The 57,671-nt window shown below is 59.8% G+C and carries 47 protein-coding genes, 1 tRNA gene and 1 pseudogene (2 of these 49 cut by a window edge); 28 read left to right on the forward strand and 21 right to left on the reverse strand.

The window, feature by feature from the left end; all coding sequences use genetic code 11:
- Together BMX27_RS02015 and BMX27_RS02020 are read right to left on the reverse strand one after the other, a co-directional pair.
- Positions 1-590 carry the 5' portion of an alpha/beta hydrolase gene (locus tag BMX27_RS02015; RefSeq protein WP_090158232.1) on the reverse strand. 352 nt of this gene lie to the left of the window's left edge, so only the first 590 of its 942 coding nucleotides appear in the window; the start codon lies at positions 588-590; the stop codon falls past the left edge of the window.
- Positions 587-1,264 (reverse strand): TetR/AcrR family transcriptional regulator, encoded by a 678-nt coding sequence (locus BMX27_RS02020; protein WP_090158233.1) that lies wholly within the window; start codon positions 1,262-1,264, stop codon positions 587-589. Before BMX27_RS02020 ends, BMX27_RS02015 begins: the two co-directional genes overlap by 4 nt.
- A gap of 133 nt (positions 1,265-1,397) precedes the next feature.
- Between BMX27_RS02020 and BMX27_RS02025 the strand changes: the two genes are divergently transcribed.
- From BMX27_RS02025 to BMX27_RS02050, 6 genes are all read left to right on the forward strand, one after another.
- Positions 1,398-2,288: a shikimate dehydrogenase gene (locus BMX27_RS02025; protein WP_090158234.1), complete on the forward strand. Its 891-nt coding sequence runs from the start codon at positions 1,398-1,400 to the stop codon at positions 2,286-2,288.
- Positions 2,289-2,337: 49 nt separating this feature from the next.
- Complete coding sequence (gene dctP / locus BMX27_RS02030) at positions 2,338-3,321, forward strand: TRAP transporter substrate-binding protein DctP (RefSeq protein WP_090158235.1); 984 nt, start codon at positions 2,338-2,340, stop codon at positions 3,319-3,321.
- A gap of 79 nt (positions 3,322-3,400) precedes the next feature.
- Complete coding sequence (locus tag BMX27_RS02035) at positions 3,401-3,922, forward strand: TRAP transporter small permease (RefSeq protein WP_090158236.1); 522 nt, start codon at positions 3,401-3,403, stop codon at positions 3,920-3,922.
- Positions 3,915-5,210 (forward strand): TRAP transporter large permease, encoded by a 1,296-nt coding sequence (locus tag BMX27_RS02040; protein WP_090158237.1) that lies wholly within the window; start codon positions 3,915-3,917, stop codon positions 5,208-5,210. Before BMX27_RS02035 ends, BMX27_RS02040 begins: the two co-directional genes overlap by 8 nt.
- A 6-nt stretch (positions 5,211-5,216) precedes the next feature.
- The gene (locus BMX27_RS02045; protein WP_090158238.1) at positions 5,217-7,103 is read left to right on the forward strand and encodes a bifunctional sugar phosphate isomerase/epimerase/4-hydroxyphenylpyruvate dioxygenase family protein; all 1,887 of its coding nucleotides are present in this window, start codon (positions 5,217-5,219) and stop codon (positions 7,101-7,103) included.
- A gap of 373 nt (positions 7,104-7,476) precedes the next feature.
- Positions 7,477-8,208: a hypothetical protein gene (locus tag BMX27_RS02050; protein WP_143056772.1), complete on the forward strand. Its 732-nt coding sequence runs from the start codon at positions 7,477-7,479 to the stop codon at positions 8,206-8,208.
- Positions 8,209-8,522: 314 nt separating this feature from the next.
- Here the strand turns inward: BMX27_RS02050 and BMX27_RS02055 are convergent, their stop codons facing one another.
- The 5 genes from BMX27_RS02055 to BMX27_RS02075 all read right to left on the reverse strand — a co-directional run bounded on the left by BMX27_RS02055 (position 8,523) and on the right by BMX27_RS02075 (position 14,344).
- Positions 8,523-9,488 carry an ATP-binding protein gene (locus BMX27_RS02055; RefSeq protein ID WP_090158240.1) on the reverse strand — a complete coding sequence of 322 codons (966 nt, stop codon included), beginning with the start codon at positions 9,486-9,488 and terminating at the stop codon, positions 8,523-8,525.
- A complete protein-coding gene (locus tag BMX27_RS02060; protein ID WP_177172624.1) occupies positions 9,485-11,689 on the reverse strand; it encodes a Mu transposase C-terminal domain-containing protein in 2,205 nt (734 codons plus the stop codon). The genes BMX27_RS02055 and BMX27_RS02060 overlap by 4 nt, the downstream gene beginning before the upstream one ends.
- Positions 11,690-11,733: 44 nt before the next feature.
- Positions 11,734-12,465: a hypothetical protein gene (locus BMX27_RS02065; protein WP_256212362.1), complete on the reverse strand. Its 732-nt coding sequence runs from the start codon at positions 12,463-12,465 to the stop codon at positions 11,734-11,736.
- 410 nt (positions 12,466-12,875) lie between these two features.
- Positions 12,876-13,448: a transposase gene (locus BMX27_RS02070; protein ID WP_090158242.1), complete on the reverse strand. Its 573-nt coding sequence runs from the start codon at positions 13,446-13,448 to the stop codon at positions 12,876-12,878.
- 269 nt (positions 13,449-13,717) lie between these two features.
- A complete protein-coding gene (locus tag BMX27_RS02075) occupies positions 13,718-14,344 on the reverse strand; it encodes a TetR/AcrR family transcriptional regulator (RefSeq protein ID WP_256212363.1) in 627 nt (208 codons plus the stop codon).
- Between the two features lie 213 nt (positions 14,345-14,557).
- Here BMX27_RS02075 and BMX27_RS02080 point away from each other — a divergent pair, with 213 nt between their 5' ends.
- The 6 genes and pseudogenes from BMX27_RS02080 (at position 14,558) to BMX27_RS02105 (ending at position 23,297) form a co-directional block, all read left to right on the forward strand.
- On the forward strand, positions 14,558-14,899 hold the full coding sequence (locus BMX27_RS02080) for a hypothetical protein (protein ID WP_090158244.1): 342 nt from the start codon (positions 14,558-14,560) through the stop codon (positions 14,897-14,899).
- Between the two features lie 29 nt (positions 14,900-14,928).
- A complete protein-coding gene (locus BMX27_RS02085) occupies positions 14,929-16,041 on the forward strand; it encodes an efflux RND transporter periplasmic adaptor subunit (RefSeq protein ID WP_256212364.1) in 1,113 nt (370 codons plus the stop codon).
- Positions 16,042-16,046: 5 nt separating this feature from the next.
- Positions 16,047-19,141, forward strand: a pseudogene (locus BMX27_RS02090) (efflux RND transporter permease subunit).
- 26 nt (positions 19,142-19,167) lie between these two features.
- Positions 19,168-19,962, forward strand: a complete 795-nt coding sequence (locus BMX27_RS02095) for an SDR family NAD(P)-dependent oxidoreductase (RefSeq protein ID WP_090158246.1) — start codon at positions 19,168-19,170, stop codon at positions 19,960-19,962.
- 89 nt (positions 19,963-20,051) lie between these two features.
- Positions 20,052-20,627 (forward strand): DUF1349 domain-containing protein, encoded by a 576-nt coding sequence (locus BMX27_RS02100; RefSeq protein ID WP_090158247.1) that lies wholly within the window; start codon positions 20,052-20,054, stop codon positions 20,625-20,627.
- 711 nt (positions 20,628-21,338) lie between these two features.
- Positions 21,339-23,297 (forward strand): GmrSD restriction endonuclease domain-containing protein, encoded by a 1,959-nt coding sequence (locus BMX27_RS02105; RefSeq protein WP_090158248.1) that lies wholly within the window; start codon positions 21,339-21,341, stop codon positions 23,295-23,297.
- A gap of 214 nt (positions 23,298-23,511) precedes the next feature.
- On the opposite strand, the gene BMX27_RS02110 is transcribed toward BMX27_RS02105, so the two are convergent.
- Positions 23,512-23,745: a DUF533 domain-containing protein gene (locus BMX27_RS02110; protein ID WP_218144641.1), complete on the reverse strand. Its 234-nt coding sequence runs from the start codon at positions 23,743-23,745 to the stop codon at positions 23,512-23,514.
- Between the two features lie 199 nt (positions 23,746-23,944).
- On the opposite strand from BMX27_RS02110, the gene BMX27_RS02115 reads away from it, so the two are divergent.
- The 9 genes from BMX27_RS02115 (at position 23,945) to BMX27_RS02155 (ending at position 36,858) form a co-directional block, all read left to right on the forward strand.
- Positions 23,945-25,489, forward strand: coding sequence for a type I restriction-modification system subunit M (locus BMX27_RS02115; protein ID WP_090158250.1), 1,545 nt, complete (start codon positions 23,945-23,947; stop codon positions 25,487-25,489).
- On the forward strand, positions 25,486-25,890 hold the full coding sequence (locus BMX27_RS02120) for a nucleotidyltransferase substrate binding protein (protein WP_090158251.1): 405 nt from the start codon (positions 25,486-25,488) through the stop codon (positions 25,888-25,890). Before BMX27_RS02115 ends, BMX27_RS02120 begins: the two co-directional genes overlap by 4 nt.
- Positions 25,887-27,512, forward strand: coding sequence for a restriction endonuclease subunit S (locus BMX27_RS02125; RefSeq protein WP_090158252.1), 1,626 nt, complete (start codon positions 25,887-25,889; stop codon positions 27,510-27,512). The genes BMX27_RS02120 and BMX27_RS02125 overlap by 4 nt, the downstream gene beginning before the upstream one ends.
- Before the next feature lie 59 nt (positions 27,513-27,571).
- Positions 27,572-28,396 (forward strand): DUF6615 family protein, encoded by an 825-nt coding sequence (locus tag BMX27_RS02130; protein WP_090158253.1) that lies wholly within the window; start codon positions 27,572-27,574, stop codon positions 28,394-28,396.
- Positions 28,397-28,453: 57 nt separating this feature from the next.
- Positions 28,454-29,503 carry a pentapeptide repeat-containing protein gene (locus BMX27_RS02135; protein ID WP_090158254.1) on the forward strand — a complete coding sequence of 350 codons (1,050 nt, stop codon included), beginning with the start codon at positions 28,454-28,456 and terminating at the stop codon, positions 29,501-29,503.
- Positions 29,504-29,582: 79 nt separating this feature from the next.
- Positions 29,583-30,653 carry a DUF3644 domain-containing protein gene (locus tag BMX27_RS02140; RefSeq protein ID WP_090158255.1) on the forward strand — a complete coding sequence of 357 codons (1,071 nt, stop codon included), beginning with the start codon at positions 29,583-29,585 and terminating at the stop codon, positions 30,651-30,653.
- A 40-nt stretch (positions 30,654-30,693) separates the two neighbouring features.
- Positions 30,694-31,449: an abortive infection family protein gene (locus BMX27_RS02145; RefSeq protein WP_090158256.1), complete on the forward strand. Its 756-nt coding sequence runs from the start codon at positions 30,694-30,696 to the stop codon at positions 31,447-31,449.
- On the forward strand, positions 31,442-34,576 hold the full coding sequence (locus tag BMX27_RS02150) for a type I restriction endonuclease subunit R (protein ID WP_090158257.1): 3,135 nt from the start codon (positions 31,442-31,444) through the stop codon (positions 34,574-34,576). The genes BMX27_RS02145 and BMX27_RS02150 overlap by 8 nt, the downstream gene beginning before the upstream one ends.
- Before the next feature lie 290 nt (positions 34,577-34,866).
- Complete coding sequence (locus BMX27_RS02155) at positions 34,867-36,858, forward strand: TniQ family protein (protein ID WP_090158258.1); 1,992 nt, start codon at positions 34,867-34,869, stop codon at positions 36,856-36,858.
- A gap of 186 nt (positions 36,859-37,044) precedes the next feature.
- Here BMX27_RS02155 and BMX27_RS02160 read toward each other — a convergent pair whose 3' ends face one another.
- Together BMX27_RS02160 and BMX27_RS02165 are read right to left on the reverse strand one after the other, a co-directional pair.
- On the reverse strand, positions 37,045-38,142 hold the full coding sequence (locus BMX27_RS02160) for an AAA family ATPase (protein WP_090158259.1): 1,098 nt from the start codon (positions 38,140-38,142) through the stop codon (positions 37,045-37,047).
- 293 nt (positions 38,143-38,435) lie between these two features.
- A tRNA-Arg gene (locus BMX27_RS02165) sits at positions 38,436-38,512 on the reverse strand.
- A 137-nt stretch (positions 38,513-38,649) separates the two neighbouring features.
- On the opposite strand from BMX27_RS02165, the gene BMX27_RS02170 reads away from it, so the two are divergent.
- Positions 38,650-39,648: a LacI family DNA-binding transcriptional regulator gene (locus BMX27_RS02170; protein ID WP_177172645.1), complete on the forward strand. Its 999-nt coding sequence runs from the start codon at positions 38,650-38,652 to the stop codon at positions 39,646-39,648.
- Here the strand turns inward: BMX27_RS02170 and BMX27_RS02175 are convergent, their stop codons facing one another.
- Entirely contained in the window at positions 39,649-41,751 is a 2,103-nt protein-coding gene (locus tag BMX27_RS02175; protein ID WP_090158261.1) for a putative bifunctional diguanylate cyclase/phosphodiesterase, read from the reverse strand.
- Between the two features lie 191 nt (positions 41,752-41,942).
- Between BMX27_RS02175 and mgrA the strand changes: the two genes are divergently transcribed.
- The 4 genes from mgrA (at position 41,943) to BMX27_RS02195 (ending at position 46,554) form a co-directional block, all read left to right on the forward strand.
- A complete protein-coding gene (gene mgrA, locus BMX27_RS02180; RefSeq protein ID WP_090158262.1) occupies positions 41,943-42,986 on the forward strand; it encodes an L-glyceraldehyde 3-phosphate reductase in 1,044 nt (347 codons plus the stop codon).
- Between the two features lie 55 nt (positions 42,987-43,041).
- Positions 43,042-44,067, forward strand: a complete 1,026-nt coding sequence (locus BMX27_RS02185) for a LacI family DNA-binding transcriptional regulator (RefSeq protein ID WP_090158263.1) — start codon at positions 43,042-43,044, stop codon at positions 44,065-44,067.
- Entirely contained in the window at positions 44,064-45,362 is a 1,299-nt protein-coding gene (xylA, locus tag BMX27_RS02190) for a xylose isomerase (RefSeq protein ID WP_090158264.1), read from the forward strand. The genes BMX27_RS02185 and xylA overlap by 4 nt, the downstream gene beginning before the upstream one ends.
- Before the next feature lie 70 nt (positions 45,363-45,432).
- Positions 45,433-46,554 (forward strand): Gfo/Idh/MocA family protein, encoded by a 1,122-nt coding sequence (locus BMX27_RS02195; protein WP_090158265.1) that lies wholly within the window; start codon positions 45,433-45,435, stop codon positions 46,552-46,554.
- Here BMX27_RS02195 and BMX27_RS02200 read toward each other — a convergent pair.
- Together BMX27_RS02200 and BMX27_RS02205 are read right to left on the reverse strand one after the other, a co-directional pair.
- A complete protein-coding gene (locus BMX27_RS02200; RefSeq protein WP_177172626.1) occupies positions 46,551-46,934 on the reverse strand; it encodes a response regulator in 384 nt (127 codons plus the stop codon). The two genes, BMX27_RS02195 and BMX27_RS02200, sit on opposite strands and share 4 nt — an antisense overlap.
- A complete protein-coding gene (locus tag BMX27_RS02205; protein ID WP_090158267.1) occupies positions 46,903-50,394 on the reverse strand; it encodes a CheR family methyltransferase in 3,492 nt (1,163 codons plus the stop codon). Before BMX27_RS02205 ends, BMX27_RS02200 begins: the two co-directional genes overlap by 32 nt.
- A gap of 75 nt (positions 50,395-50,469) precedes the next feature.
- Here BMX27_RS02205 and BMX27_RS02210 point away from each other — a divergent pair, with 75 nt between their 5' ends.
- Positions 50,470-50,991 carry a PAS domain-containing protein gene (locus BMX27_RS02210; RefSeq protein WP_177172627.1) on the forward strand — a complete coding sequence of 174 codons (522 nt, stop codon included), beginning with the start codon at positions 50,470-50,472 and terminating at the stop codon, positions 50,989-50,991.
- Here BMX27_RS02210 and BMX27_RS02215 read toward each other — a convergent pair.
- The 7 genes from BMX27_RS02215 to BMX27_RS02245 form a co-directional block, all read right to left on the reverse strand.
- Complete coding sequence (locus BMX27_RS02215; RefSeq protein ID WP_090158269.1) at positions 50,988-51,713, reverse strand: proteasome-type protease; 726 nt, start codon at positions 51,711-51,713, stop codon at positions 50,988-50,990. The two genes, BMX27_RS02210 and BMX27_RS02215, sit on opposite strands and share 4 nt — an antisense overlap.
- A 33-nt stretch (positions 51,714-51,746) precedes the next feature.
- A complete protein-coding gene (locus tag BMX27_RS02220) occupies positions 51,747-52,541 on the reverse strand; it encodes a transglutaminase family protein (protein WP_090158270.1) in 795 nt (264 codons plus the stop codon).
- Positions 52,542-52,550: 9 nt separating this feature from the next.
- Positions 52,551-53,492 (reverse strand): alpha-E domain-containing protein, encoded by a 942-nt coding sequence (locus BMX27_RS02225; protein WP_090158271.1) that lies wholly within the window; start codon positions 53,490-53,492, stop codon positions 52,551-52,553.
- 1 nt (position 53,493) lies between these two features.
- Positions 53,494-54,921, reverse strand: coding sequence for a circularly permuted type 2 ATP-grasp protein (locus tag BMX27_RS02230; RefSeq protein WP_090158272.1), 1,428 nt, complete (start codon positions 54,919-54,921; stop codon positions 53,494-53,496).
- 50 nt (positions 54,922-54,971) lie between these two features.
- Positions 54,972-55,745 carry a transglutaminase-like domain-containing protein gene (locus BMX27_RS02235; protein ID WP_090158273.1) on the reverse strand — a complete coding sequence of 258 codons (774 nt, stop codon included), beginning with the start codon at positions 55,743-55,745 and terminating at the stop codon, positions 54,972-54,974.
- 65 nt (positions 55,746-55,810) lie between these two features.
- A complete protein-coding gene (locus BMX27_RS02240; protein ID WP_090158274.1) occupies positions 55,811-56,035 on the reverse strand; it encodes a hypothetical protein in 225 nt (74 codons plus the stop codon).
- 130 nt (positions 56,036-56,165) lie between these two features.
- A complete protein-coding gene (locus tag BMX27_RS02245) occupies positions 56,166-56,480 on the reverse strand; it encodes a hypothetical protein (protein ID WP_090158275.1) in 315 nt (104 codons plus the stop codon).
- Positions 56,481-56,727: 247 nt separating this feature from the next.
- On the opposite strand from BMX27_RS02245, the gene BMX27_RS02250 reads away from it, so the two are divergent.
- The gene (locus BMX27_RS02250; protein WP_256212365.1) at positions 56,728-57,249 is read left to right on the forward strand and encodes a copper chaperone PCu(A)C; all 522 of its coding nucleotides are present in this window, start codon (positions 56,728-56,730) and stop codon (positions 57,247-57,249) included.
- 13 nt (positions 57,250-57,262) lie between these two features.
- Here BMX27_RS02250 and ppsR read toward each other — a convergent pair whose 3' ends face one another.
- Positions 57,263-57,671, reverse strand: partial view of a transcriptional regulator PpsR gene (gene ppsR, locus BMX27_RS02255; RefSeq protein WP_090158276.1) — the 3' end only. The gene runs 998 nt beyond the window's last position; the window shows 409 of its 1,407 coding nt (coding positions 999-1,407); the start codon falls outside the window, past its right edge — the gene reads right to left on this strand; it ends in the stop codon at positions 57,263-57,265.

Genomic DNA, 57,671 nt, shown 5'->3' on the forward strand with positions numbered 1-57,671 from the left:
ACCATGGACGGGCGCGACGTGTCGAAATCGCAGGCCGGATAGACGAGCAGTTGCGCCATTGGCATGTCATCCGTCCCCTGAAGGGCCAGTGAGACGGCAGCGGCAAGGTTCGCACCTGCACTGTCGCCACCAATTGAGATGCGATCGGGATCGACGGACAGGTCTTTGGACTGTGCCTTGACCCATTTTGTCACAGCGAGGCATTGATCATAGGCCTGCGGAAAGGGTCGTTCCGGCGCGAGAGCGTAATCCACGCTTATGACCGTCTGCCGGTTCCACGATGCGATCCGCGCGGTGATGTCCCAATGTGTCTCCGGGCTACCTTGCATCCACGCCCCGCCGTGCATGTAAATCAGGCAAGGTTGTAGGTCATCGTTTTGGTATCGAAAAACACGTACACGTACCGGACCGGCAGAGGTATCGACGATATGTTCCTTTGAACAATCGACATCGTCGGGCGTTGGCAGACGCATATCTTCGGCAATGTCTTCAAAATGCGTGCGTCGCTCGGCGGGACCGGATCCTTTGGGAAGCGTGCTCCATTTCTCGTTCCAGACTTTCAGAAAGATGTCGATTTCAGGATTTATCATTTGGTTGGCTCCGTTGAGACGCGGACGGATCCAACCACCAGCCGGATGATCTCGTCGCGAAGGATTTTCTGTTGCGTGTCGGTAAACAAATCGGGCCCGAACAAAGCCGAAAAGGAGGGCTGGTTAGAGACATTGAAAAAGGACAACGCCGATATCTGCCAATGCAGGCGCACGGGGTCGGTATCCGCGCGGAAATCTCCGTCCTTGGCACCGCGCGAGCAGATGTTGCGCAATGTGTCGATCGCGGCGACGTTCAATCCCCTGATCACGTCTGATTTACGAATGAAGTCGGCGTTATGGATGTTTTCTATCATGACCATACGGATGAAGTCCGGGTTGGCCCGATGGTGGTCGAACGTGAACCCAACAAGTTTTTCGAGGGCTTTGAGTGGCGGCAAACCGTCAAGGTCGAGTTCCTCCTCGCCACGCCGGACCTTTGAATAGGCAACTTCGAGCGCGCGGGCATAAAGCCCGTCTTTGTCGCCAAAGTAGTAATAGATCATGCGCTTTGACGTGCGTGTCCGGGCGACAATGTCGTCAATTCGTGCACCGGACAGACCGCGTGCAGCAAATTCCGAAATCGCAACGTCCAGGATATCGCGGCGCACGCCTTCCGGGTCCTGTTTCCAGCTTTGACTGTGCTTGCCAGCTACCTTTGCAGTGGTCCGGTTCATCCACCTACTCCTCTTAACCAGACCCTAACATTCCCCAAATTAACCGGCTAGTACAAAATGCTTGACGGAATTAACCGCTCGGTACAATCTGGTTTTGGAGGCGGCAGAATTATTGCCGTGGGAGGATTAAGAAATGAGCGAGAGCGCGACTCCGCTTTGCAAAGAGCCATATCCACAGAGCAAATCTGTGCGCGTCGGCCTTGTGGGCAACGGAATACAAGAGTCCCGTACGCCAGCGATGCATGTGGCCGAAGGACTCTCACAAGGATTGGACTATCGCTACGACCTGATCGACCCCGAGCAATTGGAAACCGGGGATAACCTGTCGGATATCGTCGCGCATGCCGAGGCCGCAGGGTTTTCTGGCCTCAATATTACGTTTCCCTACAAGCAAGAGGTGATCGCGCTGACGGACGAGCTCTCGGAGGCTGCACGCAAGGTTGGGGCCGTCAACACGCTGGTATTTCGCGACGGCAAACGATTTGGGCACAATACGGATTTCTGGGGATTTGCCGAAGGGATGCGCAATGGCCTGCCAGATGTGAAACTTGATCGGATCTTGCTGATCGGCGCTGGTGGTGCTGGTGCCGCTTTGGCCTTTGCCCTGCAAGATCTCGGCGTCACTGAGCTAATGATCGTCGACAGCAGAGCGGACGCGGCTTCGGCATTGGCGGATCGGGTCAACACGCTGACAGGAACGAAGACAGCACATGTTGTGGACGATGTCGCAAAGTGCGCCGCCAGCGCGAACGGTATTGTCAACGCTACGCCTATGGGTATGGCGAAATTGCCCGGAACCCCGATCGACACGGCGCTTCTGACCCCGGACCACTGGGTTGCGGAGATCGTTTATTTTCCTTTGGAAACCGAGTTTCTGCGCATCGCAATCGCAAAAGGGTGCCGCACCCTCGACGGATCGCGCATGGCGGTCTTTCAGGCTGTCCGCGCCTTTCAACTCTTTACCGGCCGCGATGCCGATGCCGCCCGGATGATGGCGACATTCAAAGGCTTCGACGCCACATGATCCGTTGTCATGCCGACAACGAAACGAAACGCGACAGGGAGGAATACCAATGCGTTTGACGACCACCAAGAAACTGATGACCGGGGCCGCGGCCCTTGCACTGATGGCGAATGCCGCGTTCGCGCAGGATGCCATCGAACTGATCTACTCGGACACCGTATCCCCGACCGATATCCGCTCTGAAACTCTCCAGACGGAATTTGGCGATTGCTTGGGCGTGGGTTTTGATTTTCAGCCATTCCACGGTGCGACGCTATTCGAACAAGGCACTGAACTGACTGCCATGCAGCGGGGCAACCTCGACATGGGCAACCTCGCGCCGTTTGATTTTCAGAACCAGGTGCCATCGACCAGCGTGCTCGGCACCCCGTTCCTGTTCCGGGATTACGAACACATGCGTGCTGTCTACGACAGCGACGTGATTGACGACATGCTGGCCGAGATCGAAGAGACTGCAGAGGTCAAGGTTCTTGCGTTTCCCTATATCGGCGCGCGCCACATCGGCTATGTCGGTGATGAACGGATCATGACACCCGAAGACCTTGACGGTGTGCAGTTGCGCATGCCGCCGGGCGAAGGCTGGCAGTTCGTAGGCGAGGCCATGGGTGCAACACCCGTGCCGGTGCCGTTCACCGAAGTTTACACAGCCCTTCAGACTGGCGCGATCGACGGTCAGGACAACGGATTTCCTGCCACGCGTTCGATGAAATTCGACGAGGTGCTGACCCACATCGGCACCACCAGTCACCTGATCGCGTCAAATCTGTTCACCATCTCGCTTGAGACCTGGAATGAGTTGACACCCGAACAGCAGACAACCGTTCAAGACTGCGCCGACGGGTTCGAGGCGGCACTTGATGCGATCACTCTCCAGCAAGAGGCTGATTTGGCTGCGGAAATCGCAGCCAATGGCGTTGACGTTTACATGCCCGACAACGCGGCCTTCCGCGAACATGTTCTGGGTGTGTATCGGGCGTCCGAGTATTCGGCTGACTGGCCCGAAGGTTTGGTCGAAGCCATCGGCGATATGTAATCGCCGACCCAATGATCTCTGGCGGGGCCGGCCAATTTGGCCCCGCTCATAGACCACACCGGAGCGGAGGCCGGTCACCATGGAAGCTCTTGTCAAAACCGGACTGTGGCTGCGCGCGCGTGCCGAAAACATCCTTGCAGCGCTGCTGCTGAGCATGTTCGTCGTGTTCCTTTTGCAAGTCCTGTTTCGCTACGTGCTTAATATTTCCGTCGACTGGACGGTGGAATGGGTCACGCTCGCGTGGCTCTGGGGCATCCTGTTCGGCTACGCCTTCGTTGTGAAAGGCCGCGAGGTGATCCGCCTCGATATGGTGTATTACGCCGTTTCCCGTACTTGGCGCCGCGTCTTTGACATCTTTGGCGGTCTTGTGATCGCGGTGATTTTTATTTTCACGCTTCCAGCTGTTTGGGATTACATCGATTTCATGGCGCGCGAACGCACGGCGGCGCTGCGCATTCCCTTCAACTGGGTCTTTTCCATCTACATGCTGTTCGCGGTGGCCGTGATCATCCGCGCGCTTGTTCAGGTCTGGGATGCCGTCACCGGACGTGGTCCGCACGTCCACCTCCCCCAAGATCCGGAGTCGCACGACTATGACTGATCCACTTACCCTTGCGATCGTGTTGATCGTCGTCCTCGTGATTGCGGGACAGTCGGTGGGCATCACCATGATCGCCGGATCGCTGACCTATCTTGTGCTTGCTGGCCGTGATCCGGGACTGGCACCTGAAACCATGTTGCAGGGCTTGTTCAACGGCTACACCTTGCTTGCCATCCCGCTGTTTATCCTCGCGGCCGACATCATGAACGTAGGATCTCTTGCCGACAGGCTGCTCAGGTTCTGTCAGGCGCTCGTGGGTCGATTCCGTGGTGGGCTGGGGCACGTCAACGTCGTCTCGTCGGTAATCTTTTCAGGCATGTCCGGCTCTGCCGTGGCGGATGCAGTGGGCATGGGCAAGATTATCATCGGAATGATGACGAAAGATGGGCGCTACTCCCCCCAATACGCCGCCGCGATCACCGCTGCCACGGCGACCATCGGGCCGATCATCCCTCCGTCAATCCCCATGGTCCTTTATGCATTGGTCGCGGACCAATCCATCGGCTTCCTGTTCGCCGCCGGCATACTGCCCGGCCTGATGATGGCCTTCATGATGGCCGGAATGAACTACGTCATCGCTCGCCGCCGAAATTTCCCCGTGGACGATGTCGTTCCCGCGCGTGAACTACCGGCCTTGACGTTCAAGGCGCTGCCAGCCCTTCTCCTTCCAGTCATCTTGTTAGGCGGCATTTATGGCGGCGTCGTCACTCCAACGGAAGCCGCTGCCGTTGCGGCCTTCTACGCGCTCGTCATTTCCATTGTTCTTTACCGGTCGGTGAGCATCAGGCAGTTTTACGGGGCGCTTTTGTCATCCGCGCGGTCTACCGCCGCAGTTGGCATTCTTGTCGCGGGTGCGCTGGCGTTCGAATACGTGATTGTGCGCGAACAGGTGCCCAACCAGATCGCATCGGTGATGCTCGACTGGGAAATGAACGCCATCACGTTCCTGATCGCCGTCAACGTTCTCATTCTGGTTCTGGGATGTGTCCTTGAGGGTGGTGCGATCCTGCTGATCATTGTCCCGATCCTGATCCCGACAGCAGAGGCACTGGGCATCGACATGGTCCATTTCGGTGTCGTCGTCGTCGTCAACGCAATGATCGGGCTGATTACGCCGCCCTACGGGTTGCTGTTGTTCATTGTGTCGAATGTCTCTGGCGCACCAATCGGCAAGGTCATTCAGGAAATCTGGCCGTTCCTGCTGGCGCTGATCGCCGCCCTGATAGTGATCACTTTTGTGCCGGACATCGTTCTGTTCCTGCCGCGACTGCTTGGCTATAACGGATAACTTTTCATGAAAACATCAATCGCGACTGTGTCCATTTCCGGCAATTTGCTCGAAAAGCTTGAAGCCATTGCCGCCGCCGGTTTTGACGGGATCGAAATTTTTGAGCAGGATTTCATCGCCCATGACGGCAACCCCCGCGAGGTCGGTGATCTGATCCGCTCCATGGGGCTGGAGATCACGTTGTTCCAACCGTTTCGAGATTTCGAAGGCCTGCCAGATCCCTTGCGCGCCAAGGCGTTCGACCGCGCGGAACGCAAATTCGATCTGATGGAAGAGTTGGGCACCGACCTGGTTCTGATCTGTTCGAGCTGCCATCCAGCAGCCCTGGGTGGGATCGACCGTGCTGCCGCCGATTTCGCGGAACTGGGCGATCGGGCCGCCAAACGTGGCCTGCGCGTCGGATACGAGGCTTTGGCATGGGGCACGCACGTCAACGACCATCGCGACGCGTGGGAGATTGTCAGGCGTGCAGACCATGAAAACGTAGGCCTTGTCTTGGACAGTTTCCACACGTTGGCCCGCAAAATCGATCCTGAAACGATCCGGCGGATTCCCGGTGACAAGATCTTCTTTGTCCAGCTTGCCGATGCGCCCCTGATCGAGATGGACTTGCTGTATTGGTCGCGCCACTTCCGTAATATGCCGGGCGAAGGTGAACTTGCAGTGGCCGATTTCATGACAGCCGTCATGGCGACGGGATACGCAGGGCCGATCTCGCTCGAAATCTTCAACGATCAGTTCCGTGGCGGGCAGCCCAAGACGATTGCAAAGGATGGTCACCGGTCGCTGGTGGCGCTTATGGATGATGTGCGCCGAGCAGTGCCCGCAACGGCAACGACTGCGCCTGAAATGCCCGCGCGCGCCAATGTCGACGGGGTATCCTTTGTCGAGTTCGCGACCCGAGGCCATGAGGCCGATGCATTCGAGGCCATGCTGCAGACGCTTGGCTTTCGCCACGCCGGCACCCACATCGCAAAGCAACTCGCCCTCTGGATCCAGGGCGACATTCGGATTGTCGTGAACCGTGAAACCACAGGCTATGCCAGCAGCGCCTATGCCATGCACGGTACGACCGTGTGCGATATCGGCCTGTCGGTCTGTGATGCCAAACAGGCCGTCAGCCGCGCTCAGCATCTTGGCGCTGATCTGTTCAAGCAACCGATCGGCCCGGGCGAAATTGATATTCCCGCTATCCGGGGTCTAAGCGGCAGCGTTCTGCATTTCGTCGACGCGTCGTCGGCGCTCAAGAGCATCTGGGACGTGGAATTCAACCAGATGTCCAATGAGGCCGCAGATGCGGGCCTGATGCGGATCGACCATTTGGCCCAGACGATGAGCTATGACGAAATGCTCAGTTGGTCGCTGTTCTACACCACCATGTTCGATATGCGGAAATCACCGATGGTTGATGTGGTCGATCCCGACGGCCTTGTGCGCAGTCAGTCGATCGAAACGCCGGACGGTGCGTTCCGGATCACCCTGAACGGCGCTGACACGCACCGCACGATGGCGGGCGGTTTTCTGGCTGACAGTTTTGGCGCATCGGTCCAGCACATCGCACTGACCAGCGACGATATCTTCGCGACCAGCGCCGCCATGACCGAAATGGGTTTCAAGCCCCTGCCGATGGCCGACAACTACTACGCCGATCTTGCAGCCCGTTTTGACCTCGACCCAGATCAATTGGAACGACTGAAGGCTGGCAATATCCTCTATGACGAAGATGCGAAGGGATCGCTCTACCATTTCTATTCACGCCCCTACGCGGGCGGTATGTTCTTTGAGATCGTGCAGCGACAGAATGGCTACTCCGGTTACGGCGCACCGAACGCCCCATTCCGTATCGCCGCGCAAAAACGGCTGATGCGACAAAAGGGAATGCCGCGGATGTAAGCAATACTTCATTTCGTTAGCGCGAGCATTTGAACTTGTGTCACAACAAAATATTTCAACATCCAGCGTCGATGAGCGCATATAATACACCGGACCTATACCCCTTAGGTAATTTTTTGCACCACAGCGTTCAGCAGCCTTCATTTTGATGTATGTCCGCTATTGCTGTTGTTCGAAGTAATTTAGGCAGAGCAACGAATGCCCGCTTTCCGCCCGACGTGTCGCCTTTCCATCGTGAACAGCAAGAGTGAGCGACTCCTATAATCTTGTCTTGTAGCTGTCCGCTTTGCAGTCGGCAGCGGAGGATGTCATCGACTCAAGCGATGAACGACACGATTCAAAGCTCACGTTCCCCGCCAAGATGATCAATGGTTTGAACGAAAAACGCGATGGTTTGATCAATGTGGCGGTGCTGCGTGAAACTTTCGCCATTTCCGACATCCAACTGAATGCATTGAAAGCTGCCAAGCTTGTTGAACCGACAGTGCAAAGGGCGCGTGCCCGTTTAGCTTGGGATCCGACAAAGATTGAAGCTTTCCTGAGCAAGCTGACCGAAAAATCTACTGACATCAGTCGCGACGATCAGAATTGGGAGCACATCCACGATGCAGCTGTCAGATGCCGATTGACGATTGGGATCGTCGTGGCCGCTGTGTTGAAGGATGACGTCGCCGTTGGCATTGATCACAAACTAAAAGGCTATGCAGCAGTCCATGTTGTGCCAGAGGAGATTGATGCGCTGGCGAGAAAGCATTTCCCGGAAGGTCAGTCCCCGTTCGTCTTCGGACAGGGCTTGGGTATCGTGACAATGGGAACCATGCAGGCGCTGATCGATTCAGGCCTGATGGAGGCCAAAGTCATTTTGGATCCCAAGTCCGATGAATCACGCCATGGTGTCACTGCTGCAGATGCTGACGCGTTCCACGCAAAGTTCCTGACGCTTCGGACCGCTGCTGCAGAGGTTGGTGAACCAAAGCGTGTAATTAAGGCTTTGATCGAGGCAAGTGAGGTCGAAGAGGTCTCAACTGCGCACCAAAGGTTCGACGGCATCTATCTGAGGCAGGATGTGGAACGCTCTGCATTGAAAAACCGCAATCGCAAATAATACCTGCAAAAACCACTGCGCGGAAAAGAGATGGTGTGATTCTTGGAAAAGGGATGCTGTAATTCACTGCCAACGAAAGGGAAAGTCCGCGCAACACGAAGTCCGACCGCGAATCGAATGATGGAAAGTCGTTCAAAATCAACATCTTGATCGGTAGCAAAACCGAATCGAAAGTGATAGTCCGCGCACGAAAGCAATAGCCTGCGCAAACTTTATTTCGTCTTTTCCCGACCGGACCTGCCGGGCTTCGGACATGAAAAAACCCGCCTCAAGGAGGCGGGTCATGGTGTCGTGGTGGTTGGGTCGGTGGGGTATTAGTCGTCGAGGGCTTTCACGAACGGATGATCTTTCCGATACAGCGTCTGGTAGCCACTGTGCATGAAGGGTGTGGCGACCCGCGCGCATTCGGTTTTGGAGGCCCACCAGTCCGTGAAGTGATCCCTGGTCAGGGTCTTGGCGCCGGCATGCTGTGAAACCGCGACCGCACCTTTGGTCACCTCCAGAAGCAGGCCCCACCGCGACGCGGAGGCGGCGATCAGCCGATCGAAGAAGTCCTGTGTCATCAGATCTGGGTCCACTTGGGCCCCGGCCCGGAGCGCATAGCTGCCGACAATTTCATGGATGGTCTGATAGTCCTCCGGGACGCTGATGTCGCTGAAGCGCACGCGGTGCAGGAGACGGTAGAGCTGGGGCTCAGACTTCATGTAACCATCGAGCTCCGGTACCCCCGAAAAGATCAGGATCAGCGGCCAGTCATGGGACTTCATCAGGGTCTTGAACGAGTCCAGAACCGCGAGCCTGTCAGCGTCGCTCTTCGCCCGAAAGATGTGCTGGGCTTCGTCGAAGTGGATACCGACGATGCCCGCCAGCTTGGCCTCGCGCACCACGATGTCCCAGATCTCGCTCTGCGTCAGCCTGGCCTTGGCGCTGATCGGGTAGCCGAGGGCGTTAGCCGTGGACGTGCCAAGATCCTTCCAGGTGCCGATACCCTTCAGCACGCACTCAGCAAACCGCGCACGCGACCCATCCGGCAGGGCGATCCCGTCCGCATTGAAGCGGCGGATCAGGGCGCCGATCTCCGTTGTCTTGCCGCTCCCGGAGGGGCCTGTCACGAGAAGCCCTTTGGTCTCGAAGCGGTCGCCGCTGATCAGGTGGCCCAAGTGCGCGCTGAACACGCGGGCAAAGTCCGACTTCAGCTTTCCGGCACGGACCAGGGGATAGATCCGGCTACCCGTGTCTGCTGCTGCGTCCCTATAAGCCTCGATGATGAACTCGCTCATACCTTACTCTCCGTGATGGGACTGAACATGGGTTTCGTGATCGTGGTCTTTTCGTCGTTTGCCGCCTCCGGCGGCGTCGCACCGGGCGTCATCGCGTCGTGATCGACGTGGTGGGTCGATGGTTCCAAGGGCGGGGTGTCTGGTGCGGCGGGTGACGCCGGCTCATCCTGGGCTGGCAAGCCGGCATAAGGCGCGGGGGAACGCGTGCGGTCCATGATCGACCCCGGTGCCACAGTTGTCACCGAACGGGACATCGACACGAGCTCCACGTTCGCCATGTCGGCCGCGAATTTCCACAGCTTGTCGATCCGCGCGTAGGACGAAGGCAGGTCGGAGTCGGGAAAAAAGCCTGACTCACGAACCCTACGCCTGCGTGCTTCAGCCAGATGCTCTTCGTGCAATGTCCGCAGTCCGGGGTTGGCCTCGATCGCCGCGCGCTTGACAGCCAAGATCTCTTCGAGTGTCAAATCTGCAAATATCGTCATTGTCAGGTCAGCAGTGATGAGGTCCTTCGTTTCAGCATTCAGGATCGTCACTTGTCGCGGGTCGTCAGGATTCAGCATGACGGTGCATTTCTTACGCGCGCCGCCCGCGAAGCGCTGCAGTGCCGACGAATTGTAAGGGATGCCCATGAACTTGACCCCCTCCGACGATGTTGTTGCCTGCTCTTCCTCCCCCAGATGCAGACGCAGCATTTCGGCAGACGGTGCATCGATGCCGTCGCTCCGTTCACGGACCTCTTCGAATTTCTGCCACGGCGTCGCACCGAACATGCCGGTGCCGTTGTGCTGGGTGTACGGGTACTCGTCGACGAAGTACCGGGTGATGACGCCCATCAGAGCGTCAGGGGTGATCTCAGCCTTCTTCTGACCATCGTATCTGTTCAACTCACCCGGGCGGCTGCCGGTATAACCAGGCAAGAAGTTCAGGACCTTCCACTGCAGGGTCCCGAAGGGGCGTTCTGCATATGCGTTGTCAGTCGAGTTATACGCGCGGCCAGTCATGACAGCCGTGCCGAGCCCGAGCTGACTTGCATAAACCTCTCCGTTACGTGCCGCGGTGCCATTGTCCGACTTCACAAGAGCCAAGCTGACAGGCGGCGCAGGATCGTGCTTGCAACCGTAGCGGACCTTTTCACGGGTTTTGTCGCGCATGGCCATCCGGAGCAACTTCTTCTGATGATCACCGTCAGCCGTTTCAGCAAGAAGCCACGCCAATGGCAGCCGGGTTGCTACGTCGATCATGAAGAACAGCCACAGACGACGAATTTCCCTTTTTTCGAGGGGCTCATTTGCCTTCGCGCGGTCGATTTTCTTGATGCAGGTCTCGCCTTTTGCATTTGTGAAGATCGACATGAGATACTGATCGGTCGGGCAAGTTTCACCGTATTTCAGGGCACGAATATCCGTCGATCCGGCGCCGTATTTGTTCTGGGCATGGCGTTTGCCGTTACGTCCCGCCTCTACCATTGTCTGAGGCAACTGCCGGAAGCGCGTCCGGATCGTTGTCACAGAGGGAAGTTTCACCCCCTTGAGGATGTCCTGCTCCGAAAGCTTGAATGCAGCCTTTGAGTTCTCGTAAAGCGGCCCGATCTTCGGTTGCTGTGTGCTCAGGTACAGGTTGGCAACGTAGTCGATGAACCGCTCTTGAGTTGCACACATCCGCCGCCTTTGATCTTCCGGTGGCCCCTTCAGGTGATGACGGCGTGCCAGCACGATCGGCTCACGTCCATAGCTGATGAAGGTACTCCTCATTTCCTGGAGCGTACGGCCAGACGGCAGCGAATGAGGTCGCTTGGCGCTACCGATGTGGGTGTCGTGAAAGAGGTGCGGATTGTCGGAGAGCGTCTTTGCTATGTCGCGCAGCCGGCGGTGGACATCAGCACGATCAAGATAGCGCTGAGTGAGCTTTCTGCCTTCCGCTTCGAGGACATCCATCGCAAGGATCAACCCCAGTCGTGCGCGCACATCGCGCTGCTCGGCCTCTGGCAGCTGAGCCAGTTTTTCGAGGCCGCCCGTGTAATCCAGAAGCTTCCGGCGAGTCTCGGCCATCACGGGCGTGATGACTTCGCCATCACCGACAGTCAGGGCCTCGGTGACGCGCCGGAACGGCAGCACGATGCACTCGCCATCGTCGATCCCCTCGACGGCATACCCTTCGGGATCCTTGCCCACCACGCGCCAGCGGCGACGTTCAAGCACCAGCTCCGACCCTTGGGGGATCCTGTATGTCGCCTTCGCGGACATCAGGCCACCCAGATCCGGGAGTATTCACTGATGACGGTGTTCCAGTTCGCCTTGATCGCGCCCTGACCCACGAGGCGCAGAACGGCATCGGATGCCCGGCCCCAGCTGATATCGCATTGTGCCAGCAACTCGCGCATCAGCCAGTAATGGCAAGTGCGCGCCTGATCGAGAACGTGCCTGTCTGCATCCTCGTCGGCTGCTAAAGTCGCCTTGTAAATGCGGAGAAGGTTGTCCCTGTAGGCGCGCACGTAGTCATCGCCATTCACGATGATCTTGTCATCCGCGAACGAGGCCGGGGTTGCGGCGAAGATCGCCGCGATTTCGTCTTGGGTCTTTCGCCGATCGAGGCTCGTGCCATTGCGCACGAAGATTGCACGCCTGAAGCCATCGCTGAAGGTGACGCGCAGATCGAAGCTGTGTTTGCGGGGCTTTTTTCCGCCATACGGATAGAAGATGGGCGGAAGCTGAACCTCGAGCCCGTAGACATCCGGCGAGAGCATCGCTTCGAGACCAACCGCCATTTCCCGCTGCCCGTCGAAATGATAGACCTTGGGCTGCCCCTTCGTCGCCGGTGTGGCCAATGTCATCGAGACGCGTGACGCGGAGCCGCTGCGGGTGAGCGGGTTGTGATAGCCATCAAAGGGCAGGACACCGTAGATCGGGCCCACCTTGAGCGCCGGCATCTTCTTCTGCTTGCCAGTCGATGTATCCCATTCGAGCGGATAAGGCATGACGTCTCCGTTCTCATCCGCACATGCGTTTGAGGTCTTGGTTTCAGTTCTGAAGGGGTTGGTTCGCCGCACCGCTAAAAGCCGGTGCATTTTTGCGGACATCCCCCGTCCGGTTTTGTGGTATTCAGCGGGCGCGCGGGCCGTCTGCCCGCGTGGCGCTGATCTCGATAGCTGATGGTTTGGAACCGTTCAGCCACTTTTTATTCGAGTCAAACGCTAAGTTTTTCAGCAACTTAGCTTTTCTTTCCCCTCGTCGCATTCGCAGGGTCGAACGCCGTTTCCCGGCGTATCATCCCTGCTTCGTCATCCGTCGCACCAGCTGTCCCGGCGCGTTATGATCAGGATTTAGGTCAGGCATTTTTCAAATGAAAGATTCCGGGGAGTCGGTAGATGTGGATCGTCGATCTACTTTACTCAATACCGAGCGCACGCCAGCGTCGGCGCTGAACTTCAGCTTCGAGATGCCGCAGGTGAGCCTCGCTCCCAGTTGCCACATCTGGTGGAATGTCCGGGAGGTCGACGCAGATGCAGTGTCCCAGGAGGCCGCCGTGAGGCTTCGTGAGATTTGTCATCAGCCTCGCACGCAGCTTGACGGCTGTCGCGTAGGCGACGCCATGCCGGCCTTGAAGCTGGCGCAGAGACGGCATTCGGCGCATCTGCAGGTGCTGGATGAAGTCAGCCGCAACCTCGAAGTTGAACTTCAGTCCCTTGTGACTGCCATGGAGATCGGTCCCTGACGTGAGGCTGAAATGGGTCTTGCAATTTCGGCATACGAAGAGTTTTCGCACATCGAGAAAATGAACATCCGTCTGGCTGCAGGCCGGGCAGACGGCCCCTTCCGGCCAACGCACGTCATAGAGGCGCGCCTCGCAGGCCTTCTCGGACGGAAAGGCGGCATCGATGCCACCGTGCGGCAGACCGAGAAACAGGGAGGTCCAGTGAATCAGTTCTGCGGTTCGGTCCGGAAACGGGTGCGCGGTCATCTGGCGACGTCTATATGGCGGCGCGCCGGGGATGAACCGGCAAAACGAAATCCATCAAGCCCAGAGTTAAGAGGCGCTGCGTTGCAGCTTGCGTTTCAGAGGTCTCGACAAAGCTGCAATATCGGTCTTCAGGTTGCCGACAGTAAGGCGCGTTGCGCGGTTTTGCGATCCGACCAGAGCCTCCTCCAGCGTCAGACGCTCGAAACCCTCGATCGCATGGCCGGGGTCTAGCCCGCATCCAGCACGTGCGCAGCAATGCAGCACATCTTTCAGGACCCCGCTAGCATCGCGTGACTGACGGCCATCAGGTAATCCCAGTCGTCGATCGCGGTGCTGGCGACCTTGTGCTTCATGTCGATGGTCAGGAAGGAATGGCCGTGGACGAAGGACCACAGGATATAGGCCCTGCGCTGCACCTCTGCGTCCGCCTGCGGCAGATCGAGGCACAGCGCCACGGCCTGTGCCACCACGCCGAAGCAGGCCTCGCCTTTGGCCATCAGGTCGGGCGCGTCCTCGTGGCCTTCGGTCAGGCCGAACATCAGCCGGAACACGCCGGGTTCCGCGCGAGCGAACGCGACATAGGCCTGACCAACTGCCGCCACGGCTTCAAGTGACCCCAGTGGATGCGCAGTGGCACCGGCCTCCATCGCCGACCGCAGGCGGTCCATAGCTTCGCTCACAACGCCGCGCAGGATCTCTGAGCGGTCCTTAAAGTGCTTGTAGGGTGCGGCGGAACTGACACCGGCGCGCCGTGCTGCCTCGGCCACGGAAAAGCCGTCGGGGCCATGGGTTTCCACCAGTTCGCGGACGGCAGAGATCAGTTGCGCACGCAGGTCGCCGTGATGGTAGGCGGGTTTGGCCACGGGGGGCACGGGATGGTGCGGATCGCCTGACACTGACAGTTGGGCCTTTCAGTAAAGTAAGCACCATTCACTTTTGTCTTGACGAAAGTTAGCACTGCTTACATATATTGGCAATACAGCAGGATCAGGATCCGAATCCCGCCTCTTGCCAGTTCACTTCGACCGTATCGAAACCGCGATCCGATGCCACCTGACGCCGTACAGCGGGTGGGCTGGCCGCGCCGTATCACGAAAGGCCCCATGCCGATGACGACCGATGTCTATATCTCGATCACCGGCCTGACGGTGCGGCGGCCGTGGCACACGCCGATCTTCTGGGCGCTTGCGGTGCAATCCATGATGCAGGCGCGCGAGGCGGACGGCAACCTGTCGGCGGACGCCCGCACCATCGACGGCGTGCATCACACGCTGTCGGTCTGGACCGATCAGGCGGCGATGCGGGCCTATCTGACGACGGGTGCGCATCTGAAGGCGATGCGGCGGTTTTCGTCGATCGCGACCGGCAAGGTGGTGGGGTACATGACGGCGCAGGTGCCGGACTGGGCCGATGTGCCCGCGATCTGGCGGGACCGGGGGCGAGCGGTATGATGCGACTGCGTCGGACCGTAGGGAGGGTCGTGACCCCGGGGGTCACGCTGGCCGTCTTCGTCGGTGCCGCACTGGCGGTGCAGGCGGGGCTGGCGGCGCTGGCCGTGGACGACCCGGCGTCAGCAGCAGACAACGCGCCGCGCACAACCGTTGGCGTCATGACCGTCGCGATGCAGGACGGCTATGACGTTACGCGCCGCTTCACTGGACAAATCGAGGCTGCGGCCCGCACCGATCTGGCGTTCGAGCTGGGCGGGCGCGTGACCGAGATGCTGGTGGACGAAGGTGATGTGGTCGCCGCTGGCGCCGTGCTGGCGCGGCTGGACACCAGCGCGCTGGTGCCCGAACGCGCGGCGCTGGAGGCGGAGCTTGCCGCACTTGCCGCCGACGCGGAACTGGCGCGCCTGACCCTTGGGCGCAGTGACGCGTTGACCGAGAGGGGCTTTCGGTCGGTTGCCGCGCAGGATGACGCGCGCCTGACGCTGGCGCGGGCCGAGGCGGGCATGGCCGCCGTGCGTGCGCGCATCGCGGGCGTCGATGTGCGGCAGGAGAAATCCGTGCTGACCGCCCCCTATGCCGCCCGCATCGGCGCGCGGCTGGCCGATGTGGTGCAGACGGTGGCGGCGGGGCAGACGGCTCTGGTGCTTTATGACACGGCACCCGCCCGTGCCAGGATCGGTCTGCCCCCCGATCTGGCGACGGGGCTGAAAGTGGGCGATCCGGTCAGGATCAAGATTGCAGGCACGGTGCAGACCGCGACCCTGCGCCAGATCCGCCCTGACCTCGATCCCGACACGCGCAGCCGGTCCGTCGTCGTGACCCTGCCTGCGGGCGCGGCCCCGGTGTTGGGCGACACGGTGGCGGTGCTGCTGACGCAAACGGTCGAAGATCCCGGCTTCTGGGCCCCGCTTGCCGCCTTGCGCGAAGGCGTGCGCGGGTCGTGGTCGGTGATGGCGGTGGAAACCGCGCCGGAGGGCGACCGCACGCTGCCTGCGGCGGTCGAGGTGATTCACAGCGATGGCGGGCGCGTGTTCCTGCGCGGCACCCTGCCGCCGGGGGCGCGGATCGTCGCCACCGCCCCCGACCGCGTCGCACCGGGTCAGCTCGTGCTGGGCGACCTGACCTCTGATCTGGCGGAGTAGGCACGATGGACACGCTGTTCTTTCGCCAACCCCGCCTTGTCCTTTTGGCGCTGCTGGTGATCCTGTCGGCCGGCCTGTCCGCGCTGGTGTCGATCGGGCGACAGGAAGACCCGACCATCACCAACATCTTCGCCACGATCACGACCGTCTTCCCGGGTGCCGATCCCGCGCGGGTCGAGGCGCTGGTCACCACCAAGATCGAGACTGAACTGCGCGCCATCCCCGAGATCGCCGAGGTGTCGTCCACCTCCGGCACCGCGATCTCTGTCATCTCGATCGAGCTGATCGAGACGGTCCCGCCTGAGACGATCGAACAGCTGTGGGCGCAGGTCCGCGATGCGGTGGCCGATGCACAGCGGTCTTTCCCGCAGGGCGTGCTGGAGCCTGATTTCGACAGCGACGGTGCGGGCGGGTATGCCGCGATATTTGCGCTGACCATGCCCGACGGCTTCAGCCCGACCCGCGCCGCCCGCGAGGCAGAGGCGCTGGCCGACGCCCTGCGGCGTGTGACGGGCACCAGCCTTGTCGCCTTGCACGGTCTGGCCGAGGAAGAGGTTCTGATCACGCTCGACCCCGACCGCGTAGCGGCTCTTGGCCTGACCGCCGATCAGGTCGCCGCCGAGATCCGCGCCGCGGATGCCAAGGTGCAGGCCGGTCGACTGCGGGGCGATCAGACCGATCTGGTGCTGGGCATCACGGGAGAGATCACGTCGCTGGACCGCCTGCGGGCGGTGGTCCTGCGACAGGATCCGGCGGGCCGCGTGACGTTGCTGGGCGATGTGGCGCAGATCACGCGCGGGCCGCGCACGCCGCTGTCCGAGGCCGCGCTTCATCAAGGGCAGCCCGCGATCCTGATCTCGGCCAAGCTGAGCGAGGGATTGCAGGTCGACCGCTGGATGGACGGCATCCGCGCCGCCGTCGCGACCAGTCCGACGCATTGCCCTGGGGCCTGTCAATCGAGACCGTCTTCGACCAGAGCCGCTACACCCTCGACCGTCTGGCCCAGGTGGGGGTGAACATGGCGGCGGGCGTCGCGCTGGTCGTCGTCGTGCTGTTCGTGACGCTGGGCTGGCGGTCGGCGCTGATCGTGGCGATGGTCCTGCCGGTCGTCTCTCTCGCCTCGGTCGCCACGCTGAACGCGCTGGCCGTGCCGATCCATCAGATGAGCGTGACAGGCCTGATCGTGGCGCTTGGCCTGCTGGTCGATGCGGCCATCGTGATGACCGACGAGGTGGGCAAGCGGCTGACCGCTGGCCTGACCCGGTTGGCGGCGGTCGCGGGTGCGGTGCGGCGGCTGACGATGCCGCTGGCGGCCTCCACCGTGACCACGATCCTGTCGTTCCTGCCGCTGCTGCTGTTGCCGGGGCCTGCGGGGGATTTCGTGGGCTCCATCGCGATTTCGGTGATCGTGATGCTGGCGTGGTCCTTTGTCGTGGCCGTCACGATCACGCCTGCCATCGCGGGGCGCTGGTTGCGCATGGGCGACGGCGCGCCCACCCGCGACGGCATCCTGATGCGGGCCTTCCGCGCGGTGCTGGCGCTGTCCATGGCGAACCCGCTTCGCACCGTGGCGCTGGCGCTGGTGGGGCCGGTGATGGGCTTTCTCGCGCTGCCGACACTGACGCCGCAGTTCTTTCCCGGCGTGGACCGCGACCAGTTCCATATCGAGGTGGACATGCCCCCCGGCACCGGCATCGCGCAGACCCTGCGCGTGGTCCGCGAGATCGACGCGCGGCTGGCGGGCGATGATGGCATCATCGACGTCGCATGGGTCACGGGGCGGTCGGCGCCCGCCTTCTATTACAACATGGTGGGCAACCGCGATCAGGCCCCGGCCTTTGCGCAGGCGCTGATCCGCACCGCGTCGCCCGCCGCCACGACGCGCCTGTTGACCGCCTTGCAGGCCGACCTGCCGCCCGCCTTTCCGCAGGCGCGGCTGGTCATCAACAGTCTGACGCAAGGACCGCCCGTGAATGCACCGCTGGAACTGCGGCTGGTGGGGCAGGACATCGACGCCCTGCGCCGGGCCGGTGACGACCTGCGTGCCAGGCTGGCGCGGGTGTCCACCGTGGCGACCGTGCGCACCGGCATCGCCGGCGGCACACCGAAGCTGACGCTTGAGGTCGACGAGGCGCGTGCGCGGCTCCTGGGTCTCGATCTGGGCCAGGTCGCCGGCCAGATGGAGGCGGGGCTGGAAGGCGTCACCGGCGGGTCGCTGCTGGAAGGGACCGAGGAACTGCCCGTTCGCGTCCGCCTTGGGGCCGGTCTGCGCGGCGATCAGGTGGCCATCGGCGACATGCCGATCCTGCCGCCGGGGGCCGCCGCCAGCGCTGCACGGGGCGCATTCCCCGCCGTGCCGCTGTCCACGCTTGGCACCCTGCGGCTGGAGCCCTCCGAAAGCACGATCACCCGCCGCAACGGAGAGCGGGTCAACACCGTGCAGGCGTTCCTGATGCCCGGTGTCCTGCCCGCCGTGGCGCTGAGCGAGGCGATGACCCTGCTGGAGGCCGAAGGCTACGCCCCGCCACAAGGCATCCGGCTGGAAACCGGGGGCGATTCGGATGCCCGCGACAGCACGGTGCAGGCGCTGGTGGCCCCCTTGGGTCTTATCATCACCCTGTCGATCGCAGTCGTGGTGATGACGTTCAATTCCTTCCGCCTGACACTGATCGCCTTCGCCGTCGCCGGGCTGTCGGCGGGGTTGTCGATGCTGGCGCTTGCGGTCTTTGCCTATCCCTTCGGCATCAACGCGATCATCGGTGTGATCGGGTCCATCGGCGTGTCGATCAATGCAGCCCTGATCGTGCTGTCGGGCCTGCAAGAGGACGCGCGCGCCAGCGCGGGCGACCGTGCGGCGATGGTCGATGTGGTGGCGGGATCCGCCCGGCACATCACGTCGACCACCATCACGACCGTCGGAGGGTTTTTGCCGCTGATCCTTGGCGGCGGCGGGTTCTGGCCACCCTTTGCCATGTCCATCGCGGGCGGCGTTGCGCTGTCCGTGACGCTGGCCTTCTTCTTTACCCCGCAGATGTTCGCGCTGACGCTGGCGCGCGGCGGTCGGTCGCAATCACCGATGCCGCAGCCAGCGAACGCCTGAAGTCACACCCACACGAAAGGCCCGATATGACCAAAAGCACTTTGATAGACCGTTACGGCCCGACGGCGCTTGTGACCGGAGCCAGCGACGGGATCGGCCGCGCCTTCGCCGTCCAGTTGGCCGAACAGGGGTTCGACCTGATCCTTGTCGCGCGGCGCGAGGAAGTGTTGCAGGACATGGCAGCGGATATTGGCAGCCGCTTTGATGTCAGCGTGCGCGTCTTGGCAATGGACCTCTCAGACCGCGCCAGCGTGACGGACCTGTTGGCTCAGACCGAAGCTGCGCCCGTGGGTCTTGTCGTCGCTGCTGCGGGCTTTGGGTCCGTCGGCGCGTTCCACGATCAGGATGCAGGCTCAGAGATCAACATGGTGGACCTGAACTGCCGGGCTGTAGTGGCGCTGTCGCACGGGTTCGCACGGCGCATGGTGGCGCAGAACCGGGGCGGGATCGTGCTGTTCGGCTCTTTGGTCGGGTTCAGCGGCGCGCCGATGTCGGCCACCTATGCGGCGACCAAGGGTTTTGTGCAGGGCTTTGCCGAAGGCATCGCGGCAGAGCTGCGTCCACACGGCGTTGATGTCCTGTCGGTCGCCCCAGGCCCCGTGGGCACCGGTTTCGCCTCCCGCGCAGGCATGCAGATGGGGCAGGCCGCGACCCCCGACATCGTGGCCCGCGCATCGCTGGCTGCCTTGGGGCGGCGCACGACGGTCAGACCCGGCGTTCTGGCAAAGGGTCTGGGATGGTCGCTGGCGATGCTGCCACGTTGGGGCCGTGTGCGCGTCATGGGCGTCATCATGAAGGGCATGGTCCGCAAGGGCGGCTGACGCGGCGCCCACCGTCTGGGCCTGGGCCGCCGCGCGTGGCATGATGGCCGCATGGCGCGACCCCGCGCCATCTGCGAAAGGCGCATCCGATGTTCGACACCTGCACATGGCTGAACCCACCCCGTCACTGGGCGGTCAAGGATGACGTGCTGGAGGTGACGACCGACGCCGGCAGCGATTTCTGGCGCGAAACGTATTACGGCTTCGTGCGCGACAGCGGGCATTTCCTGGGGCACGCGGTGCAGGGCGATTTCACCGCCACCTTGCGGGTGCGGGGTGACTACACGGCGCTGTACGATCAGGCCGGGATAATGGTGCGGGTGGACACGGACACCTGGATCAAGGCCGGGATCGAGATGTCGGACGGCGATGCCTGCCTTGGCAGCGTGCTGACCGTGGGACAGTCCGATTGGGCGACGTCGGCCTATGGCGGACCTGCGGGCGACCTCTACCTGCGGGCTACGGTGGCCAAGGGCGTCCTCCGGCTGCAAAGCTCTGCAGATGGGCAGCGCTGGCCGCTACTGCGGTTGTGCCCGTTTCCGCTAGCTGCGACCTATCTCGTGGGTCCGATGTGCTGCACGCCGGAACGCGCCGGGCTGACGGTGCGGTTTTCCGACTTCGACGTCGGCCCGCCGCTTGGCAAGGACCTGCATGACCTGACCTGATCCGGACGATGCGGCGCAGTTTGGGTGGTTGGTGCGGTCCGCCATTTCGTCTGCGCTGCAGGCGTGAGCGTTCGGTCCACCACAAGAAGCGGATGTCGCGTCCTGGATGGGTGGAGGGAACCGGACAGCAGTAGCCAACCGTAAGCGTGCCTCCACAAAAGCTGATCGGGATTTGCGAGGTAAGTGGAACGAGGAAAGTCGACGCTGAGGTTATTATGACGAACCGAGAGCCGGGGCGTAACATCACCATTGGCGCGGGGAGCATCGGACGAGCCTCCGACACTCCCCTGCATTCTGTTGACCTGACCAGCCGCTGCCTGGTCGTGAAAGCTTTTCCCGCTTATCGGGTGGCCCTTCCAGGCGCCGCTCGGACCTGCATCGGTTTCGATGCTCTATGTTTAAAGACCCTGAGGCATACGCGGGGTCTGCCTGCATCAATACTGCAGTCGCCATCGTGCAGCAATGCCTTTCGACCCCAGCTGCTGCTCAGCCCCGTGGGGGCTATTCCTCGCTTCCTGAAGCTCCATGAACACGTTCTGCATGAGGGATGAACGCGTCCTGGCGCTTCCTTCTTCAATCCAGGCCGACCCGACCTCGATCGAAGGCTATTCGGGCCAGATCGTGCAGCCCAAGATTTGCCTGTTGCCCCTTGTAAAAACGGATCCATACGGACCATTCTTCGAAGAAGCCAAGTTGACCTAGGGTATTGATATGCAGATTTCCGCGATCCTCGAATATATCGACAAGGGCCACATGGCCCTTCCGGAGTTTCAGCGCGGCTATGTGTGGGGACGCGAACAGGTCAGAGGGCTTTTCCAGTCGCTGTACCGTGGACATCCCGTCGGAAGTCTTCTGGTCTGGGCGACCGAGGCGTCAACAGCCGCCCACCGCGGCGATGGCCAACTGGCACCGGGTGTCGTGAAGCTGCTGCTAGACGGGCAGCAACGGATCACGTCGCTCTACGGTGTGATCCGGGGCAAGCCCCCGCGCTTCTTCGACGGCAATGACAAGGCATTCACCGACCTGCGCTTCAACCTCGAGACGGAGGAGTTTGAGTTCTTTCAGCCCATCAAGATGCGAGAAGACCCTCTCTGGATCGACGTGACCGAGGTCTTGCAGAAGGGGAACGCCGGGATCGGAGCGTTCATCACGAGCCTGAGCCAGAACCCGGCCACGCTGTCGAAGATCAGCGATTACATCGGCCGCCTGAACCAGCTGCTCGCCATTCGCGACAAGAACTTCCACATCGAAGAGGTCACGGGGCCTGACAAGACGCTCGACGTTGTGGTCGATATCTTCAACCGGGTGAACAGCGGCGGGACCAAGCTTTCCAAGGGCGACCTCGCGCTGGCGAAGATCTGCGCGGACTGGCCGGAGGCCCGCGATACGATGAAATCGAGTATCAGCCGGTGGCGGTCGGAAGGTTACGACTTCACGCTCGACTGGCTGCTGCGGTCCGTGAACACCATCCTGACCGGCGAGGCCAAGTTCCTCTACCTTCATTCCCAAGGATCCGAAGACATCGCGAGCGCGCTCAAGCGCGCAGTGAGGCATATTGATAGCAGCCTGAACATGATCGGCGGCCGGCTCGGTCTCGACCACGACAGGGTCCTGTTCTCGAAGTTTGCAATCCCCGTCATGGTGCGCTTCCTCGATGCTCATGGCGGCAAGCTTGACGAAAAGACGCGGGACAAGCTCCTCTTCTGGTTCATCCAGACCGGCATGTGGGGGCGCTTCTCCGGATCCGTCGAAAGCTTCATCGACAAAGATCTCGGCATCCTCGACCAGAGCGGCGGCGATCTCGACAAGCTGATTGGCGAACTGCGCCTCGCTCAGGGCGGGCTGAGGGTCGAGCCGGGCCATTTCCATTCGTGGAGCGTCGGTGCGCGGTTTTACCCCGTTCTCTACATGTTGACACGGATGACCCAGGCGCGGGACTGGGGCACTGGTCTGCCGCTCAAGAACAATCTGCTGGGCAAGATGAGCCGTCTTGAGGTTCATCACATCTTCCCGCGCGCGCGCCTCTATGACGCGAATTACGCCCGCGCGGAAGTGAACGCATTGGCCAATTTCTGCTTCCTGACCAAGGACACCAACCTCACGATTTCTGATCGTCGGCCAGAGGAGTATTTCCCGCAGATCGAAGCGGCCCATCCCGGTGCGCTGAAATCGCAATGGATCCCCCAGGACCCCACCTTGTGGAAAGTCGAGAATTATCGGGACTTCATCGAAGCGCGAAAGGAACTGCTTGCCGATGCCGCAAACGGATGCCTTGCGTCGTTGCTGCACGGCGAGACGGCTATCCTGGACGGATCCCGTGCGGCACGTCTGACGGACAAGGTGTTGCTTGGTGGGATCACGAGCCAGGAAGAAGCCAACGACCTTGAAGCGCTGAACGGCTGGGTCGCCGAGCAAGGATATGGCCGGGGCGAAATGTCCTTCGACGTCGTGGATCCTGCGACCGGCGAACAGCGCGCGATCCTCGACCTTGCATGGCCGAACGGCCTCCAGACGGAGTTATCGGAACCAGTCGCAGTCCTGTTGGGCGAAAGTGCGGAGCTGATCTCGCTCGCGAGTTCGGCCGGCTACCGATGTTTCACCACGACGGACGAATTCAGGTCATATGTGAACCGTCTGTCGGCGTCTGGGCGCGGTGTGGCGGCGGAATAGACGCTGCGGCGCAGGTCCATCGCAGGGCGCTGCTCTTGACCGGTGCTGGATTGGGTGGCGGCCCAGACACTCACAGTGCCCCGTACCTCGGTCGGCTTGGCACACGCCACGCGCGCGATGGTGTTCGCCCAAGCTAGGGTCCGCGGCCGGTCGGCCAAGAATGACTGGACCGTTTGCGGCCAGTTCGGCAAGTTGTCTGGACGGGATGGTGACATCAGGTTTCGAGGTCGCTGGCGACCCAAGTCTCCAAGTGAACTACCAGCTCCGCCGGGAGGTCGGACACCTCCGACAAGTAGCGCAGAAAGGTCTTTTCCGCTGGCTCGTCGCGATCGGTTGCGACGCGCGCCGTAGGGTAGAGTTCGGCCGCCTGTTCGCAGTCCACCGCGAGCGCCGCGATCTGACCGGGTGAAAACGGCCGCTGGATGGCATCGAAAGTGGGTTCGGCCAAATTCTCTTGGGATATTGATAGGAATTCCGACAGCAAGTTGCGGCTGACATTTGGGTCTCACAAGATGGATAATGAATGAGTTATTGCAACAGCGCCAATCGCGATTGAAAACTGTGCCCGTCACTGCTTGCGCAGCGTTAATATCAGCGCCAAGCAGTCGGGACCGTTTGTCCTGAGATATTTACCGGAAGGAATTTTGATGGCCGAAGTGCGCACCTCTGACCTCGGCTTCGAAGCTGATCTCTTCAAAGCCGCCGACCGCCTACGTGGCAACCTCGAGCCGTCTGAATACAAGCACGTCGTCCTTGGCCTCGTGTTCCTGAAATACATCTCCGAGGCGTTCGAGGCCTATCACACCAAGCTGGCCGAGGACGACTACGCTGACCCCGAGGACCCCGAGGAATACCTTGCCGAAAACATCTTCTGGGTGCCGCTAGAGGCGCGCTGGTCGAACCTGCGCAACAAGGCGCGCGACCCGAACATCGGCAAGATTATCGACGATGCGATGGAAGCCATCGAGCGTGTTCCGGCAAACGAAAAGCTCAAGGGCGTATTACCCAAGAACTATGCCCGCCCCACGCTCAACAAGGAGATGCTGGGCGACCTGATCGACCTCTTCTCCAAGATCGACATGCGCGGCAACGCGACCGAGGCACGTGACCTTCTGGGCCGCGTCTATGAATACTTTCTATCGGGCTTTGCCTCCTCCGATGGCAAACGCGGCGGCGAATTCTTTACCCCCCGTTCAGTCGTCAAAACCCTGGTCGCCATGCTGGAACCGAAAAAGGGCCGGGTCTATGACCCCTGCTGCGGCTCGGGCGGCATGTTCATCCAGTCCGAAAACTTCATCGAAGACCACGGCGGCCGCCGCAATGACATCTCGGTCTACGGGCAGGAGATCAACCATACCACATGGCGGCTGGCGATGATGAACCTCGCCGTTCAGGGCATCGACGCTGAGATCAAGTGGAACAACGAAGGCTCCTTCATCCGCGATGAACTGCCCGACCTGCGCGCCGACTACATCCTCGCCAACCCGCCCTTCAACATCTCGGACTGGGGCGGCGAACGGTTGACTGACGATGGGCGCTGGAGATTCGGCACACCGCCTAGGGGCAACGCCAACTACGCCTGGCTGCAACATATCCTGCACCATCTGGCCCCGCGCGGGACGGCGGGCGTGGTGTTGGCAAATGGCTCCATGTCCTCGCAGCAATCGGGCGAGGGCGACATCCGCCGGGCCATGATCGAAGCGGACAAGGTTGATTGCATGGTCGCCCTGCCGGGGCAGCTGTTCTATTCCACGCAGATTCCGGCCTGCCTGTGGATTTTGGCCAACGACAAATCCGCCAATGGCCACCGCGACCGAAAGGGCGAGGTGTTGTTCATCGACGCGCGCCAGATGGGCCATATGGTCGACCGCGTGCGCCGCGACTTTGACGACACCGAGATCGACAAGATCGCCGCCACCTACCACCGCTGGCGGGCCAAGGCGCCCGATCAGCCCTACAAGGACGAACCGGGGTTCTGCGCCAGTGCCAAACTCGACACGATCCGCAAGCATGACTACGTCTTGACGCCGGGCCGCTATGTCGGCGCTGCGGATGAGATCGACGACGGCGTCCCGTTTGAGGAGAAGTTCGCCGCCCTCGCCACCCAGCTTGACGCACAACTGACGGAAAGCGCCCGCATGGCCGATCTGATCCGCCGCACGCTGTCGCGCATCCCGGGGGGGCCGCAATGAAGCTGGAGCTGTCATCGTTCGAGAAAGCCCTCGCCTCGCTGATTGAGGCGCTGGCGGAGTTCGACCGCACCCAAAGCCAGTTCGTCAAGGATGCCTGCATCCAGCGGTTCGAATACACCTACGAACTGGCCCACAAGCTACTGAAACGGCAGTTGGAAGCGATGTCGCCCAACCCGTCCGAGATCGACCAGATGAGCTTTCCCGACATGATACGGTCAGGCGCGGAACGCGGTTTGCTGGCAAATGGCTGGGACGAATGGCGGCGCTTCCGCGATGCGCGCAACGCGACCAGCCACGCCTATAACGAGAAAAAGGCGAACGAGGTCTTCGTGCGCATCCCCGCCTTTCGGGATGAGGCCGCGTTCCTGCTGGCGCGTCTGCAAGAGCGGCACGCCGAATGACCGCCAAGATCGACATCAGCCCCGAACAACTGGCCATCGTGCAGGGGATATTGAAGGATCACCTGCCCAAGGGAACGCTGGCCTGGGCCTTTGGCAGCCGCGTGACTTGGACGGCCAAACCCTTTTCCGATCTGGACATCGCGCTGGAAGGGGCAGCACCCTTGCCGTCCGATGTGCTGATCGATCTCGAGGAGGCCTTCGAGGCCTCGGACCTGCCATGGAAGGTAGACGTGATCGACCTGAACGCCGTGTCGCCGGAGTTCCGGGCGATTGTGGAGCGGCAGAGGGTGCCTGCGGATTGGGAAGAAGTTGAGTTGCGTAGAGTCGCGGATTTATTGGCGCAGGAACGCGGGATATCTGTTGGAGTTATGTACCCCGGAAATGACACGCCAAATGGCGTTCCGCTTATTCGCGCGGGTGATATAAAAAATGGAGTGATCGATCCGAACATTCAGTTTCGGATTTCCGAAAGCATCCACAAGGAATACTCCCGAACCGAGTTGGTCGGTGGTGAGATCCTAATAACACTTGTGGGAAACCCTGGCGTAGTTGCAATCGTGCCCCCAGAAATGAAGGGCTGGAATGCGGCGAGAGCTGTTGCTGTAGTGCGATTGGAAGACCCGGAAGATAATGGGTTTTTCCGCGCGGCAATGGCAACTCCAAGTGTCCAGCACACAATACGCAACGTTTGCAATACAACAGTACAGGCTACTCTGAATCTGCGTGACATTAAGGCTCTTGAGTTGCCATGGCCTGAGAAACCTGTGCGCGACCAAATCTCAAAAATAGTCGCTATGTTCGACGACAAGATCGAGTTGAACCGGCGGATGAATGAGACGTTGGAGGCGATGGCGCGGGCGGTGTTTCGGGATTGGTTCGTCGATTTCGGCCCCACCCGCCGCAAGGCCGCAGGCGAAACCGACCCCGCCGCCATTCTCGGAGGCCTCCTCCCCGACCCGACCCAAGCTCCCCCCCTCGCCGCCCTCTTCCCCGACAACTTCGGCGACAACGGCCTGCCGGAGGGGTGGGCAGTTGGAACGATCGCCGATATAGCCCAAAAACTCCAGAATGGCGGAACTCCACGCCGTTCAGAAGAAATCTTCTGGAAAAATGGAACAATTCCTTGGCTTACATCTGGCGAAGTACGTCAGGACTTCATCTTGGATGCGACCAATAAGATCACCGATGCCGGTCTCAAGGGTAGTTCCGCAAAGCTAATCCCAAGTCGCTGTATCTTGGTGGCACTGTACGGGGCAACCGCAGGCCAAGTGTCGATGAACAAGGCTGCGCTTACTACTAACCAAGCGATTTGCGCGGTACTCCCGAACGAGCAAAATCGCTATTTTCTTTTCCTCACTCTAAAAGCCTCGGTCGAAGATATGGAAAATCGAGCGGTAGGTTCGGCTCAACAGAACATTAGCAAGAAAGCCGTCGAGGACACAAAGTGTCTTTTGGCAAACAAGACGATTGTCGGTAATTTCGACTCACTGGTTCAGCCGGTCTTTGATTTGATCTTTGCAAACCTCGAAGAAAACCAAACCCTCGCCGCCACCCGAGACCTCCTCCTCCCCAAACTCATGTCCGGCGACCTCCGCCTGACCGGCGCGGAGGGTGTGGTTTGAGGATACGTCCCAACTTTTGCCGGTCCTTTCGGGAAGAAGCTTCTCGTGTCTGGTCCGACATGTCGGATGCGGCCCGGTTCAACATCGCCCGGGGCGAAGAAACCACGACGGAACATCTGCTCCTTCGACTTGCGCGCAAACACCATGGGCGGGGCCTGACGATAAAGACCTTCACCAAGGATGTGGAGCGCGACAACGGGGCGGACTGGGGGTTCTGGTTCGGCAACGGGCACAAGCCGGGACTGCCGGTCAGGGTGCAGGCAAAACGGCTCTATCGGAAATCCGGTCGCTACGACCAACTCTACCACCCGTACAAGGGGCTGTCCAAGAGCGGCCAGACCTGGGCCAACCAGTGCGAAGCGATGCTGGGCTGGCGAGATGGCGCGGTGCCCCTCTATGTCTTTTACAATGACGACAGCCTGGGGTCGAACCGGTTCTGGTCAGCCCACAACAGGATGCGCTGGCGCAGATGGTGCGGTTTTCCCTTTTCCTCGCCGGAGTGGGGGATCAGCGCTGCCAGTGCGCTTGCGATCAAGTCGGCAAATTGGGGCAAGGACAACCGACCCGGCGACTTCCCGATGATCCCCTGGCATTGCCTTGTATGTCCGTGTTGCTGGGACGATCGCCCCGCGGACACCTCCCTGCCATCACTTATCGGGTACGGACTACGGCAGCTCTACAGCTACAGCATGGAAGAAGGCGGAGAAGATCTCGCGACGACTGCCGACTTGGGTTTTTCGTTCGAACCGACCGACAACGCCCCCAGTTGGGTTGGCCTGCTGAGGGAGGGCGGGGAAGCGGAAGATGCCCTGGGAGAGGAAATGGCCCGATTGAACCTGAGAGGTGTGGCCATCATCGACGAAACGGAAGACCGCGATGAGTGATGCACGAGCGAAACTCATGTGCGGTATAGTCTGCTTTGGGTATGCGGGGGGCCTTGCATGACCTGGACTTTCCTGCGCACGCGCCGTGCCGCGCGATACTACTTTAAGACATTTGCGAACTGGACGCTCAGCCCGTTTCGCAAGACGCCGCTGTTTGAAATCACGCGGATTGAACGGATGCAGGTATCCGGCAGCCTTGGGTTTCCAAACCGCCAGATTGCCCGGATCAAGCGATGGCGGGGCGTTCTCTTTTCCGAGACGCTGATCGGGCAGAGCGTTCTGCTTCTCGCGCTCGGCTTGATGGTTGCGATGGCATGGCAGCGTTATGGAAAGGGTGTAGAACTTGGTGATGTGATGGTCGAGTTCTGGGGCCTTCTGTTCGACATTTCCTTCATCGTCATTCTGTTGGGTGTCTTTCAATATCGTCAGCAAAGGCGGCAAGATACCGCCCGTCAGCATGAGATCATCGAAGACCTTAAACGATGGAACGACGAGGAAGCGATGCATCGTGTCGTTGGTGCGCTCCGGCGGTTGAACGGCCTGGGCCAAACAGCGGTCGATCTGACGGGGGCGGCCTTGTCCGATGCCAAGCTCAAGGGATATGGCGTAACCAGCCTGCGCGGGTCGAAACTTTCCGGCGGTGGTTGGGCAGACGAAACCCTGCGTGACTCATCCTTCAGGAATGTCGACTTTTCACGATTGGATCTTCGAGACGTTGTGTTTGGCTTCGATGCATGGGGGTTTGGTTCTGCGAAGTCCGGTCGGTACGAGGACTGCGATTTCTGGGAAGCTGATTTGAGGGGCAGCTGCTTTGACGCCGCCGAACTTCATTGGACCACCCCTCCGCCGGATAGTCTTGATGAGGTCATCGCTGAAGAAGACGATGGCCGCCCGATCATGGCCAGAACCCATCATAGCAGCTTTAACGACGCTGACCTCGCCAATGTATCGTTCAAAAAATGCCAATTCCATTGGGCAGACTTCCGAGGCGCCTACAATATCGAAGCCGCCGAATTTATTGGCGCGACTGGACTGGAAACCTGTGCATTTGACAGTGAGGAGTTGAAAGCCCTGATAATCACCAGAGCCAAGGGGGAGACAAAATGATCCTTGGTTACAAGCACAACCAATCGATGAGGGTTGGTCATCTCAAGCGCACCTGGCCAAGCCATGCCGGTGTTTACGCATGAAGAAAGAGGTTAAACAGCTTCGTGAGAAGGCGATCAACGCACTCGTGCTGTCCATCGACCACTTCAACAGGCCTTGGGATCGGGGTCGTACCGAGGCCGTGTTGATCTTGATGGATCACTCGTTCGAGATGCTGTTAAAGGCCGCAATCAGGCATAAGAACGGAAAAATCCGCAAGCCGCGCGAGAAGCAAACAATCGGTTTCGATGCGTGCGTTCGCAAAGGACTGACCGATGCCAGCCTGAAGTTCCTTACTGAAGAACAAGCCCTTACGCTTCAGACGATCAACGGGCAAAGAGATGCGGCACAGCACTACCTAGTCGACATGTCGGAGCACCAGCTTTACTTCTATGCGCAAGCTGGGGTTACGCTTTTCCGTGACATCCACGATGCAGTTTTCGAAGAAAAACTCATCCTTGAGCTGCCAGAACGTGTCCTGCCCATATCAACAACTGCGCCGCGCGACTTAACCACGCTGTTTGATCAAGAAGTGGAAGAGATCAAGTCGCTTCTTGCCCCTGGTACAAGGCGAAAGATGGATGCAGTGGCAAAAGCCCGCAGCCTCGCCGTGCTGGAGAGCGCCGTAAATGGCGACTACGAACAACCCAGTGACGGTGAACTGGAAAAAGTCTGTAAGCGCCTCAGCGAAGGCGAAGCCTGGACTGGCGTATTCCCTGGCGTCGCTGCGATCAACATTTCCGCAGAGGGCGAAGGTCCAACGCTTAGCCTGCGCTTGACCAAGCGGGAAGGATTGCCCGTTACCTTGCTCAAAGAGGGCGAAGGGTCCGGTGCCGCGGTCGCTCTGAAACGCGTCAACGAACTGGATTTCTACAGCTTGGGGGCAAAGGACCTCGCAGGAAAAGTTGGCTTAACTGTACCGAAGTCGCGGGCATTGGTCGACTACCTGAAGCTTCGGGATAACCCTGATTACTTCAAGGAGTTTGAGATTAGTGGAGTAACGCACGCCCGATATTCCCCGAAGGCAGTCAAGGCCATGAAGGATGCGCTTCTGGATGTGTCGATTGAGGACGTATGGGCGCAACGTAAGGTTAAAGCGGTAAAGAAGTGATGATTGAAAGCCAACTGATTGCTGCGAGGCGCTTGTACTGATGAGTGACCTTTACCCCAACATCGAAGCCTTTTGCCGTCACTGGTCCAATGCCGCGATGCTCCAGCATACCTATGAGGCACTGGAGCGCGAATTCAACGCCGGGAACGACGGCTGCATTGACGCTGCCAAATGCATCCTCGAATGCGCCTGCAAAACCTTGGTCGAGGAATTGGATGATCCGATCAATCCCATCCGGGAACGCCCCGACAGCCCCATAAAAAGCGACAACCCGAGCCTTGGAAATTGGCTGACTGCTGCGATCCGCCTGCTTAACCTTGTCGATGATCGCACAGACCCTCTGAACAAGGTGATTTCGCAATACAACACCCTGACGGTCGAGTTGGGTAATTTTCGCAAGAAGGCCGGGCCTCTCAGTCATGGCAAGCTGGGCTTTGTGAATCGTCTAAGTGAACACCACCGGCGAATGGCGATAATTGCAGCCGACACGGTGATCGGTTTCCTGCACGATGCCTATCTGGATCAGCAGACGGACCCTGTACGAACATTTGAGCCTTACGAGCGGTTCGGCGTCTTCAATGAAAAGATTGATGCCTACATCGGCTTCGCGGGTGCTCGGATCGAAGACGGAAGATTGATCGTCGGTATTGAGCTGGAAGAGTTCGATACCAGACGCATCGACGTCAGCGTATCCCAACTGTTGTTCGGCGTTGAGCGGCAGACTTACAAGGAAGCTCTCCGCCGTACGGCTGCTCTCCCGCTTCCTGAACCCGAAGAGGAGGCCGTCGATGATTAACGAAGACTTGGTCGAACAAGCCGCACTGGCCATCTTGCAGGATCAGGGCATTCCCTATCTGGGGGCCGATGTGATCTCGCCCGATGGCACGGCGCCTGAGCGTGCATCTTATGGCGAGGTACTGTTGCTTGGGCGGCTGGAGGCGGCCGTGGCGCTGCTGAACCCCCGCATCCCCGAAGATGCCCGCCGGGACGCGATCCGCCAGATCACCGGGGCTGCGTCGCAAAGCCTGACCGAGGAAAACCGGCGCATCCACGCGCTGCTGGTTAATGGCGTGGACGTGGAGTTCAAGGCGGATGACGGTACGATCCGGGGCGACAAGGTCTGGCTGGTCGATCTCAACGACCCGCAGGCCAATGACTGGCTGGTGACGAACCAGTTCACCGTGATCGAGGGCAAGCACAATCGCCGCCCGGATGTGGTCGTGTTCCTGAACGGTCTGCCTGTCGCGGTGATCGAGCTGAAGAACGCGGCCAGCGAGGCCGCAACCATCGAGGATGCCTTCGCCCAGCTTCAAACCTATAAGCAGCAGGTTCCGTCCCTGTTCCGCACAAACGCGGTGCTGATCAGTTCGGACGGGTTGCTGGCCCGGATCGGCTCGCTGACTGCGAATGAAGAGCGGTTCATGCCGTGGCGCTCTGTCACCGGCGCGACGGGGGATTTCACGCCCGAGGGGCCTCAGGAAATGGCGACGCTGCTTAAGGGCGTGTTCGACAAGGGGCGGTTTCTGGAGCTGCTGCGCGATTTCACGGTGTTCGGCGATGTGGGCGAGGGTCCGTTCAAGATCATCGCTGGCTATCACCAGTTTTTCGGCGCGCGAAAGGCATTGGCCAGCGCCATCGAAGCGACCCAGCCCGAGGGCGACCGCAGGATCGGTGTGATCTGGCACACGCAAGGGTCTGGCAAGTCGCTGCTGATGGCCTTTTTCGCCGGGCTCTTGGTGCGGAGCCCTGCGATGGAGAACCCAACGCTTATTGTCCTGACCGACCGGAACGATCTGGACGATCAGCTTTTCCAGACCTTTGCCATGACCAAGGACCTGATCCGGCAAACGCCCGAGCACGCTGAAAGCCGGGAAGCGCTGCGTGATTTGCTGGCCCGGCAATCCGGCGGCGTGATTTTCACAACCATGCAGAAGTTCACCCCGGAGAAGGGTGAGGAGCGGTTCCCGACTTTGACCGACCGGCGGAACGTGATCGTCATCGCCGATGAGGCGCATCGCAGCCAATACGGGCTGGATGCGAAGGTGAACACAAAGACAGGTGAGCGGAAATACGGCTATGCCCACTATGTGCGCCAGGCCCTTCCCAATGCCTCGTTTGTCGGTTTTACCGGCACGCCAATTGAGACCGCGGACGTAAACACCCCAGCGGTTTTTGGTGCCTATGTCGACATTTACGACATCACCCGGGCCGTCGAAGACAAGGCCACGGTGCCGATTTACTATGAGAGCCGGTTGGCCCGGATCGAGCTTGACGAAGACGAGAAGCCGAAGATTGACGAGGAGATCGCGGCGATCCTCGAAGACGATACGCTGTCAGAACAGGAGAAGACCAAGGCCAAGTGGAGCACCGTTGAAGCGCTGGTCGGTGCAGAAAAGCGGTTGAAGCAAGTGGCCGCCGATCTTGTAAAGCACTTGGAAGCGCGGACTTCTGCCCTTGGCGGAAAAGCCATGGCGGTCTGCATGAGCCGCCGGATCTGCGTCGCGCTCTATAACGAGATTGTCGTGCTTCGCCCGGACTGGCATTCGGACGACGATGCATCCGGCGCGGTCAAGATCGTCATGACCGGCTCGGCATCGGACCCGCTCGAATGGCAAACGCATATCGGAAACAAGAAACGGCGCGATGACCTTGCGAAAAGGGCGCGCGACCCGGATGACCCGCTGAAACTGGTGATCGTTCGGGACATGTGGCTGACCGGCTTCGACGCCCCATGCATGCACACAATGTATATCGACAAGCCCATGCGCGGCCATGGGTTGATGCAGGCCATCGCTCGGGTCAACCGCGTATTTCGGGACAAGCCTGGCGGTTTGGTGGTCGACTATATCGGCATTGCCCAGAACCTGAAGAATGCTTTGTCACAGTATTCCGACGCCGACCGCGAACGCACCGGTATCGACGAGGAACAAGCAGTTGCGCTGCTGGCTGAAAAGCTCGACGTAGTCCGCCACATGTTCACTGGGCATGACTACAGCGCAGGCCTTCATGGCGCGGCTCAGGTTCGCTTGCAGGCGCTCGGTGATGCGGTCGATTGGATCGTCGGACAGCAAGCTCAGGCCGCACGCCAGAAGGCGCCCGACGTTGACAAGAAGAAGGAGCTTTCGCGATTTCAGAACGCAGCTCTGGAACTGTCACGCGCCTTTGCCCTGGCGTCGTCCAGCGATTTGGCCAAGGATGTTAAAGACGAGGTCGGCTTCCTTCAGGCTGTACGAGCGGCGATGACCAAAACCACGGTCAGGGGCAAACTCTCTTCGCGGGCGAAGCAATTTGCCATCGAGCAGTTGGTCAACAAGGCGGTTGCCGATGCGGAAATCGTGGACATCCTTCATGCTGCGGGGATCAAAACACCGGACATTTCCATCCTGTCCGATGAATTCCTTCTCGAAATCAAGTCTACGGAGCGTAAGAACCTTGCCTTGGAGGCGCTCAAGAAGCTTCTGAACGGAGAGATCAAAAGCAAAGCCAAACGAAACATCGTCGAAAGCCGCGCCTTTAGTCAGCGCCTCGAAGAAGCAGTCGCGCGCTATCACGCCAACGCCATTTCCACGGTCGAGATGATCCAAACCCTGATCGACCTTGCCAAAGACGTGAAAGCTTCTGCGGCCCGTGGTGAGGCCGAAGGCTTGTCCGACGAAGAACTGGCCTTTTACGACGCCCTGGCACAGAACGAGAGCGCCGTTGAAGCCATGGGCAACGAGCAGTTGCGGCTGATCGCGCATGAGCTGCTCGATCAGGTTCGTAAGAATGCGACCGTTGACTGGCACAAGAAAGAAAGCGCTCGGGCCCGGATGCGCATTCTTGTAAAGCGCATACTCAAAAAATATGGATATCCGCCTGATTTATCTACAGAAGCTGCGCAGATCGTTCTCGAGCAGGCTGAAACTCTCCTGAGAGATATGTAGGGGCGAAAAGGATGCCGACTGAGGCGGTGTAGATCATGTCGACGCGAAATATGGCTTGCGTGACCTCCCGCTGACCACCGGTCCAACTGTGGCTAGGGTCCGCTGGGTTGTGATCCGGCACCGGACGTCGCAACGTCCGAAACCCATTGGGATGCCCAAGACGAAAAACCACACTCGGCCCCCCGTGAAGATGCCTGCGGCCCAGACCCTTTGGTGCCCCGTTTGGTCCGGCTCTGAACATTTCGTAGACTAATTGCGATGTTGGCTCCGCCGGGGCGTAGCAGTGGACTTTGCGAGCGCATAGTCTCCGCTCAATTGGTCGGGGAATCTTCGACCGTGACCCATGGGGCCGAAGGAGCGAAGCACTGTTTGGATTTCCGACAATACGACCCGGCCCTCGACCGCATGAAGGGGTGGTCTCATATGTCTCGCGCGCGGCAGGTATGCGCGGTCTGCCGCTGGCTGGGCTGTGCAACGAGCTGGGCCTGTCCATCAAGAAGCTCATCAGCATGGATGGGAGCCAGCTCGAGACTGTGGTGGACATTTTCGGGCTTGATCCGACAGCGTTGGAGGATTTGTGGTCTTGGACGCCCCAGCCGGTTCCGGGTTTGCAGGTCAGGTTTCGGGGTGAACTCTTCGGGTCGCGCGCAGTGATCAGTCCTGTAATGCGCGGCTGCCCCGCCTGTCTGCGCGACGATCTTCAGTGCGATCGCACCCCGCCGCAGGGTCAGATGGTCATGCGCGGTGAATGGCAGTTGCGGTATTCCGAAATCTGCTTGCGGCACCGCCAGCCTCTCGTCGCGTTGTGGACGGTGACAGCACCACTTGCCCGGTACGATTTCCCGACGCGGCTGCGCGAGATCGCGGACGACATCGTTCAAGGCCGATTGGACCGGCCCACTCAGGCGATCACCGGTTATGACCGATGGCTGGATGACCGACTGTCGTCAGGAGCCGACCTGACGTGGCTTGCTAGCCATCCGACCGACACGGCGGCACGGTTCTGCCAGCTTCTCGGCGCGGAATTGATCCGGGTCATGCCGGGGGCTGCTGATGATGGCCTGACGGCGCGCGGCGTGGGGTTCGATTGCGCCAGCCGGGGACCGGCCGCGATCACGGCAGCCCTCACGGATCTCGCCGACAAGGTGGACTGGACGCAATACAGCGCGCAGAAGGCGTTCGGTCGGCTTTATCAATGGCTGAGCAACGACATGGCGGGGGATGCGCGATGTGATCCCTATCGCAATCTGCTGCGCAACGTGATCCTCGAGACCTGGGCCATCCCCGCGGGGGAGACGGTGCTTGGGCAATCTCTCGCCGCGCCGCGCCTTCATTCCGTTCTGACGGCTGCGAAGGAGATCGGCCGTTCGCCGAAGGTCGCGCGGCAGTTTCTCGAACATGCCGGTATCGTCGATCCCGCGGATCGGCGTCCCGATGCCCGCCTGACGTTTGATGCAGCGGCCGCGCAGTCAGTTCTTGCACAGGCCCGGCGGCTCGTGATCGCGCGTGACATGCGCCGAAGGCTGGGCGCGTCGCTCGGACAGTTCCATGCCCTTGTCCGTGCGGATGTCGTCTGTCCCGTCCTTCCGCTCGCGGTGTCGAAGCTGCAATGGGATACCGACGATGCCGACGCGCTTCTTAGAAAGCTGCTGTCTGGTGCCGTCACGATACACCCCGCGGACTCCGACTGGGTTCCGATCGGCGTCGCGGCAGGACTTGCTCGGGTCGATATCAAGACCGCCGTTGATGCCGCCTGCAGCGGGCTGATCCTGACCGGCATCCTGGCAGATGCGCATGGCTACGGCGCGGTGCATGTCCGGCAACGGGACATGGACGAACTGCGAGAGGGTGAGGTCGTGCATGTCACTTTGGCGGAGTTCGCGCGCCAAGTCGGGCTGCATAACAATGGCAACATGACGGCGCTTCACGCTGCTGGTCACGTCACCACAATCGGGGTGTTCAATCCTGCCACGCGCCGCATGGGGCTCTACGTGACGAACGACGGCCAAGCGGCCTTTCCACGACCGGTTCACGACGGTCAAACTGCTGGCGCAGCAGGCTGGGGTGGACGGCCGCGTCGTCGCCCGAAGGCTGCGCGATGCCGGCATCGCACGTTTTGCCCCGGAAGGTGCGGATTTCGGCCCGGTATTTCTCCAGTGCGAACTCACCCGACGCCTTGGTCCGAGGCCCCTTTCGCAGCGCATCCCGCACCCGGAAGCGCATTCAATTTAGGCCAAGGACCGCGACGACCTAACGATCTCATGCCTTCAGGATCTCGGTAATTACCGCCATTTCATCGGCCGTCACGGCTTCCAGGACAACGAACGGTCCATGGATGTCGTGCCCCGGCGAGATGCGGACGCGGAGTTCTCTCGCGATTTTCCGCAACACCCCGTGTGGGCCATGCAGTACAAGCCGAACAGGCGGTGGCACACCCGATCCTTGCGTGCCCTTTCGATCTGACAATGTCATTGCAACACCGGGCGTGTTGCCAGCAGTGCGGCACGGTCAAGCATCCTGTTCGCGGTGCGCAGACTCGGCATCAGGCCGGCCCTCATGGTCATCTCGATTGCGTCCGTCATCGCATCGATCGCCGGTCTCGGCAGACCGCGTTGCTCACCCTGCGCCACGATGTAGCCGCACATCTGCGTTCCGGTCAGATCCGGCATGTCTAGCACAATGGAGCGACTGACCAGCGCATCGGACAGGCCCTTGCGGCTGTTCGCGGTCGTGACCCAGTTGACCCAAGAGGCATCGAACTTCACCTGGTAGTAGGGGCATTCCCATGTCCGGGCGCTCATCCTTTCAAGCAGCGGCAACAGGGCGTCGGTCAACGTATAGCGCGAGCCTTGCGTCGACTGGACAACACCGCATTTCTCGACTTCGTCGATGATGACGACCGGACCCGCATGTCGCTCGCGCAGAATGGTCTGGATCAACTTGCCCGGTGATGCGGCACCCCACCCACGTTGCGATCCCACCAAGGCGAACGACGCGGGCTCGCCCGTCGCCTCGATCATCGTCGTCGGCACCCCGAGGTGATGCGCGAGGCGCCGCGCCCAGTGACTTTTTCCGATCCCCGGCGCGCCGACGAGAATGAGCGGGTGGAACCGCAGGCCCGGCAACCCATCGCGCGCTGATGCCCGAAGACCCTGCCAGACGACCTCGGTAGCCGGAGACATCCAAGGCATTTCGGTATGCAGGGCCGCGGCGATCTCGTCCGCTTCATGCTCCGTCTTGATCCGCGCGAGTGCCACGCCACCACGCAGAGCCGTTAGTGTCGCCCTGTCGCGCTCGGGCAAGTGATGGGTTCCGGTGCCGCTATGCAACCGCTCTACGAAGCGCATGGCTCGGCGCTTGATCATGGCAGTGTCGGCGTCCTGGATCAGGTCATACCAGTTCACCACGTGCTCTAGGGACATGTCGTCGGGGTCCGGTCGCTGCTTTTTCGACGTGCGGATCTTCCGGAGGGCATCGGTCAGCCGTTCCTCGATCTTGGAAAGGCGGGGGACGTCATCGATGAATTTGATATCACTGAAGGGAATCGTGGTCGTGGAGAGGGTCATGGCGGAGTCCTTTCAAGGCGCGGCGCGCGTGCCGCGTCGTTGCTCTCGTGCCGGTCTGGCCTGAGACGCGAGGGGTGAAAGGTTCCGGAACCCTGGTGCCGTCCAGTGAACGAAAATCATCGGAGCTGTCAAATGCGCGCGAAAGACGTCGATTCAGACAGGTCCATTAATGCCGGACTCCGCGTTCAATGCATTGAAATAGAATGATAAAACGAGACGATCCCCATCGTCTTGCGCAGACTATTGCTTGCTTTTGCGCAGACATCTGCTTTCGTTGGCACAACTGGCGGTTTTGGTGACCCCGGCAGGGTTCGAACCTGCAACCTGCCCCTTAGGAGGGGGCTGCTCTATCCAGTTGAGCCACGGGGCCTTGCGTTGTCATTGCCGCGAAAAGTGGGGTTGGTCAACGGTTGCGATGGTTAGCTTGGACAACGGTCGGGGCAGGCTGTAAATAGAAATGGTGTCTATATCAGGATTTCGACTGTGAGCATTCCACCGCGCCGCCCGATGACTCTTCGCGATGTATCTGAGGCATCGGGGGTCAGCGAAATGACGGTCAGCCGCGTGTTGCGCAACAAGGGTGACGTTAGCGCCGCGACGCGTGCCAAGGTGCAGGAAGCGGCGAAGTTGCTGGGATACGTGCCGAACCGGATTGCTGGATCCCTCGCATCAAGTCATGTCAATCTGGTTGCCGTGATCATCCCTTCTCTCAAGAACATGGTGTTTCCCGAAGTCCTTTCGGGGATTTCTGATGAACTGGATGAAAGTGTTCTTCAACCGGTCGTTGGCGTCACAGGATATCGTCCCGAAAAAGAAGAGCAGGTCTTGTTCGAGATGCTGTCATGGCGACCGGCAGGTCTGATCATTGCAGGGCTGGAGCATTCCGACGCATCGCGCGCGATGCTTGCGCAGGCGGCGATACCGGTCGTTGAAATCATGGATGTGGATGGTGCACCGATTGATTCCTGCGTGGGCATTTCGCACCGGCGCGCGGGGCACGAAATGGCAGAAGCGATCCTGCGCGCGGGTTATCGCCGGATCGGTTTTTTGGGTACGCAGATGCCCCTGGATCACCGAGCCCGGAAACGTTTCGAAGGTTTCACCCGGACGTTGGCCAAGGCAGGCATCGAAATCGAGGGCCAGGAATTCTATGCTGGCGGATCGGCCTTGGTGAAAGGGCGCGAGATGACGCAAGCGATCCTGGATCGCCATCCTGATCTGGATTTTCTGTATTATTCCAATGACATGATTGGTGCGGGCGGGTTGCTGTATCTGCTGGAAAATAGTGTCGATGTGCCAGGCAAAATCGGTTTGGCCGGTTTCAACGGAGTCGAGCTGCTGGATGGTTTGCCGCGTAAATTGGCCACGATGGATGCTTGCCGCCGCGAGATCGGGATGGAGGCCGCACGCATGATCAAGGCGCGGATCGCGGGGCAGGGGGAGCCGGGAAAAATCATGACCATGACGCCCCGCCTGGAATTGGGACAAACCCTGATCCGGAGCTGATCAAGTTTTGCTTGCCTCAAACCTTGAAAGAAAGGTGGAAAGCTGGTCCAGCGGGAGCGCTTTTTCATAAAGCCAACCCTGCGCGCGCGTGCACCCCATTCTGATCAGACAATCCTGCTCTGCCGGGGTTTCGACACCTTCGGCCAGAATGCCGACCCCAAGACGATCGGCGAGGCCGATGATCGCACCTGTCAGCGCCTGAAGTTGCAGGTCCAGATCCAGATTCTGGACAAAACTTCGGTCGATCTTGATCTGGTTGACCTTGAATTTGCGCAACGAAGCGATTGCGGCATGGCCCGTTCCAAAATCATCAAGCTCCATCACGAAGCCGGCTTTGACAAGGTTTTCGATATTGCTGAGGTAGTGTGACGTGCGTTCGTCCAGCAGTGTCGATTCAAGTAGTTCCAGCCTGATGCGATGTCGTGCAACGCCATGCCGATTGAGAACATCGAGAATGTGGGGCAAAAGTTTCGGGTCCGCGACCTGATTGGCAGACAGATTCACGCTGATCGTCAGATCGCTGCGCCCGATCCGGTCAAGGTGGGTCAATGCCTTGCAGGTCTGTTCCAATACGATGGTATCAAGCGCTTCGGTCAGTCCCGCGCGCTGCGCGATCCCTAAAAAAGCATTGGCGGCAAGGACACCCTTTTGCGGATGCCGCCACCGCAAAAGCGCCTCGAATCCAAAACAGCAATGTGTGACGGCGTCTACCTGCGGCTGAAAGAAGGCCTCGAATTCATCGCGGGCGACGGCGTCCTGCAGATCCCGGGTAAGTCCACCATCGCTGAGCGCCTGAGCGCGCATACGCGGCCGAAAGAACGCAACTGACCTGCCGGACTGCTTGGCGTCGGTCAGCGCCATTTCTGCGGCCCCGAGGATCGAAATGCTCTCATCTTGCTGTTCGCGCGGGTCCAGAATGGCCACCCCGGCGGCAACGGCACAGCCGACACGTTGACCGTCACAGATGACGGGATTCGACATGCCGCGGCACAATTGTTCGGCCAACTCTTCCAGCTTGGGGTCATTGAGGGTGATCTCCTTGGCAAAAAGGAATTCATTGCCACCGATCCTGGCCGCCAGACCATGTATCCGGGCGGCGTCTTGCAGGAACGCTGCGACCTGTCGCAACAATCGGTCGCCAGCGTCATAGCCGTAAATCGCGTTCACCTGTTTGAAACGTCTGATGTCGAGGTGAATGATGCCCAAGCCTGTTTGCGGATCCAAACTGGCACCCCAGTTGCGGATGTCATCCAGCAGTTTCCGCCGGTTGCGCAGGCCTGTCAGTTCATCCGTCAGCATCATGCGTTCCAGCCGGGCCTGCTGGTGTTTCAGTTCCGTGATGTCGATCCTCAGACCCACACGCCCGCCGCCAGGCGTTCTGCGTTCCTCAACCCGCAGCCAGCGGCCGGTGGACAGTTGCTGTTCCACCATGCTGTTTTCACGGCTGTACGCACTGAGCCGTTGTTCCAGCCACTCATCCTCTCGGCCGATGGCGTCAACGTATTCCCCGGCATCCAATCCAGCCTGCAAGATTTCGCGAAACGTCGTTCCTTCGGTCATGCGATGCGCGCTCTTGGGGTAGATGGCGCGATAATTGTCGTTGCAGATGACCAGCCTGTCTTCGTTGTCATAATAGACGAAACCGTCGGCCAGGGCATTGATGGCCGTCGTCAGTTGCGATTCTGCCTGTTGCACGCGGTCACGGTAATGCGCCTGCGCCGTTTCATCGGTGATGATCGCGATCAGTGTCGGTTTGCCGGCGTTGATGCACACAGCCCGGACAAGGTATTCGCGTTGTTCATTCGTTTTCAGACGGAATTGTCGGGAGCGTCCGGGACAGGTCCGCAGCCGGTTCAACAGTGCAACGGTCCGGTGCGATCGGATTTCAGGCGTCAGGTCGGCCAGGCGACGTTTACGCAACTGCCGCAGGTCAAACCCGAAAAACGCAAGCGCCTGTGAATTTCCGGCGATCACTTGCTGCGTTTTGCCATCTGCCACGATGATCGCAGCAGGTCCCATATCGAACAGCGCATCCAGAACGCCCCGGCGTTCAAGCTCTTGCCGCGCGGCAAAAGCCGCATTCTGATCCGGATCAAGTTTCATGACGTTCCCGCGTTGGCTGTTGCAGTTCTAGTGTCCGATGGTGAAGCAAAGGTTTAAGACTCTGTCTTTCAGCCATTTTTATCATTTCGGCGGGCCGTCTATTCGTTCAGATGATTGGACACGCCTGTTGTGGGCACCACCTTGTCCGCAGCAGACGGCCTCTGCGCCGCAACCCTGACAGGAGACCCCTTATGACATATTTGCCCGCCTCGGACCGCTACGACCGCATGCCTTACCGCCGCTGTGGTCGGTCTGGCCTCAAGCTTCCGGCGATCAGCCTTGGGCTTTGGCACAATTTCGGCGGGGACACCCCGCACGAAGTCAAACGCGACATGTGCCGCACGGCGTTCGACCATGGCATCACCCATTTCGACCTGGCCAATAACTATGGCCCGCCTGCGGGCAGCGCCGAAGAAGCGTTCGGTGAAATCCTCGCGACCGATTTCGCGGGCCTGAGGGACGAGCTGATCATCAGTTCCAAGGCGGGCTACGACATGTGGCCCGGTCCCTATGGAAACTGGGGCAGTCGCAAATACCTGATGGCGTCCTGTGACCAGTCGCTGGACCGGATGGGGCTGGATTACGTCGACATCTTTTATTCGCACCGGTTTGACCCGGAAACCCCGCTAGAGGAAACGATGGGCGCATTGGCCGATATCGTGAAATCGGGGCGCGCGCTTTATGCCGGGATCAGCAGCTACAACACTGAAAAGACGCGTGAAGCTGCTGCATTGCTTGCTGACGAAGGTGTGCCGTTGCTGATCCATCAGCCCAGCTACAACATCTTTAACCGCTGGGTGGAAACCGATGGGTTGAAAGAGACGCTGGCTGATCTGGGGGTCGGGTCGATTGCGTTTACCCCGCTGGCGCAAGGTATGTTGACCAAGAAATATCTGGGCGGCATCCCCGATGACAGTCGTGCGGCGCAGGACAAATCGCTGTCACCCGATCTGATCACCGAAGACGCGCTGGACAGCGTGCGTGCATTGAACGAACTGGCAGAGGCCCGGGGTCAGACGCTCGCGCAGATGGCGATTGCATGGGTGTTGCGCAACGAGGGCATCACGACAGCCTTGATCGGTGCCAGCAAGTCCAGCCAGATCGTCGACTGCGCGGGGGCGGCGGCAAATCTGACATTTACGGATGATGAGCTGGCCGAGATCGACGCACGCGCCGGCGACAAGGCGATCAACCTCTGGGCTGAAAGCTCTTTGTCGGAAAATGCTCCTGAATAAAAAAATGATTGGCGTTCCTCATTTTTAGGCCTAGGGTCTGATCAGGGGGGCGCCAATGGCCAGAGCAACGATTCATGATGTCGCACGAACGGCGCAGGTCAGCCTTGCGACTGTTGATCGCGTGCTGAACAATCGCGGTGGCGTTGCTGCGAAATCTGTCAAAAAGGTGCATGATGCGGTCGCAAGAACTGGTTATGTAAAGGACCAGTTCGCGGCCAACCTGTCCCGTGGCAACGGCTATCGATTCGTATTTCTCTTGCCTGCGGGGCAGTCGGCATTCGTGCGCAAGCTGATTGCCGAGATCGCGCGAGAATCCGACCTGAACCGCAAGGATCGGGTTCATATTGACATACGATCATCAAAAACATTTGATCCGGTGTCGCAGGTCGCATCCCTGCGTCAGATCGACCCTGAAACAACCGATTGTGCCGCCGTCATCGTCAGCGATGTGCCGCAGGTCAGGGCCGAGTTGACGCGTTTGCGCGCGGCGGGGGTCCGCATCGTGTCGCTTGTGGCGGATGTGCAGGCCGAGGCCCGCGATATCTATGTCGGGCCTAACAATGAGGTGGCGGGCCGAATGGCCGGGCAGTTCATGGGGCGGCTCATTCGAGAACCGGTCGGGCCAGTGCTTGTGATCGCAGGGTCGCTTGCTGCACGCGACCATGCGCAGCGCTTGCTGGGATTTCGGCAGGTTCTGCAAAATGATTTTGCCGGATTGACGCTACTGCCCGTCGTCGAGGGTTTCGATGACGCAGCGCGCATCGCTGATCTTGTGGCGCGCACGTTGGATGCAATGTCCCCCGTCGGCATCTACGCAATCGGTGCCGGGAACGCGGGTCTGGTTGCGGCGCTGCGCCGCGCCAATTCGGCATTTCGGCCCGTCACCATTGCACATGAATCGACCGATGCTACCCGCGAGGGTCTGCGCGATGGCCTGATTGACCTGGTGATCGACCAGGATCCGGGCCGCGCAGTCACCCGCGCCGTGCGCCTGATGCGCGACATGGCAGACAAACAAATCGTGCCGCCCGCGCGCGGCGAAATCCCTCTTAGTATTATCATCAAGGAAAGCCTCTCATGACCGACTATTTCAAAGGTATTGCCCCCGTCACCTATGAGGGACCTGAAAGCACCAATCCGCTGGCGTTCAGGCACTATAACCCCGACGAGGTCATTCTGGGCAAAACCATGCGCGACCACCTGCGCTTTGCCGTTGCCTATTGGCACAACTTTGTCTGGGAAGGCGGCGACCCGTTTGGGGGCCGGACGTTCGACAGGCCCTGGTTTCCTGCCGACAGCATGGAGCTGGCCAAGCTGAAGGCCGATGCCGCATTCGAGATGTTCGAGATCCTCGGTGTGCCGTATTATTGTTTTCACGATCACGACATCCGGCCAGAGGGTGCGTCGCTGCAAGAGAGTGCGGATCGTCTGAATGAAATGGCGGACTACGTCGCCCCCAAGATGGAAGGCGGCACCCAGTTGCTATGGGGAACGGCCAATATGTTCAGCCACCGCCGCTACATGAGCGGAGCCAGCACGAACCCCGACCCCGATGTCTTTGCCTATTGCGCCAGCACGGTCAAAACCTGCATGGATGTGACCCATCGTCTGGGTGGCGAGAACTACGTGCTGTGGGGCGGGCGCGAGGGCTATGAGACACTGCTGAACACCGATCTGGACCGAGAACTGGCGCAGATGGGGCGGTTTTTGCAGATGGTCGTCGAATACAAGCACAAGATCGGATTCAAGGGCGCGATCCTGATCGAGCCAAAGCCGCAAGAACCGACCAAGCATCAGTATGACTACGACGTCGCCACGGTTTACGGATTCCTCCAGCGGTTCGGTCTGGAAAACGAGGTCAAGGTGAACGTCGAACAGGGACATGCGATCCTTGCCGGCCATTCGTTCGAGCATGAACTGGCGATGGCGCGCGCGCTGGGCGTGTTCGGGTCGATCGACATGAACCGCAACGACTATCAATCCGGCTGGGACACGGACCAGTTCCCCAACAATGCGCCGGAGGCCGCGCTTGCCTATTACGAGGTGTTGCGCGCTGGCGGATTCACCACGGGCGGGACGAATTTCGACGCCAAGCTGCGCCGCCAGTCCATCGACGCAGAAGATCTGATTGCAGCGCATGTAGGCGGGATGGACATCTGCGCCCGGGGGCTGAAGGCCGCGGCCGCCATGATCGCCGATGATGCACTTGAGGCACCGCGCCGCGCCCGCTACGCTGGATGGGAAAGCGCGGACCACCTGTCTGAATCCGCAACGCTGGAGAGCGTCGCTGCCTATGCCGAGGCAGGTCAGATTGACCCCCAGCCGGTATCAGGTGGGCAGGAACGGTTGGAAAACATTGTGAACCGCTACGTCTAGTGGCGGATGCCGGACCGGGGCGCTGCCCCGGACCCCGGAGTATTTTTGGCAAGATGATGGAGATGGTGCCATGACACGGATCAAGCTTGGCATGGTTGGCGGCGGCAAGGATGCGTTTATCGGGGCGGTCCACAGGATTGCCGCGCGCATGGACAACCGGTTCGAGATGGTGGCCGGCGCGCTGTCTTCTACGCCTGAAAAAGCGCGTGAATCGGGGCGTGCGCTTGGGCTGGCACCAGACCGGACCTATGACGACTATGTCGCCATGGCCAAGCGCGAGGCACGGCTGAAAGACGGAATAGCCGCCGTTGCGATCGTGACCCCCAACCACATGCACGCGCCGGTCGCGCGTGAATTTCTGAAACGCGGGATTCACGTGATCTGTGACAAGCCGCTGACGGCAACCCTGGCGGAAGCGCGCAAATTGGTCGCTGCCGCCGAAAAGTCCGACGCCTTGTTCATCCTGACGCATAACTACACCGGTTATCCGCTGATGCGTCATGCGCGTCAGATGATCGCCGAAGGTGCGCTGGGCCGGATCCGGGTCGTGCAGGTGGAATACGCACAGGACTGGCTGGCCGAGGCACCGGAACCGGACAACAAGCAAGCGGCCTGGCGCACCGATCCGGCTAAGTCAGGGGTGGGCGGTTCCACCGGCGACATCGGCACCCATGCCTATAATCTGGCATGTTTCGTGACGGGCCTGAAGCTGGACAGCCTTGCCGCGGATCTGGATGCATTCGTGCCGGGGCGGCAGGTGGACGACAACGGACACGTGATGTTGCGGTTTCAAGGTGGGGCCAAGGGCATGCTGTGGTGTTCGCAGGTTGCCACTGGATCGGAAAACCGCCTGACCCTTCGGGTTTATGGCGAAAAGGGCGGGATCGAATGGGGACAGGAAAACCCCAACGTCATGCGCTACACCCCCTTGGGCGGTGTCACGCAACTGCTGACCCGCAATGGCGCGTCGGGTGCGACGACTGGCACGCGGGTGCCAGGGGGCCATCCAGAGGGATATCTGGAGGCGTTTGCCAATATCTATGCTGCAGCCGCCGATGCGATCGAGGCTGCGCGCACCGGCGAGAAATCGTCTGCGCTTTATCCCACGATCCAGGACGGTCTGGACGGCGTTGCATTTGTCGATGCCTGCGCGCGGTCGTCACGCCGCAACGCAGCGTGGATCACGCTTTAGGCGAGGCGGGCAGGTGCAATCTGCACCCCGAAAGCCGCAGCAATATCGCCGATCTGGAATGGCTTTTCGACCAGTGTAAAGTCGCAGATTTCGCCGATTTCGTCGCGGTTGTAGCCCGACGCAAAGACGACCTTGACGCCCTTGCGGGACAGGTCGAGGCCCAGTTCGATACTGCGTTCGCCGTTGCCGAGGTTCATGTCCAGCAAGGCAAAGTCGAAAGTATGTGACCCGCATTTCGCATGGGCCGATGCGAGGTTGTGTGCGATCTGCACATCGAACCCGAGTTGGTTTTCCAATCCATCTGACACATCGAGGGCCACGATGACCTCGTCTTCGACATATAGGATTTTAGGACGTGTAGGTGTCGAAGACGCTGTCATTCGGAATCTCGATAAGTGAATCTTTCGGAATGGTAAAAACGCACCGTAGTCCCGATTGTTCCCAGAAAAATTCAACTTTTCCATCAAGGCTACCCTCAATCGTCGATCGAATCAATTGGCTGCCGAAACCGGAGACCTCGCTCTGGTCTGCGGGCGGGCCTCCCTTTTCCTGCCAGCTGAAGATAAAGTCATCGGATTCACCATCATCCTGCCGCACCCATGACAATGAGACCTGACCGTCTTCTTTTGAAAAACTGCCGTATTTGGCGGCATTGGTCGCAAGTTCGTGGATGGCCATGCCAAGTGACAATGCGGCGCGGGCGTTGACGACGATGTCGGGGCCTTTCAGTCGGACGCGTTCGGCACCGTATACGTCCACCAGTTCGGGGCGCAGGATATCCTGCAGTTTCGCTGATGACCAGTTCGACTGGGTCAGCAGTTTGTGCGTCTGGGCAAGGGCCTGAATCCGCTGGGAAAGCGCCTCGAAGATCGCCTTGTCAGCGGTCGCATCGCGTTTGGCCCGCGACACCAGTGCCAGCACATTGGCCAGCATGTTTTTGACGCGATGCTGCAATTCCTGCATCACGCGGCGCAGCTCGAACTGGATCTGAACCAATTCGGTGCTGTCGCGGACATTGATACCGATGCCGATCAACTTGTCTCCCTGACTGACGGGGTACCAATCTGTTTCAAACACCCGGTTGTCATCCGGGCGCGTCGGCACGGCCCCCCTGATCTGGTAGTTTTCGACCTTTTTGCCAGTTTCGATCACCTGTTGTGCCAGACGACGTGCGATTTCGGACATGCCGCCCGACATTTCACCCAGCGATCTGCCGATCATGTCTTCGACCGGAACACCAAGGATTTCGGACAGTCGCGTATTGGCTCTGATGTAATTGAGATCGGTGTCCAGCAAGGCCATCGCAAGCGGGCTTGCGGTGTACAGACCCTCGATTTCCTCTAACCGGTCGGCCGCGATCAGGCGCGCCTCTTCGGCGTCCCTGGCCAAACTGCGCAGTTCAGTGACGTCAAACAGGGACACGACGACTCCGCCCACTGAGTGGCCACTCTGGGCATAAGGAACGAAACGCGCCCGGAACGATTTCCCGCGACGTGTCTCGTATTCCTTTTCCAGCAGCTCCTGGCTTTCCATCACCCTTTCGCAGTCAGTGACGATCTGCTCCATGTCCACATCGGACGCGATATCGTCGATCCGGCGACCGATATCGTTTTTCTGGAATCGGAACACCTCGCAGGCTTCGGGGGTAAAGCTGCGCAGCTTGAGGCCGGCGTCCAGAAAAACGGTCCCGATCTTGGTGCTGCGGATGAAATTCGCGAGGTCCGTGTTGGCATCCCGGACTTCTGTAATCTTGTTGTTCAATTCGTCGTTGGTTGTTGTCAGTTCCTCGTTCGCGGACTGCAACTCTTCGTTCATGGACATCATTTCTTCGTTCGAGCTTTTCAGCTCTTCGTTTGATGTCTCCAGCTCTTCGACGGTGGACCTGATCTGAAGCCTTGCCTCGTCCAATTCGCTTTCGAGGTCCTGCACATATTTGGCTGTCGCCTCTGACAAGTTTTCGGGACTGGGAAGCTTGGTCCCCTCGGGCAGGGTCTGGTCCTGGAACAGGATCAGGTCCTGACCGCCTGTCATGCGCTGCCGGGTAATACGGATGAATCGCGGAGTGCCATCCAGAACGCCCGTGAAATCCCAATCGGCGGTCTCGCCGGTTCCAAGCTGGCGGTTCAACAGCCGACGCAGGTTGTTTTCCAGTTCCGGCCGGATCAGCTTCATCAGGTCCAGCTGCGGACGGCCGGCCTTCATTTTCAGATAGGCCGTCGCCGGATCAGATGCGTATTGCAGATCACGTGCGTTGCTGACGACGATATACGCAGGAGACATCAGGTCGATGACCTGGTCGGCATAGGCCATTGCAGGCTTCGTTTGCCTGTTTCCTGCGCCATGCATCGCGTTCTGCGGTTCGTTTTCCGGCTCGGGGGCGGGTGTCTGGCTAAGGTCCAGGCGTGCCGCGGGGCCGGGCTGCCGGCGGTAGATGCGGTTCTGTCGGGACAGGTCTGCAAAGGCCTCTGGACCGTTAATGGGCGATTCGGATGTGCCCAGCACGAGGATACCGCCTTCGCGCAGGGCATAGTGAAACACCCGGATCGCTTTTTCTTGTAGTGATTTGTCGAAATAGATCAGGACGTTACGGCAGGTGACCATGTCGATCTGACTAAAGGGCGGGTCCTTCACAATGCTTTGGTTCGAAAACCGCACCATCGCACGCAGCCTGTCATTGACCGTGTAGCCGTCACTGCGCCATTTGAAATACTTGTGAAGGTATTCTGCCGGAACTTCGTCGGCGATGGTGTTCAGGTATTGACCACGCCGGGCCGTTTCCAGCGCGTCCTCGTCAATATCCGTGCCAAAGATCATCACACGGGGCCACACATCAAGACGTTCCATCGCTTCTGACAACAGCATCGCGATGCTGTAGGCCTCTTGTCCGGTGGAACAGCCCGGCACCCAGATCCGCAGTTCATCCGTGTTGCTGCGGCCTTCCATCAGTTCGGGGATGACCTTGTTGCGCAGATCGTCGAACACGGAATCGTCGCGGAAAAAGCTGGTGACGTTGATCAGTACGTCCTTGAACAGGCGACTGACCTCTTCGGGATCGTTGATCAGAACCTTGAGGTATTCGTTCGGATGGCTCAGGCCCAGAACAGACATGCGCACTGCGATCCGCCGCAGCAACGTGCCGGGTTTATAGCCGGAAAAGTCGTGACCCGTGCGATAGCGGACATGCCGCATGGCGCGGCTGATGAATTCGCGGTCGGTCAGGGCGTCCTCTGGGATGCCGCCGCGACAGTCAAAGTAATCGTTCAGGACCGCAAACATTTCCGCGACAGGCAGGACGATATCGGCCACCCCGGTTTCGATCGCACTGCGCGGCATGCCGTCGTATTTCGCCTCGGACAGGGCCTGCACGAACACCAGACCGCCGGCCTCCTTGATCGCGCGGGCACCCAGACTGCCGTCGCTGCCTGTGCCGGACAGGATGATGCCCACAGCGCGTTCGCCGGAATTTTGCGCCAGTGACACGAGAAATGCGTCGATCGGGCGCCTGCGGCCACGCGGAAGATCGTAATTTTCCGTATGAAGTTTTCCATCGATGATCGTCAGGGATTGGCCTGGTGCGATCAGGTAAATGTTCCCCGATTCGACGGCCATGCCGTTGCCCGCTTCCTTGACCGGGGTTTTGGTCCGTTTGGTCAGCAATTCACCCAAGAGACTGTCGTGGTCAGGGTCGAGGTGTTGAACGATGACGATTGCCAGGCTGTGGCTGGGAGGCAGGTTGTCCAAAAATCCCTGAAGCGCCTCAAGCCCACCCGCAGAGGCCCCGATTCCGACGACCACAGGCCCTTTTGGGGGCGTGATAGGCAAAGAAAACGTGTCGATCATCAGGTCATCCGGTTCATGTTGTCATCGTCTCATGTCATGAGTAACGATCAAGTCAAATCTGTCGGGGGGGTCCACATGCCGTATCTCAATCTGGAACAGGTCGCAAAACGATTCGACCCACTCTCTGTCGCTTTGACAATAGCTGACCCCGGTCAGACAGACTTACCTTTGATCTATTCGAACTCTGCATTTAGTGCGCTGACCGGATATGCCCAGCACGAGGTTTTGAACAGGAATTGCAGGTTCTTGCAGGGCGATCTGGACAATACATCGGCGCGACGCACGGTCCGTGATGCCTTGGCGGCGGCCAAGCCTGCGCAGGCCACATTCGACAACCTGCGCAAGGACGGATCGTCGCTGACAACGCTGTTGTATCTCGAGCCTCTGCACGATCGTGCCGGCAATCTTGTCTATGTGGTCGGGTCACAGTTCGAGCTGCACCCCAAGGTCAGCGCCGCCGAGGTGGATCGGCATTCCAACCAGTTCGTGGACGGGATCGGTGACCTGCTGGCATTGAACGAAAACCTGCGCGCCGTGACGCAACGTTCATTGGCGCGGTCGGCATTGGCGACGGTCAAGCTGTGGCTCGAGACCTAGAGGGTATAGTCCGGCAGTGACGAAAACGCCTCTTTGAGGGCCAGTGACCACCCTTCTGAAATGCGATGATACAGTTCATCGTCCGTTTCCACGCGTTTGCGGTGGGTCGGTTTGAAATCACCGGTTTCGTAGCAGAGAATGTCGAATGGCAGGCCGACCGACAGGTTCGATTTCACCGTTGAATCGAAACTGACCATCAGCAGCTTGACTGCATCCGCAAACGACATTTCCGGATCAAACCCGCGCACAAGGATGGGTTTGCCGTATTTCGTCTCGCCAATCTGGAAAAACGGGGTTTCTTCGGTGACTTCGACGAAATTACCTTCGGGGTAGACCATGAACAGTGTTGGCTCGCCGCCCTTGATCTGGCCGCCGACAATGACGGTGGCGCGGAACTTTTCCTCGCCGCCTACGGAGTTGGAATAGGAAATGACCTCTTTCAACGTGGCACCGACCAGTCGCGCGACCTGGAACATGGTTGGTTCGCGCAGGATCGACGGGTCCCTGTCGGCCGCTGTCTTGGACCGTTCGTCCAGCAGCGAAATCAACGATTGCGTCGTGGCCAGATTGCCGGCCGTCATGAGCGTGATCAGGCGGTCGCCCTCGACCTCCCAGGTAAATAGTTTGCGGGTCGATGAAAAATTGTCGACGCCCGCATTCGTGCGGGTGTCTGACATGAAAACAAGGCCTTGGTTCAGTCGCAGGCCGACGCAGTAGGTCATTTGATCAGGTCCAGATTGGGTCTGGCTGTGCTTTTACTGCTGCACTTGCAAAGTCACAATCAGCGATTCGACGCCAGCACCGCGGCGCATGCCCTTGACGGGGGCTGCATCGCGTGCGTCCCGGCCGACTGCCAGCCGCGCATAGCGGTCATCCGGGCTGATCCGGTTGCTGACGTCGAAACCGACCCAACCCAGATCGGGCAGGTAAACCTCGGCCCAGGCGTGGCTGGCGGTCTGGTCATCCGTCTGGTTCAACTTGAGATAGCCGGACACATAGCGCGCCGGCAGGTCTGCCGCGCGGGCCACGGCAATCAGGATATGGGCATGGTCCTGACACACGCCGCAGCCACCTGCGAGGGCCTCGGTCGCGGTCGTATCCGTATAGGTCTGCCCTGTTTCGTAAGGCACGGCATCCAATATGTCAGCGCAGATGGCATGCAGCGCGGGGATCGAATTGTCCGCCGCCAGTCTGTCGGCCAAGGCACGGATTGCATCGTCGGCCTCGGTTGCGCGGGTGGTCGTTTTGAAATGCCACAGCGGTGCAGTGCCGTGCACGGGGCCAAGGACCCCTGCGGTATCGTGGGTTTCGATTACGCCGCGCGCGGTCACGGCCAGTTCGGTCGCGCCGCGTGTCACATTCACCAGGTTTGTGTGGTTGCCGTAGTGATCGTCGTAGGTCAGCTCGATCTGGCCGCCCTCGACGATGATTTCCCAGGATTTCACGCGCTGCATCGCGTTATCCTGCGGACGCAGATGCAGGCGTTGCAGCGCATATGACACCGGACGATCATAGGTGTAGCGGGTCGTATGTGTGATGTGCAGGTCCAAGTGGCGATCCTATCCGTAGAACTTGTAGTCCTGCTCGATCATCTGACCCAACGCATTGTTGTCCCGGATGAATCCAGTGATGAATTCGTGCAAACCCTCTTCGAAGATGGATGCGATATCACGGTTTTTCAGTCCTTGCACCATTTGACTGGCGTGGTCCTGACAGCTGTGGCGCTCACCGTATTCCGCGCAGAGGTGTTCGAGGTTGGAGCAGGTCTGTTCCAGACTGAAGATCAGGCTGCGCGGCAACCGCCGGTCAAGGATCAGGAAACGCGCCACCGATGTCGCCGTCATGTCGTCCTCGTCCAGCCAGCGAAAGGCACGATGCGCGCTGACGGACCGCAGGATCGTTTCCCACTGCACGTTGTCCAGCGACGATCCCACGAAACTGGTGCTGGGCAGCAGCGTGTAATATTTCACATCGATGATGCGGGCCGTGTTGTCTGCGCGTTCGATAAATGTGCCCAGCCGGGCAAAATCATAGATGTCGTTTCGCAGCATGGTCCCATGCAGCGCGCCGCGAACCAGTGCCGATTGCTGGCGGATGATATCCAGAACCTTTGGCAGTTCTGTTTCCACGACCGGTTCGGCCAGCAGGTCTTTCATTGTCATCCAGTTGTCGTTTACCGCGGACCATACTTCGGTGGTGAGTGCGGTGCGCACCAGCCTGGCGTTGTCCCGCGCGGATTTCACAACAGACAGGACCGATGATGCGTTGTCCGGGTCGCGCAACAAATAGTTGATGACGTCCGCGCTCTCGAATCCTTGGTATTTCTGGGAAAATGATCCGGCAGCACCGGCTGTCGTCGCCACCGATTTCCAGCCTGTGGCCTGGTCCTGGCTGCGGGTCAGCGCAATGCGAAACCCGGCCTCGATCAGGCGGGCCGTATTTTCGGCGCGTTCAAGGTTGCGGAACATCCAGTACAGGCCGCCTGCGGTCTTGCCCAGCATATCAGTCCTCCAGAACCCAGGTATCTTTGGTCCCGCCACCCTGCGAGGAATTCACGACCAGCGACCCTTCCTTGAGGGCGACACGGGTCAAGCCCCCGGGGGTGATGTCGATCCCCTTGGGGCTGACCAGCGCAAAGGGACGCAAATCGACATGACGCGGTGCCAACCCCTGATCGACAAAGATCGGCACCGTGGACAGCGACAGGGTCGGCTGCGCGATGTAGTTGCCGGGACGTACGCGCAGTTTGACCGCAAAGTCCTCCAGCTCTTTTTTGCTGGCGGCAGGGCCGACCAGCATTCCGTAGCCGCCCGAACCGTGCACTTCCTTGACGACGAGGTCCGCAAGGTTGTCCAGCACATAGGCCAAGCTGTCGGGTTCTGAACACCGCCAGGTATCGACGTTTTTCAAGATCGCCTTTTCGCCGGTATAGAATTCGACCAGTTCGGGCATGTAGCTGTAAATCGCCTTGTCGTCGGCAACACCGGTGCCGGGTGCATTGGCAATCGTGATGTTGCCCGCACGGTAGACATCCATGATGCCGGGCACACCCAGCATCGAATCGGGGTTAAAGCTGAGAGGATCAAGATATTCATCGTCGACCCTGCGATACAACACGTCGATGCGTTCATAGCCGCGCGTCGTCCGCATTTTCAGAAAACCGTCAACCACCCGCAGGTCATGCCCTTCGACCAGTTGCGCCCCCATCTGGTCGGCGAGAAAGCTGTGTTCGAAATAGGCGGAATTGTAGATCCCCGGGGTCAGGACCGCGACACGCGGCTTGCCCACGCAGGACGGAGGTGCACAGGCGGCAAGCGACCGGCGCAAGTTCTTGGGGTAGTCGCTGACGGGCTGAACCTTGATCTTTGCAAACAGCTCGGGGAACATTTGCAGCATCGTTTCGCGGTTTTCCAGCATGTAGCTGACACCGGACGGCGTGCGGGCGTTATCCTCGAGCACAAAGAAATCGTCTTCTCCGGTGCGGACGATATCCGTGCCGACGATATGGGTGTAGACGTTCCCGGGGGGCGACATGCCGATCATCTGGGGCAAAAACGCCTCGTTGTTGGCGATCAGTTCGCGCGGCATGCGGCCAGATCGCAGGATTTCCTGCCGGTTATAGATGTCATGCAGAAAGGCATTGATCGCGGTGACGCGCTGCTCGATCCCGCGGGACAGTTTTTTCCATTCACGGCCGGAAATGATGCGTGGCACCAGATCGAACGGAATCAGCCGTTCCTGGGCTGCATCCTCGCCATAAACATTGAACGTTATGCCGGTGCGCCGAAAAAACGCTTCTGCTTCTTCGTGTTTCGCCCGCAGTCGTTCGGCGTCTTGCTGGTCGAACCAGGTGCGATAGCTGGCATAAGGCGCGCGCACGGTGTCGGCTGCGTCACGCATTTCATCGAAGTGGTGTTGTTCTTGTTCCATACACTGACGGTAGCGCAATGTCGGGCAGCCGCAATGGCTTGCGACACGGTTCAGACTTCTGACACCAAAACTGCCTGATGATTAAGCAACACATTCCCGAAACTTGTCAGAAAGGATACATCGGCTGCATCGCGGCCCACGCCTGTGACAACCATCCGGTCAGCTGTCGTCATTCCGCTAGGGTCCACGAGGTGCCATGCGCCGTCCAGAAATACCTCTGCGACGGCGTGAAAATCGGGAGGTGTCACATCGGGACTGTAGACGCTGGCGATCCGCGCGGGGATCGCGCTGCACCGGCACAGGGAAATCAGCAGATGCGCATGGTCACGACAGACCCCACGACGATCATCAAATGTATCCTGCGCCGTCGTCTCGGCGGTGCTTGCGGAATTGTCGTAGGCAATGTTCGTACGGATCCAATCCGCCATCGCGACCACGCGTGCCCCGCCGGTCAAGTGACCGAAGCTGTCCAGCAAATCCTCAAAGCCAGAGGCGGCGCAGTATCGCGATGCCATCAAATACTTGATATCCGGCGCGTTCAGCTGGAACAGCGGTGTGGCGGGCAGGGTGGCAAGATCGGCCACCGGACGCGATACCGTGACGCTGGCTGCGTAATGCAGGACCAGTCGTTCGCCAATGTTCATCCAGACGCGGTTCCCGATACCTTCTTCGCCGGGCGTGTCGCGCCAGTTGCAATGGTCCGGGACTGAGAAATCCTCGGATGTCACGATCTGATAAGGGTCGGTCATGGCGCGCAGCTGCAACAGAAGTGTCATCTGTTCCGGCACGGCATAGTCGAGGGTTACGCGAATGTCGCAGTTCAAGATCGCACCTGATGCCGAAGGGGAAGGTAACAACTACCTACCCCGTTCGTGGCGATCAGCAAGGTTCAGATATACAGAACGTCGCGGAACACGTGTTGCACGATGCCGTCACGCTTGATTCCCAGTGCGGCGAGTTCGTCATCAGTCATCGCCTCGAGCGCGTTTACATGTGCCATCCGGCTGTTGCGTTCGGCATAGACCACCATGTGGTCAAGAACGGATGCAAAGATGGCTTTGACGCGGTCACCGACTGCGTGGGCGGCGCCGAAGGTCAGGTTTGTTGCGGTCATGTTGTGTCCTTTCGGGGGTTGCGACCATGACTGGCCGCGCATTGTCCTCCCTAAAGGTCAAATAAGCTGACCCTCTTTGCCGGGCAACGTACAGCGCTGCAACCCCGCTACCCGCAGGACGAATAGCGGATCAGCCCAGCTTCGGGCCACGCTTTGCCAGCCGTTTTGCATTTGCACGGGTTTTGCTGCGCAGCGGCTGAATGGCGGCTTGCATGATCTCGTGCGGCTGCTGACCGGTCATCATCGCAGTGCCGGCCCGAGTCATGGACTGGAACGCAGCCTCGGTTTTCTCGGACATCATCCTGTCGTTTTCACGGTCGGTGACCGACCAGAAACCGCCCCATCCCATGACGCGCATGGCCATCACAGCCTGCGATTCCGCCAGCATCATGCCAACCTCGGCGTTCAGCTGCATCAGGTCGAACAACGTGGTTTGACGTTTCATGGTACTCTCCGACGGCGGTCGCCACACCGACCTTATGCTGCGATGCAGCGTAATGCGAGGATGAACATGGTTATACCCGATGTGCGCAGTGTCATCATTATGATTGCAGGGGCAGACGCCATGTGAAACGGGTCTGGGCTGAAATCAGCTGGTTGCGGCGGTTTGCCTCTTTTGCCGCGATGCAGTGCTGGTTATCTGCGCATCATGCGAGGCCGAAGGGTCGCGCAGAATACAGGAGATCTACGACATGACACCACTGACCCGTCTGACGTTCGGCATGACCTTGGCGCTGTTGCCCGGTTTTGCATTTGGGCATGACTACCGCGTGGGCGATCTGCTGATCGAACATCCCTTTGCGCGCAGTGCACCTGCGACGGCGATGGCAAGTGCGGGCTACATGACCATTCTGAACACCGGCGCAGAAAGCGACACCCTGGTCGCCGTCGAGGGTCCGTTCCCGCGTGTCGAAATTCATAACGTCGTGACGGGGGATGACGGGATTGCACGCATGCAAGAGCAGGAGGCGGGAATCGAAATCGCCCCCGGTGATACGCTTGCGCTGGCACCCGGTGGTTATCACGTCATGTTCATGGGGCTGGAAGGCGACGCGCTGGAAGTCGGCGAAGAAGTCCCGGCAACCCTCGTGTTCGAGCGTGCGGGCAGGGTCGATGTGGTCTTCAACGTCGAGGATATCGATGCCATGTCCGGCATGGATCATGGCAACATGGATCACGGGTCAATGGATCACGGGACGATGGGCGACAACTGATCCCGTCTGCGGATCAGTCGCTGCTTTGCGCAATAAGGCCGAATTTGCGAAGTTTGACATAAAGCGACTGCCGCGACAGGCCCAGCATTTCTGCTGCGGCCACGCGGTTGTTGCCAGTCAACTCGATGGCCGTTTCGATGCACATCTTTTCCACGACATTCGTGGTTTCGGCCACGATGTCGCGCAGCGTAGAGCTGCCGACCAATTCCACGACAGAGCTGAGTCCGCTGTCGTCGTCGGACCGGTGTGACCCATCTGCTTGCGGTGTTTCCCGGACGACGAAAGCAAAGACCGTCGCATCTGCGGCCTTGAGGGTCGTGACGCTCATCTCGACGTCGCGGGGGCTGCCATAGTCACTGGCGATCCGCGTCGCATAGGACCGCAGGGTGCCCACACGCGCGGCGTTCTGTGACATGACGCTG

The sequence above is a fragment of the Loktanella sp. DSM 29012 genome, assembly GCF_900110705.1.
In the GTDB taxonomy this organism is placed as follows: domain Bacteria; phylum Pseudomonadota; class Alphaproteobacteria; order Rhodobacterales; family Rhodobacteraceae; genus Loktanella; species Loktanella gaetbuli.

Coding starts and splice junctions, on each gene's coding strand:
- BMX27_RS02020 (WP_090158233.1), bottom strand. CDS start 1,264: ATGAACCGGACCACTGCAAAGGTAGCTGGCAAGCACAGTCAAAGCTGG.
- BMX27_RS02025 (WP_090158234.1), top strand. CDS start 1,398: ATGAGCGAGAGCGCGACTCCGCTTTGCAAAGAGCCATATCCACAGAGC.
- dctP (WP_090158235.1), top strand. CDS start 2,338: ATGCGTTTGACGACCACCAAGAAACTGATGACCGGGGCCGCGGCCCTT.
- BMX27_RS02035 (WP_090158236.1), top strand. CDS start 3,401: ATGGAAGCTCTTGTCAAAACCGGACTGTGGCTGCGCGCGCGTGCCGAA.
- BMX27_RS02040 (WP_090158237.1), top strand. CDS start 3,915: ATGACTGATCCACTTACCCTTGCGATCGTGTTGATCGTCGTCCTCGTG.
- BMX27_RS02045 (WP_090158238.1), top strand. CDS start 5,217: ATGAAAACATCAATCGCGACTGTGTCCATTTCCGGCAATTTGCTCGAA.
- BMX27_RS02055 (WP_090158240.1), bottom strand. CDS start 9,488: ATGAGCGAGTTCATCATCGAGGCTTATAGGGACGCAGCAGCAGACACG.
- BMX27_RS02065 (WP_256212362.1), bottom strand. CDS start 12,465: ATGCCTTATCCGCTCGAATGGGATACATCGACTGGCAAGCAGAAGAAG.
- BMX27_RS02070 (WP_090158242.1), bottom strand. CDS start 13,448: ATGACCGCGCACCCGTTTCCGGACCGAACCGCAGAACTGATTCACTGG.
- BMX27_RS02080 (WP_090158244.1), top strand. CDS start 14,558: ATGACGACCGATGTCTATATCTCGATCACCGGCCTGACGGTGCGGCGG.
- BMX27_RS02095 (WP_090158246.1), top strand. CDS start 19,168: ATGACCAAAAGCACTTTGATAGACCGTTACGGCCCGACGGCGCTTGTG.
- BMX27_RS02100 (WP_090158247.1), top strand. CDS start 20,052: ATGTTCGACACCTGCACATGGCTGAACCCACCCCGTCACTGGGCGGTC.
- BMX27_RS02105 (WP_090158248.1), top strand. CDS start 21,339: ATGCAGATTTCCGCGATCCTCGAATATATCGACAAGGGCCACATGGCC.
- BMX27_RS02115 (WP_090158250.1), top strand. CDS start 23,945: ATGGCCGAAGTGCGCACCTCTGACCTCGGCTTCGAAGCTGATCTCTTC.
- BMX27_RS02120 (WP_090158251.1), top strand. CDS start 25,486: ATGAAGCTGGAGCTGTCATCGTTCGAGAAAGCCCTCGCCTCGCTGATT.
- BMX27_RS02125 (WP_090158252.1), top strand. CDS start 25,887: ATGACCGCCAAGATCGACATCAGCCCCGAACAACTGGCCATCGTGCAG.
- BMX27_RS02130 (WP_090158253.1), top strand. CDS start 27,572: ATGTCGGATGCGGCCCGGTTCAACATCGCCCGGGGCGAAGAAACCACG.
- BMX27_RS02135 (WP_090158254.1), top strand. CDS start 28,454: ATGACCTGGACTTTCCTGCGCACGCGCCGTGCCGCGCGATACTACTTT.
- BMX27_RS02140 (WP_090158255.1), top strand. CDS start 29,583: ATGAAGAAAGAGGTTAAACAGCTTCGTGAGAAGGCGATCAACGCACTC.
- BMX27_RS02145 (WP_090158256.1), top strand. CDS start 30,694: ATGAGTGACCTTTACCCCAACATCGAAGCCTTTTGCCGTCACTGGTCC.
- BMX27_RS02150 (WP_090158257.1), top strand. CDS start 31,442: ATGATTAACGAAGACTTGGTCGAACAAGCCGCACTGGCCATCTTGCAG.
- BMX27_RS02160 (WP_090158259.1), bottom strand. CDS start 38,142: ATGACCCTCTCCACGACCACGATTCCCTTCAGTGATATCAAATTCATC.
- BMX27_RS02170 (WP_177172645.1), top strand. CDS start 38,650: ATGACTCTTCGCGATGTATCTGAGGCATCGGGGGTCAGCGAAATGACG.
- BMX27_RS02175 (WP_090158261.1), bottom strand. CDS start 41,751: ATGAAACTTGATCCGGATCAGAATGCGGCTTTTGCCGCGCGGCAAGAG.
- mgrA (WP_090158262.1), top strand. CDS start 41,943: ATGACATATTTGCCCGCCTCGGACCGCTACGACCGCATGCCTTACCGC.
- BMX27_RS02185 (WP_090158263.1), top strand. CDS start 43,042: ATGGCCAGAGCAACGATTCATGATGTCGCACGAACGGCGCAGGTCAGC.
- xylA (WP_090158264.1), top strand. CDS start 44,064: ATGACCGACTATTTCAAAGGTATTGCCCCCGTCACCTATGAGGGACCT.
- BMX27_RS02195 (WP_090158265.1), top strand. CDS start 45,433: ATGACACGGATCAAGCTTGGCATGGTTGGCGGCGGCAAGGATGCGTTT.
- BMX27_RS02200 (WP_177172626.1), bottom strand. CDS start 46,934: ATGACAGCGTCTTCGACACCTACACGTCCTAAAATCCTATATGTCGAA.
- BMX27_RS02205 (WP_090158267.1), bottom strand. CDS start 50,394: ATGATCGACACGTTTTCTTTGCCTATCACGCCCCCAAAAGGGCCTGTG.
- BMX27_RS02210 (WP_177172627.1), top strand. CDS start 50,470: ATGCCGTATCTCAATCTGGAACAGGTCGCAAAACGATTCGACCCACTC.
- BMX27_RS02215 (WP_090158269.1), bottom strand. CDS start 51,713: ATGACCTACTGCGTCGGCCTGCGACTGAACCAAGGCCTTGTTTTCATG.
- BMX27_RS02225 (WP_090158271.1), bottom strand. CDS start 53,492: ATGCTGGGCAAGACCGCAGGCGGCCTGTACTGGATGTTCCGCAACCTT.
- BMX27_RS02230 (WP_090158272.1), bottom strand. CDS start 54,921: ATGGAACAAGAACAACACCACTTCGATGAAATGCGTGACGCAGCCGAC.
- BMX27_RS02240 (WP_090158274.1), bottom strand. CDS start 56,035: ATGACCGCAACAAACCTGACCTTCGGCGCCGCCCACGCAGTCGGTGAC.
- BMX27_RS02245 (WP_090158275.1), bottom strand. CDS start 56,480: ATGAAACGTCAAACCACGTTGTTCGACCTGATGCAGCTGAACGCCGAG.
- BMX27_RS02250 (WP_256212365.1), top strand. CDS start 56,728: ATGACACCACTGACCCGTCTGACGTTCGGCATGACCTTGGCGCTGTTG.